This is a genomic window from Shewanella sp. MF08487 (assembly GCF_050848685.1).
GTDB lineage: Bacteria > Pseudomonadota > Gammaproteobacteria > Enterobacterales > Shewanellaceae > Shewanella > Shewanella glacialipiscicola.
Map to the genome: position 1 here is coordinate 57,672 of NZ_JBOZPB010000010.1, position 57,671 is coordinate 115,342.

The window sequence follows — 57,671 nt, forward strand, 5'->3', positions numbered from 1 at the left end:
AGTAACATCAAATAATTACCAAAATGTAAAAAAACATTTAAGACATTATCGGCATACTGAAAAGTCGCTTCGTAGGGCGGAATCGAAATCGCCGCCGTCGAAAAACTCAGTTTAAGGACAATCGCAAATGGCAAAGCAAAAAATAATAACAGCCAAAGATAGGGGATCCCTATGGTCCAAATACGACCTTTTAACCATTTTAATCGAGTCGGTATCTTCATGATCTTAACACCACGCCACTGGTGTCCTCCCAACTGATAAATACTTCGTCATCCCATGTCGCATTATCGGCACGGCGTTCGCGGTTTGTCATACTACACTGTACAATTTGGCCATTTTCCAAACGAATGTAATACACTGATATACCGCCTAAATATGCGATATCGTGTACTATTCCCTTAGCCCAATTGTACTGACCTTCTGGCTGTACACGGTTAATAATGGTCTTTTCAGGGCGTACCGCTAACCAGACATTCTTATCTTCAACGTTAGTCGATACCCCATAGCCAACATAAAAATGCTGTGTTAGCTCATTAGGTTTTATGATCAAATGGTCAGCTTCATCCACTTCAATGGCGCCAGCAAATAAGTTTACGGTACCAATAAACTCGGCAATCATGCGGCTGTTCGGGCTTTCATAAATGTCCATGGGTGAGCCTGTTTGGGCAATCCAACCATCGTTCATGATTGAAATTCGTCCGGCCATTGTCATGGCTTCTTCTTGATCGTGGGTCACCATCACGCAAGTCACGCCCACACGCTCAAGAATTTCAACGACTTCGAGTTGCATTTGGGTACGCAGTTTTTTATCCAATGCGCCCATAGGCTCATCGAGTAATAATAATTTAGGACGTTTTGCCAATGAACGGGCCAGTGCGACACGTTGACGTTGACCACCAGATAACTGGTGCGGCTTACGCTTTCCGTATTGTTCCATGTGCACCAGTTTGAGCATGTCTTGCACACGTTGCTCAATTTCTGCTTTAGGTAACTTGTCTTGTTTTAAACCAAAGGCGATGTTTTGCGCCACTGTCATGTGAGGAAACAGTGCGTAAGATTGAAACATCATATTGATGGGACGTTCGTAAGGAGGTAAATCGGTAATGTCTTCGCCATCGAGGAAAATACGGCCAGATGTGGGCTTTTCAAACCCCGCTAACATACGCAACAGCGTTGATTTCCCCGATCCAGAGCCGCCAAGTAAGGCAAAAATTTCGCCTTTATTAATCGTCAATGACACGTCATCGACAGCCCGTACATCATCAAATAATTTACTGACTCGCTCAATCTTGAGCAGCACTTTATCTTGCGTCTTTATTGTCGGTTTATTGGTGACGCCCGAGGTGATTGTCATAGTACTTCTCCACCCTACAATGAGGCGTTAACGCCCTCAAATTGTGGGGTCAACACAATGAATGAAAATAGAATAAACAAACGCTATTAAATCCTATACGTGGATTAACTCTGCATAGGATTGGACATAGTGAGTTTGCCAAACAAGGGGCAAGCTAAGCTTGCCCCGTATCGACTATTGCCCTGACTTCACTTTGGTCCAAACACGATTTAATATACGTTGGATTTTCAAAGAGCGAATTTCACCAATATAGAGTTTATCGAGTACATCTTGCGGTGGATAAATAGCAGGATCGGTACGAATCGCTTCATCAACCAAAGGTTGTGCAGGATCGTTTGGATTAGCATAAGCAACAAAGTTAGAAATAGGCGCAATCACTTCTGGCCGCAGTAGATAATTAATCAGTGTTTGAGCATTGTCTACGTTAGTCGAATCGGCAGGGATGGCTAACATATCAAACCACAGGTTTGCGCCTTCTTTTGGTATCGAGTAACCAATTTTGTTACCGTTACCCGCTTCTTCAGCGCGCGCTTTAGCTTGAAATACATCACCAGAGAAACCAAAGGCAACACAGATATCGCCATTGGCTAAATCAGAAATATAACGTGAGGAGTGAAAATAAGTCACATAAGGACGAATTTTCTCAAGTAAATCACCGGCCTTTTCATAATCACTAGGGTTAGTACTATTAGGGTCTAAACCTAAATAAATCAGTGCTTGAGGCACCATATCGTCGGCAGAATCCAACATAGCAAAACCACATTTTGAGATTTTTTCAGCATATTTAGGATTAAAGATCAGCTCCATTGAGTTTAATGGTGCATCTTCGCCAACAGCCGCTTTCACTTTATCGATGTTGTAACCAATCCCGTTAGTGCCCCATAAATAAGGTACAGCATACTTGTTAGCAGGATCTGCCTTTTCCAGCAGTTCCATCAATGCAGGATTTAAATTTTTGAAATTAGTTAGCTTAGTGCGGTCTAATTCTTTAAAAGCGCCAGCTTTAATTTGCTTTGCAAGAAAGTGATTAGAAGGCACAACGATATCGTAGCCACTACGGCCCGAGAGCAACTTAGTTTCAAGAACTTCATTACTATCGAACACATCATAAACGACCCGAATACCCGTTTCTTTCTTGAAATTTTCTAAGGTATCTTCAGCGATATAATCTGACCAGTTATACATGCGTACCACTTCTTCGGCTTGAGTCGCTGCGCTTGCCATTACGCTCGCGGTCACCAGAGCTAGAGTGGTCATCTTATTAAATAGTTTCATGCTTTCTCCTTTCTCAGGTAGCAGAATTGCTTAAGCAAATTCTGACATTGTGTCACCGGGATACCCGGATATAGTTGTTATTCTCGACCAATGCTACACCTTAAAACCGCATCGGCAGTCACTACGACATGATAATCATGCTGATTTCGCTCTTGTTACAACTTGTTAAGTATCAGGTTTCGTGCCAAATATTGAAATGTAAGATATTGCATTAATACTCAAAAAAACAGACTAAATATTGCTAGCATCGCCATAGTGCAATATTTTAAAAGCCTCAAGCCGCACTAAACCAATCGTAAAATCCCTTGCGACATAAAGTAATTAACAAGTAAAAATAAACACTTAAACCTATTAATGATTAGGGCAACAAACACGATTAAGGCTATTAGCTTATTCTAACAATCTAAGCACTGGGTTGAAGTAAACGCTTTATGCAAAACCATTATAAAATCATTATATTATTTAACAACAACATCGCACCAACAGAGTGCAACATTACTACAACAGTGCACAGATTCCAGCTTAAGTCCCCGCGTTAACCTGAAACGGTCTTAGGCTAACGCGGGCAAACATTGCAGAGTATTAACGTAACAACATCACACGGTGAGCAGTAGAAATTCACGTTCCCATGAACTGACAACACGACGGAAGTTTTCAAGCTCAGCCTGTTTCACCGCCACAAAACCTGTGGTGAAAGCTTCGCCTAAATACTGTTTACAGGCATCACTTTCTTCCATCGCCGCTAACGCTTCCTCTAAGGTCAGAGGCAGGCAATGGGTATTGTTGCTGCGACTTTCATTGGCTTTACCTTGCACCGGTGTCGACGGTTTAAGTGCCTCAACCATACCTATATAACCACACAATAAGCTGGCAGCAATCGCCAAATAACAGTTAGCATCGGCACCAGGAATACGGTTTTCGATACGGCGATTTTGCGGCGAAGACTCAGGAATACGCAAACCACAGGTACGGTTTTCATCACCCCACTCTAAGTTTACTGGTGCTGAAGTTCCGGGTAGAAACCGGCGGAAAGAGTTCGCATTGGGCGCCATAAGGGGTAATAGCTCAGGAATAAATTTTTGCAGACCGGCTATATAACCTAAGAATAACTGGCTTTTAGTGCCATCTTCATTGGTGAAAATGTTTTTACCTGTCTCTTTATTAATTACGCTCTGGTGAATGTGCATCGCACTACCCGGCTCATCTGTCACTGGTTTTGCCATAAAAGTGGCGCAAACATTGTGCTTTAGTGCCGCTTCACGCAGGGTGCGCTTAAAGATAAACACTTGATCAGCTAAGGATAATGCATTTCCATGGCTGAAGTTTATCTCCATCTGCGCTGGACCATCTTCATGGATTAAGGTATCGATATCCAACCCCTGGAGCTCACACCAATCGTACATATCCTCAAACATGGGATCGTATTCGTTGGCAGCATCGATAGAGAAAGACTGGCGACCTGCTTCTGGTCGACCTGAGCGGCCAATGGGTGGCTTAAGCGGTAAATCGTGGTCGTCGCTACGGCGGGTTAAATAAAATTCCATTTCGGGAGCTATAACCGGTTCCCAGCCCTGTTCATCATAGAGAGACAAGACTTTTTTCAATACGTTACGGGGTGATAACTCAATCGGATTACCCATTCTATCGTAGCAATCGTGGATAACCTGCGCTGTAGCTTCAATGGTCCAAGGCAACATAAAGACAGCGTTTTCATCGGGCACGCACACAAAATCAATATCGGCAGCATCGAGCAGGCTGTAGTAAATATCTTCGTTAACAAAATCGCCAGTTACGGTTTGTAACAGCACACTTTCGGGCAAACGCATGCCTTTTTCATCGAGAAACTTATCGACTGGTGCAATCTTGCCGCGGGCGATGCCAGTCATGTCGCAAATAACACATTCGACTTCTGTGATTTTTCGTTCTTTTAAAAAAGCGATAAGCTTATTCATTATTATTTCACTCGAGTTGTAGCCCTACGTCGGCAGGCATCACCAAACGCACTGAAGATAGAAAGATAAAATGAGTTTTCACTCACCTTCCACTCTGGATGCCATTGCACACCGAGGGCAAATTCTTTAGTACCGATCACGGAGAAAGCCTCCACTAATCCATCGGGAGCATAAGCTTCTGGCCGCAACCCATTACCCAGACGCTCCACGCCTTGAGTATGCAAAGAGTTAACCTCTGCAGAGTTACGGCCCCAGGCCTCATGAATAACCCCCCCAGGCTCAACAGTAATACTGTGAGAAACCCCATACTGCACATCTAAGGATGCGGTGTTATCTTCTCTATGTTCAATAAAGCCATCTACCTCATATAATTTCTGGTGCAAACTGCCACCAAAGGCCACATTCATTTCTTGAAAACCGCGGCAAATACCTAATACGGGTATCCCTGCAGCAATTGCAGCATGGATTAACGGCAACGTTGTCGCATCACGCTTGGGATCATGATGTGTGCCAAGCTCACTCGGCTGACCGGCATAAAGATGGGGTTCAACATTAGAAGGGGAGCCAGTAAACAAAATACCGTCAAGACGTGCCAAAATGGCGTTTATCGGTAAATCACCGCCTAAGGATGGGATCACTAACGGCCAACCCTTCGCGCCATTCACTACGCCTAAAAGATATTTTTCACCAACGATATTAAAGGGATGCAATCCCAGTTGTCGATTACATGCTACAACGCCAATAAGAGGCAAATCAGCTGACATATCTCACCTTTAGAATTCGTTTTACTAGCATAACGAACATCTCGCCTTCAAATGTTCATTTTTTCACACAGTACACCGAAATTTAACACGAGGCAAGAGGTTAAGCAATTGTTAACTTTGACCCTGACCAGCAATAGCTAATAGAGATAAATAACAGTTAGTTAAAATTAAAGCCTCTCAGTAATATGTTATTTTTTGTGAATGCATCAGCTGTTACACGGGTATTATTTCGATTATTATCGAGTCTATTAAGTAATATTAACGTCAAGTTTGAACTAATATTATTTACACAATAAGAGATAAGAATAGGCAATGGAGTAGAATAAGAAGCGCTAGAATGGGGATGATTAAGTGCTGTATTACGCCACCGTTCTTTATTGAACAAGTGGCCTAATAGATTGAATAATAAGCTAAGTGAGTAATTTTACTAAAAGTTTGCTGGCGTAGTTGCACTCACCAAACGGCAAGGTTCATCAAAGGGATTACGGAATCGATGCGGTAATTCACTGTTAAAGTAATAACTATCACCGGCTTCTAAAATATACACTTCATCACCGACTGTGAGTTCGAATTTACCCTCAATCACCATCGCGGCTTCTTCGCCTTCATGCTTTAACATCTCATCACCCGTGTCTGAGCCGGGTGGATAAATCTCATTCATTACCGACATAGCACGGTTTGGATAATCGCGGCCAATCAGTTTAAATTCTAGAGGTCCAGTCCCGATATCGAGTAATTCATCGGACCGATAAACAACCTTACGTTCACTATCCGTTGAGGTTTCAATTGAGAAAAAATCCACTAAAGACATAGGGATACCCGAGAGCACTTTTTTTAAAGAGCTGACTGATGGGCTAACACTGTTTTTCTCGATCATCGAAATGGTGCTGTTAGTTACGCCAGCACGTTTGGCTAGCTCTCGTTGAGATAAGCCTTTCATTTTTCGAATAGTTTTAAGGCTGGCGCCAATATCCAAATTTCACATCCCCCTAAACGCTCGGATAAAACCCGATAGATGACGAATAACATGTTCAGGATAAACCCCATCCAGAACGTATTTTCGCCCTAAAAGTGCGTGTTTTACTGCTTTCATTGTATTCTACATAAAAAGCATGTTAAATAAAACGAACACTTTTTCACATCATGTTAAAAGTGTGATGAGTATACTGAGGCAAGTCCAATTTACAATAAAAACAATTTTTGGAGCCATAATGGCAAGTAAACCGCCCGTGCACAGTGAACAATATCCACAATCATATTATGTTGATACTGCAAAAGAAATTTATGCTCATCCACAACTTGAAGGCAATATCAGTGCCGATGTCTGCATAGTGGGCGGTGGCTTTAGTGGTATCAATACCGCCATAGAACTCGCTCAACGTGGTCTGAGTGTAGTGCTATTAGAAGCCAAGCGCATTGGTTGGGGCGCATCGGGGCGCAATGGTGGCGAACTCATTCGCGGTATCGGCCACGATCCTGCGCAATTTAAAAATGAGATCGGCATTGAAGGCGTACAAGCCATCCAACAGATGGGCTTTGAAGCGGTTGAAATTGTGCGAAATCGCATACAAGAACACCAAATAGACTGCGATCTACATATGGGTTACTGCGACTTGGCAGTAAAGCCTCGCCACATGGATGAACTTGAAGAAGAATTTAGTGCACTTAAAGCCATGGGTTATCAGCAGGAAATCAAACTGCTCACTAAATCGCAATTGGGTGAAGTGATTGGTTCAGATTTTTATCAAGGTGCCTTGGTCGATATGGGCAGCGGCCACCTACACCCACTTAATCTTGCCCTTGGCGAAGCCCGCGTCGCCCGCAATCTCGGCGCGCAATTATTTGAATACAGCAAAGCTAAAAAAATCATTCAAGGTACCAAACCTAAGGTCATTACCGCCAAAGGCGAAGTCACTTGTCAATACTTAGTGCTCGCTGGTAATGCGTATATCGGCCACAAGCTTAACAGTTTTATCGGTGGTAAAGTGTTACCAGCGGGCAGTTATTTATTAGCAACTGAGCCTTTAACGGCAGCTCAATGCGCCAGTATTATCCCGAAGAATATGGCTTTCGCCGATATGCGAATAGCCTTAGATTACTACCATCTATCCGCAGACCGTCGGTTATTATTTGGCGGCCTTTGCACCTATTCGGGTAAAGATCCTAAGGATATTGAAGCGGCGCTTAGGCCGAATCTAGAGAAAGTGTTCCCACAATTAAAAGGGATACGCATCGATTATGAATGGGGAGGCATGATAGGTATCGGCGCAAACCGTATGCCGCAAATTGGTCGCCTGCCCGATGCTAATAATATTTTTTACGCCCAAGCCTATGCAGGACACGGCGTGAACGCCACTCACATGGCGGCAAAACTGCTTGCCGAGGCGATTTGCCAGCAGGCGGGACATTTTGATGTGTTCGCCAAAATCAAACACATGACCTTCCCCGGCGGCCCGACGTTCCGCTCACCTATGCTCGCGGCAGGCATGCTGTATCACAGGTTTAAGGATTTGTTTTAAGCACGAATAAATAATGCCCCGCGGATGACTTATCCGCGGGGCATTATTTGTCATTTAAGTGCGAGTCATTTAAGCGCCAATCATTAACGCATTAATCTTTTAAGCATGCGTGATTTATACAACAAGGTAAAACCTCGCCTAAAATCTAAGTTCTAGCTCGACTCACCTACGCAAATTACTTCGCTCTGCTTAATCTCAGCCGCTTTTTACGCCTTGCCCACAAAATAAAAGGCATAGAGCCAAGATAATGCACCACTAAAGCCACCACAACGCCAAAGCCTATACCACTGGCGGTTAAAGGGATGCCTGGCTTAAAGTTACTGAGGGTTTTTTCAAGATAATCAAAGCGAGCAGGATTAAACATGTAGGCAGTTTTCTCAAATAAATTACCTTTTTTGAAAATTCCCATACCTTGCTCAAGTTGAGTGTAAAGTTCGAGTGTCTGCAACTTTTGCTCAGCATCAGCGCGGACACTGGGCTCCTGATTAACTTGGTGATGGGCAATCATCTCTTGTGCATCCGCATATTGGTATTGTTTCGCGGTTGCTTCATAGCCTTCTACTTGCCATCGGGTCGATTCATAAAGACCTGATAAAAATTGCTGATAATGATCAGCCAATTGCGGTAACTGCAAGGCCATCACTAGAATGAGTCCAAATACCAACTTATCAATTAATCTGCCAATCAAGACTTTCTCCTTGGCACTTTAGCCAAACAATAAAAACACATTGAGTTACGATACATCAGTTACATAACGCTCGAAGTTACACTAACTCAATCAATACCTTGCTTAGTTAACACTCTCTATTGGCAGATCATTACGAGCGCCCCAATCTGCCCATGAACCGTCATAGAGGATAGGATGAGTATGCCCTGCCGCCACCGAGGCTAAAATCAAAATACACGCAGTGATCCCTGAACCACAGCTAAATACCCGTGCAGACTTATCTGCTGCAAGCCCTTGATAGATAGCCTGTAACTCGCTGGTAGATTTAATTTTATTGCCATCGAGCACTTGAGCAAAGGGTAAGTTAACCGAGTGAGGAATATGCCCAGAGCGCACACCGGGGCGAGGTTCACTCACTTGACCTAAAAAGCGCGGCGCGCCACGGGCATCGATAATCGCGGCTTCGGCATCCATCACCCGCTCGGTGTGGTATTGCAGTACATCAGCCAAAGTATCGACATCCGTAGGGCCATAATCAACACCTTCATCTTGGTAACGCGATGAGGTCATTCGGTCTTCTTCAATCCATTGGGGCAAACCACCATCAAGTACATAAACTTGACTAAAACCCATCACTTTAAAAGTCCACCAAGCCCGCGGAGAAGAATAAATACCTTGGTTATCATAGATAACAATAATGCTATCGGCCTCAATCCCAAGTTGTGCGATCCCTTGAGTGAATTGCTCAAGCGTCGGCAAGGCATGAATTTGGCTTGAAGTCTTATCACAAAACACATTTTCTAAGTCGAACCGACGTGAGCGTGCTATACAAATCGGCTCGTCATAAACTAGGGGTTCTTTACCAATAACGGTTTGCATACTGGCATCGAGCAGCACTAGATGGGGATCGGTGAGGTGTGCTTCGAGCCACTGCGTACTAACAAGTGGGTATTCCATAGCAAATCCTTATACTGTTATGTGGATCGAGTGTGAGTCTTTCATGCTAGCCGCAAAGCCCAAATATCGGCTTTAAAAGTTGTCGGCTTTAGCTATTCAACAAAAGCATTAATCGCGTTTGGCGATGCTTAAAGTGCATCGCACCGTTTTATCAAGCTAGCCGCTATTTAATGACTTCTATTTTCACATCTATTAAACCTGAAGAAGTGTTACCTATGCTACTAAATGCCGATTTTGATAGATCAATAATACGGCCACGCACAAAAGGCCCTCTATCGTTAATTTTTACAATGACACTTTTGCCATTATCGACGTTAGTCACCTTAACACTCGAACCAAAGGGTAACTTTTTATGGGCTGCAGTTTTTGATGTATGTTTATAACGTGCGCCGCTCGCCGTTTTTTTATTTTGATGTCTATCGCCATAAAAAGAAGCTTTGCCAGACTCAGTGAATCCCACCCAGTTACCATCTTCACCCGTTTTTAACGAAGAACAACCTGCCAAAAAGCTTAACAGTGCCAGTACAGATAATTTGATAAAAGTAGAACGCATAATTTGGTTTTTAAGTGTGTTCACATGACACCTTCTCTAATAAGTGAATTTATTGCTAGGGAGCAATCTGCTCAGCAAAAATCAAGGGGGGAAATAACGAAGAACCCTTGGATGACAAAAGCTCAGGGCTTGCATCCTAAAAAAACAGTGCAAGACATCATAAAACTCCACGAGGCTACAGCAGTTACACGCTAAAATCACGCATTAGCAGGTGTGTACTGGTCAACCCACCATAAAATACTCAATGCATACTCCTTTATTGACTTGGTAGCTAACGCCGCCTTAAGCGGTGAGTAATAGTTGGCTAAAATGTGAAGCGAAGCGGAACTGAGCCAACTGTTACGAATCCGACTTGAAGGCCTTGTTAGGCATTTTTTTGTACAGTTTAAGGATTGGGTTTTTTGTGGCTTCCCATTCTTCTTTTAATAACACTCTTGCCTCATTCACTACTGAATCAGATAAATCCCTCCAGTTGGAGTATGCATTATCATCTAACCCAATTGATGCAGGATTAAATAGTTTCAATAGATTGGCTAATAGAGTATCTGCTGCTTCATCGTCAGGTTTAAACCTGAGGCTAATTCTGCTATGAATATGTAAGGCATCATATTTAAGGCGATCAAGCTCCGGTTTCATTTGAGATTTCTTATCTTGTTCACTTTCCGAGTTAAATGTTAAATATAAATCTATCCATTGATGTGCCTTAGATATGTACTCAGATATATCAGTTCTTAGCCCATCTATCCACGCTTGTCGAAATTCGGATATTTTAACGCCTCTTGCTACAAATGCAGCAGCTATAACACCGAAGGCAACCCATAGTGTTGCAGTTAACATAAATAACTCCTGTAATGCCTAACGTCTTAGTATTTATGCGCTGTTTGCAGGGCATAAATCGCTTGTTGGACTTGGCCGCTGCCACATCCGTGTAAATGGGTATGAATAATGCTATAGAAATTTGCTTTTTTGCGGTAGCGGTTTTTTATACAGTTTGGTGGGTAATTACTTGATATTGTTTTAGCTTTATCATTCTATTTAGCTCACTTGAGGCAATAGTTTTTTAATTAAACGAACAGCGAGAGGCTAATTAGGATTGTCATTGTTGCACCTGTGACCTTCTAAAACAGGATGTTTTAGAAGGTCACAGGGACGAGTTTACGGCGTGTCACTGGGGAAACAATGGCAATTAATGCGTAATGCACGCAACTCAACGGCCTTGCTTTGGGATAAACCGCCCTAAAAATAAAAACCTCTTTCCATGTAATATGAAAAGAGGTTTTAGTATTGAGCGAAAGCGGCTCCTTCTTCTATATATATACAAAAAATATAGACAAAAAAGAGCAGTTATAAAAACAGTCCGCTTATAGCACGATCCAAGTCGCTTTCAATTCTGTGTATTTGTCGAAGGAATGCAGAGATTTATCTCGGCCATTACCTGACTGTTTATAGCCACCGAATGGCGCTGTCATGTCGCCGCCATCGTAATGGTTGATCCACACCATGCCAGCGCGCAGGGCTTTAGCGGTTTTATGGGCCTTGCTGATGTTTGAGGTCCACACGCCAGCGGCTAAACCGTAGATAGTATCGTTGGCGATTGATATCGCTTCTTCCATACCATTAAATTCAATCACAGATAACACAGGGCCAAAAATCTCTTCACTAGCAATTTTCATCTGATTATTTACATTAGAGAATACCGTTGGCTGCACATACACGCCGCCCGTATCGGCCATGACTTGGCAGCCACCGTGGACTAAGGTTGCGCCTTCATCTTTACCTGCTTTAATGTAACTGAGTACTGTGTCTAACTGTTGTTTATCGACAACGGCGCCGCTCACAGTCGCAGGGTCGAGTGGATGACCCGGATGCCACGAGGCTAGCTCCTCTGCAATAAGCGCGATAAGCTCATCTTTCACCCCTGATTCCACCAGCAAACGCGAACCTGCGGTGCAGACTTCACCTTGGTTAAAGGCAATCGCTTCAGCGGCGGCAACGGCAGCGGCTTTCAGATCTGGCGCGTCATTAAAGACGATATTGGGGCTCTTGCCTCCTGCCTCTAACCACACGCGTTTCATGTTCGACTCGCCAGCGTAAATCATTAATTGCTTGGCGATTTTGGTGGAACCTGTGAACACCAGCGTATCCACGTCCATATGCAGGGCTAAGGCTTTACCTACGGTATGGCCAAATCCTGGCAACACGTTTAATACGCCTTGGGGGATCCCGGCTTCAATGGCGAGTTGTGCCATGCGGATTGCCGTTAAGGGTGACTTTTCAGAGGGTTTTAATACCACACTGTTACCTGTAGCAAGTGCAGGGCCGAGCTTCCAACACGCCATCAGCATAGGGAAGTTCCACGGCACAATTGCAGCGACAACTCCCACAGGTTCACGGGTGATCATGCCTATTTCATTGTGAGCGGTTGGTGCGAGTTCATCGTAAATTTTATCTATCGCTTCGCCTGACCAGCGAATGGCACGGGCAGCGCCCACGACATCCACCGCCTTAGAGAAACGAATCGGTTTACCCATGTCGAGGGTTTCTAACAGGGCGAGTTCATTGGCATTTTCTTCGAGTAATTCGGCGAAACGTATCATCACTTGTTTGCGCTTTACCGGAGACTGCTGCGACCAAACACCAGACTCGAATACGCTGCGGCCATTGGCAACCGCAAGGTTGGCATCGTCAACATCGCAACTCGCCACTTTTACCAACAAGCGGCCATCGATAGGACTAATACAATCAAAGGTGTTACCCGAAACGGCATCTTGATATTCGCCATTGATAAAAGCCTTGCCATTAATAGACAAACTGGCAGCAAGACTTTCCCATTCGCTACGTTTCTTTGGTGTGTTCATGATGACCTCTTAATAGTTCGTATAAGTGTGGTTTAACGTTCATCGACAAAAAATAGCCATCTGTGACAGACGTTTTGCAAATGCTAAACATCATCACAGTCATAATTTCTGGCTTCAGATTACGCTGTTTGAGCAATAAAATTCAATATTTTTTACAAAAATAGCATTTTAGCTACAAATAACTGCACACAACTATTCCATGTTCATTATTTCTGACATAGCATAGCAAATAATAGCCACCCTAAAACAAGACCTAAAAAGTACAGGACAAGGTAAACACTATGGCCGATTTGCCGCTCAATTCTCCAAATGATTTTTCCCGCAAGTCTTCACAACAGGAGCTCTCACTTGAAGCCCTATGGATGCCTTTTACCGCCAACCGCCAATTTAAAGCCAACCCGCGGTTACTTGCCAAGGCTGAAGGCATGTATTACACGGATATTGATGGCAATAAGGTTTTAGATGCCACCGCGGGTTTGTGGTGTTGTAACGCGGGCCATGGTCGCAAAGAAATCAGCGAAGCGGTCAGCAAACAAATTAAACAGATGGACTACGCGCCCTCCTTCCAAATGGGTCATCCTATTGCCTTTGAACTTGCTGAGCGTTTAGTTGAGCTAAGTCCAGAAGGATTAAATAAAGTCTTTTTTACTAACTCAGGTTCTGAGTCCGTCGATACAGCGCTTAAAATGGCACTTTGCTATCACAGAGCGAATGGTCAAGCCTCACGCACTCGCTTTATCGGCCGTGAAATGGGTTACCACGGTGTGGGTTTTGGCGGCATCTCTGTCGGAGGATTAAGTAATAATCGCAAAGCCTTTAGCGGCCAATTGTTGCAAGGCGTTGATCACTTACCCCACACCTTAGATATCCAAAATGCGGCATTTACCCGTGGACTCTCGCACTTTGGCGCAGAAAAAGCCGAAGTATTAGAACAGCTTGTGACCTTACATGGCGCCGAGAATATTGCCGCCGTCATCGTTGAACCAATGTCGGGTTCTGCTGGGGTAATATTGCCGCCACAAGGTTACTTAAAACGCCTGCGTGAAATCACTAAAAAACACGGCATCCTACTGATTTTTGATGAAGTTATTACCGCTTTCGGCCGCGTTGGCGCCGCTTTTGCGAGTCAACGTTGGGGCGTTATCCCAGATATGATCACCACGGCTAAAGCCATCAATAATGGCGCTATCCCTATGGGCGCTGTATTTGTGCAAGATTTTATCCACGACACTTGTATGCAAGGCCCCACTGAACTCATTGAGTTTTTCCACGGCTACACCTATTCCGGTCATCCCGTGGCTGCAGCGGCGGCGCTTGCCACCCTATCGATTTATGAGAATGAGCAATTATTCGAACGTAGTTTTGAGCTTGAGCGCTACTTTGAAGACGCAGTGCACAGCCTCAAAGGCTTGCCGAATGTGATTGATATTCGCAATACAGGCTTAGTCGCTGGGATTCAATTTGCATCTAACGCTCAAGGCGCGGGGAAACGTGGCTACGGCGTGTTTGAGCATTGCTTCCGCCACGGCACTTTGGTGCGAGCCACGGGCGATATTATTGCCATATCGCCGCCACTGATTGTCGATAAACGCGAGATTGACCAAATGGTTAACAGCCTAAGCGACGCGATTAATGCTGTTGGATGATAAAGCCAACCTCTTATTTCACTTTTACATTTAACACTTCGCTATAACGGCGAGTATCAAAGGTTTACTATGCACACGATCACTCATTTTGTTAACGGTCAGCACACGCCTGCCAGCTCAAGAGTCCAAGATATTTTTGACCCCGCCACTGGCGAACATCACGGACAAGTCTCGCTCGCCAGCGAAGCGGAAGTCGGTGAAGCCATCGCAATCGCTAAAACCGCCTTTGAAACATGGTCACAAGTCACACCACTCAACCGTGCTCGAGTGCTATTTAAATTCAAAGCCTTAGTTGAGCAGAACCTAGATGAAATGGCGCAGCTTATCACCCGCGAGCACGGCAAAGTGATAGACGATGCTAAGGGCGAGATCATTCGCGGCCTCGAAGTGGTCGAATTTGCCTGTGGTATTCCGCACTTGCTAAAAGGTGAACACACCCAGCAAGTCGGTGGCGGGGTCGATTCTTGGTCAGTGAATCAAGCTTTAGGTGTTGTCGCAGGCATAGCGCCCTTTAACTTCCCCGTGATGGTTCCCATGTGGATGTTCCCAATCGCGATTGCCTGCGGTAACACCTTTATTATGAAACCCTCGGAAAAAGACCCAAGCTCTGTGATGCGTATTGCTGAGCTGCTTAAAGAAGCGGGTCTTCCCGATGGCGTGTTTAACGTGATTAACGGCGATAAAGAAGCCGTCGATAGCTTACTCACCCATAAAGATGTGCAAGCGGTAAGCTTTGTTGGCTCAACTCCAGTAGCCGAATACATCTACAGCACCGCCTCTAAACATGGCAAACGCGTGCAAGCTTTGGGCGGCGCAAAAAACCATATGCTACTCATGCCAGATGCGGATTTAGATCAAGCCGTGAGCGCCTTAATGGGCGCAGCTTATGGCAGTGCGGGTGAGCGTTGCATGGCGATTTCAGTCGTACTAGCAGTAGGCGATGTGGGCGACGCGTTAGTGGAAAAACTGCTACCGCAAATCCATACCTTAAAAGTCGGTAACGGCCTGACGCCAGAGATGGAAATGGGCCCACTTATCTCAAAACAGCACCTTGCCAAAGTCACCCAATATGTTGAAGCGGGCGTGCAAGAAGGCGCAGCGCTGCTGGTCGATGGCCGTAAACTGAGTGTTGAAGAAAATCCACAGGGCTATTTCCTCGGTGCCTGTTTGTTCGACCACGTCACGCCAGATATGAGCATCTACCGCGAAGAAATCTTTGGCCCAGTGCTCGCCATTATGCGCGTAAAAGATTACCCGACCGCACTTGAGCTGATTAACCAACATGAATTTGGTAATGGCACGGCGATTTTCACCCAAAGTGGTGAAGCGGCAAGGCATTTCTGCCACCACGTACAAGTCGGTATGGTTGGAGTAAACGTACCGATTCCTGTGCCGATGGCATTCCACAGTTTTGGCGGTTGGAAACGTTCACTGTTTGGACCGCTGCATATGCATGGCCCCGATGGCGTGCGTTTTTACACTAAGCGTAAAGCCATTACTGCGCGCTGGCCCGTAGGCAAACAGACTCAAGCCGAGTTTGTTATGCCAACGATGAAATAGCCGAATGTCAGTTTAATAAGGAAATCGCACATGACGGTGAACATTAACGCCATTATTCGCTTTGCTACGGCGCAAACAGCTGTTGAAAGCTACCGGCTACCGGCGGAAAAGTTGTTAGCAGGTAACCCAACCCAAGGGTTAGAGAATCATTATTCTAGCCCTTGCGATCAATTTCACAGTGGAATTTGGCAAAGCGAATCAGGTGCTTGGAAAATAAACTATACTGAATACGAGTACTGCGAAATCCTCGAAGGAATAAGTGTTATTACTGATCTTCAGGGTCAATCACAGACGTTCACTGTGGGTGATAGGTTTATTATACCGGCAGGGTTTCAAGGGACTTGGGAAGTCGTCGAACCGTGTCGTAAGATTTATATTATTTTTGAGCAAAAGTGAGATCCACCAGGCTGTATCAGCCTCAGTAGAACGGCTAAGTTATCTTAGCAATACTCGCCAGTAGTTCACAGTAATGGGTTTTCCTAGGCTGTTGATTGGCAAACTAACGGATGTACTGATGCCATTAAATCACCTTGGCTGCCAGTAACACGTCCGAGTCAATAAAGAAAATGGGAGAAATACCGTGCATAATAATCTGAATAAAAAACGGCTGGTACAGCTTGTTGGACTCGCGCTAACCACCACCCTATTCTCCGGTATTGCGGCCGCTGAAGTGACTGGGGAAATCAGTGTGACTAACGACTATCGTTTTCGTGGAATATCACAGACTGCAGGCGACCCAGCACTGCAAGGGGGTATCGATTGGAGCTTCGACTCGGGTTTCTCTGTCGGCGCTTGGGCAAGTAACGTCGATTTTGATGAACCCGGCTATAATGGCCCTGCAATCGAATATGATTTCTATGTTGCTTATGGCGGCGAGATCAACGAAGAGCTAACCTACGATGTCACTATTAACCGTTATAACTACTCCGGTGAGAGTGACATAGGCTACTTTGAAATCACCGCAGGCATGGATTATAAAGACTTTCGTGTCGCCTATTGGTTCACCGATGACTACAGCGGCACTGATTTAGACTATCACTACACTGAGCTTAACTACTCTTATGGGTTTGTTGAGAACTGGAGCCTCGATTTGCACTACGGCTACAATGCTGGTGACGCGTTAGATGACGGTGAAGGCTTTGATAGTTACTCAGACTATTCTGTTGGTGTATCGACTGAACTAGCAGGCTTTGGACTTTCTTTAGCTTGGTTAGGTACCGATCTCAGCGGCGACCAAAAGGTCTCTGATGGCGCATTCAAAAACTCAGATACCGTACTTGCGAGCGTAAGTTACGCGTTCTAACCATCTTGAGCTTTAAAGCATAATCTTGATAACTCAATAAAAAGCCCTCATCATCGAGGGCTTATTTTTTACAATTCGGTTTACCAGCGACGCATTTTATGCCCTTTTACCGCGTAGAATAGAATGAACAAATAACAGGGTAACAACACCATATAACCGCCTTGCATGCCCATGTCTGTCGCTGAACTCATTAAGCCCCAAGACACAGGACCAAAGGCGCCACCTGCAATCCCCATGATGAGTAGTGCTGAACCGGTACTGGTTAATTTGCCCATGCCTGACAAGGCTAGCGGCCACACAGCAGGCCAGACTATTGCGTTGGCTAAACCAAGAAAAGCTATCATCAACAAGGTATCGGGCAGCGCCACACCGCCAAAAGGCACTAACAAAACATTAGCAATAGCGTAAGAATTATTGTCGCCAAACAAAATACCGCATGTCAGTAACAAACCAAGAATGGCCGAAACCATCAAGGCCTTAGGTTGTGAAATAAAACGCGGAATTAACAGGATACCTAAAGAATAACCCAGCACCATACACACCATAGTATAGGAAGTCATAACACCGTATGACTCTATGCCTAAAGACAAAGCAAATGTACCAATGGTATCGCCAGCAATAACCTCTACAGCAACATAAACAAACAGCGCTAACACGCCAAAGGCTAAGTTAGGGTGAGATAATGCCGCTTTAAGTTGCCCTTTATCCGTATTTCCAGCAGCTTCATCTTCATTCAACAACTCTGGTAATGGCGATTTTTTCACCATCAATGCCAAGATACCGATAAAAATGGCCATACCTAAATACGGTAATACTAAGCCATCAGCCATTTCATCAATTTGAATTTGAGTCAGCTCTGTACCAATACGGTCTTTAAAACTGTCTAGAATCAGTGCCGAGAATACTAAAGGCGCAATCACGCCCGCGCCTTTGTTTAAAATACCCATCACGCTCACACGGGCAGCGGCAGATTCTTCTGGGCCTAAACGCACCACATAAGGGTTAACTGCTGTTTGTAATAGAGTTTGGCCTGTGCCCATCACCAATTGAGCAAATAAAAATAAACCGAAAATTTGCGTTTCTGCCGCAGGGATAAATAACAATCCCGCCAACATCATCACGCCCATTCCCAATGCCATGCCATTTTTATAACCGACCTTGCGAATAAGCCAAGCAGAGGGCAAAGCGGTGAAGGTTACGGCGATATAAAAAGAAAATAAAATCAACGAGGCTTGGAAAGGATTAAGCTGCAATATTTGTTTTAAATACGGCATTAAGGACCCGTTCAACCATGTGGCGAATCCGAGGATGAAAAAGAGCGCCGCTACGATGGCCATGGGAAGAACGCTGCTTTTTTGCTGGCTTTTATCGAGTGTCATTTCCATAAACCTGCTTCTTATTAGTAGTTAATTATTGAGGTGATCACGGGATCAAAATTAATGTCTAAGTTCCCGAACATCCTTACCGCGACTCGTTGACAATGCCGAATGTTATCATTCAAAGGCTTCATTGTTTCACTGATGTTAAAACAAATAACACTAAAAGACAACGCTGTCATTTAATAAATATCTAGTGTAACTCCTATCACAATCACCAATTAGCCGACAGTTAAGGCATCAGTCAGTGCTAACTCAAACCTCGAAAATAATGTAAAAAAAAACCGCAAACACTCAGTGCCTGCGGTTGTTCTCAATCTATTAAGCGAACTGACTAAATCCTGACAAAAATATTGCGGCGATACATCCAATATAAAACCAGCCATTGCACCACGAGCAAGCTGATAACCGCAGCTAACGCTTGAGCGCTTTCAGGTAAGGCCAGCACTAAGCCACCAAACACACTCAGCGCGATATATTTCCAATCCACTAAGCTAGACGCTAAGTAAATAATAATGGCGTTAGTACCAATAACCACAAATAAAAATGCCCATCTTTGCCACTTAAGTACGTCAACTAAGGCATAAAATATAGACAGTAAAATCATGCTCCAGCCTGAAGTCACTAGCACGAATGAACTGGTCCATAGGGTTTTGTTAACCGGAATAACCACATCCAACAGCAAACCTAAAGCTAAACACACACAGCCCGCTGTCGCGAGTAAGCCCACTTTAGCCCATTCACCTTTAGGATGGGATTTAACGATAAAACGACCGACAAATACACCCGCTAATGCATTGACGATGGAGGGAATAGTCGACAGTACACCTTCAGGATCTGGCGTATAGCCTTTGTAGCTTATGCCTAGCAACAACATTGAATCGACATAGGCATTGATGGATTCCTTTGGCAAGAGTATGCCCGCCTGTCCACCAGGAAATGGCAACCAAAGTTGCATTGCGCCATAACCAAGCAAAATACCAAAGGCGACAATAACTTGCGTTCGTAGACTCGTATGCCACACCAGTAATGCGGCAAAGAACCATGCAAAGGCGATTCGACCTAACACACTGGCATAGCGAACTTTTTCAGGATCGACAGGTACGCCTGTTCCCCAACCGTGATTGTATAAAATGCCCAGTAGCAGCAATAAAAAGAGTCGTTTAATCCCATGCCGATACACAGGTAATCGATCCTTCATCGGTAATCTATCTAAACGTTTGGGAGATAAACCTAAGGCCACACCAGAGAGGAAAATAAACAGCGGAAAGATTAAATCGTAAAACCGAAAGCCGTGCCATTGGCTATGGTGCATCTGTTCATCGCCCCATTGCCAACCTGCCCAGCCCGTTAAAATAAGCAAGCCACCAAACAGGGCCTCACCGCCCAAAATCCAAAACATATCGAAGCCGCGCAGTGCATCCAGAGACATCAACCTAGGTTTATTCACCTTTACTGGCACAATTGCGTTTGTCTGTGTGTTCCCCATGCCATCATCCTTTATTATTGTTATTAAAAGCTTTTATAAAAGTTGAGCAAAACTAATACTGTTTAAAATGAGTGCTGTACAATAAAAAACTTAGCCCCTGTCATCAAAATACGACAAGGGCTAGTTGTTAAAAATCACCTAAACTGCAAATGTAAATGCAATTTAAGGATGTGCATAAACAGCTTGTCCCGCAATGTAGTTTGCCTGCACTTTGTTCCGCGCATCGAGCAAGACAAAGTCAGCCCTGTGTCCCACTGCTAAACGGCCAGCCTTATGGTCAATCCCGAGGAACTGCGCAGGATATAACGCCGCCATTCTCAAGGCTTCCGCCAAAGGTAAACCCAACAAGTTCACCGTATTATTGACCGCAGTTGCCATATCGAGCACACAGCCCGCCAGCTCACCTGTCACAGCATTTAATCTGTCGCCGACTCTCAGTACTCGAGTACCAAAGAGCTCAAAGCTAGTCTCATCCTCCATACCCACAGGCGGCATAGCATCGGTGACTAACATCATTTTGCCCCTCGGCTTTGCCCTTAGTGCGACCTTTGCCGCCGCGGGATGCACATGGTGACCATCGACAATCAAACCACACCAAGCGGTTTCACTCTCAATCGCCGCGCCAACCATGCCCGGCTCACGGGAACCCAGAGGAGACATAGCATTATAAAGATGAGTAAAGCCCGTCGCGCCTGCCGCTAATGCTGCAATCACAGTATCGTAGTCGGCATTAGAGTGGCCCAAACACACCTTCACGCCCGAGGCGACAAGCGTGCGGATTACCTCTGGCGACACATTCTCAGGCGCAAGCGTGACCACTTTAATCCCCAAATCTTGACGACAAAATACGGCGAGTTCAGCATCGGTGATTTCGCGAATAAAGCCCTGCGGATGTACACCTTTTTTAGGCACAGATAAATGTGGTCCTTCAAAATGTACCCCTAAAACGCCAGCGCTACCTTTGACTAAAGCCTCGGCCACTGCATCGGCCGCATTTGCCATCACGCTGACATCGTCGGTGATAAGCGTAGGTAAAAAACCTGTCGTACCAAAACGCGCATGGGCACGGCCGATAGTTTCAATGCAATTAACACTCGGATCGGCATTGAATAACGCCCCGCCGCCACCGTTCACTTGTACATCAATAAAACCAGGCACCAGCGTTCCGGCTTGGCGGATTTCCTTCGCACCAACAACCGTATCAAACGCCAGAATGTGCCCGTCTTCAACAGTCACAGGCACATCTTGATGGAAATATTCACCATCAAAAATACGCTCAGCGATCAAGGTGATTTTCATCGCAAACCTCTTTCAATAAATAACGCGGTTAGCTTAAGGCTTAAATTAGGTTAACCGCGTGGGCTTAGCTGCAGATGTTTAATCGTGCAGCCTACCTAGACCTCTTAAACTTTGCCGCTTAAAGCGTTTGGGTTACTTTTTTAAGGCCAGCTGGTTGATCAGGATCGATACCGCGGGCAATCGCAACCGCTGCCACGTCAATATAAAAACGTTGTAACAAGGCTAACGGCGCCACACGAGGGTGAATGTCGGTCGAAGTTTGATTCAGATGCACTAAATCGGCGCCGCGTTGGCTCACGTTTTCAATTTGTTCGATATGGCTAGCGTAGGATTCATCGCCAATGCACACATCAACAATAGTGAGTTTTTTCTCAACTAAGGTCACAGGACCGTGGAGGAACTCGGCGCTGCTGAACGCTTCAGCATGGATTGAACACACTTCTTTTAACTTAAGCGCGATCTCCTTAGATACCGCATAACCTAAACCACGGCCGAGTACGATTAAGTTCTTCACATCGGCAACGGATTCTGGCGTGAGTTGTGGCTCAGCGTCCACCGCCGTTTGCAGCGCTTGGGGTAAAGAAGCGACGGCGCTAGCAAGCGATTCGCTTTGAGTCCAAGCGGCGGCAAGTTGTAAAATCGCTGACAACGTTGCGAGGTAACTCTTAGTCGCAGCAACCGCTTTCTCTTCGCCAGCACGTAAAGGTACAACGACATCGACGATATCTTTAATCGGTGCGGTTTCATCATTCACTAAAGCAACACAGAAAGCGCCAGCATTTTTTGCCATGCGCGCCTGCGCCAAAATGTCAGGGCTACGGCCAGATTGTGAAATCACAATCACTAGCGCTCCTTCGAGTTTCAAGGTCTTACCATACACACTCGCCACTGAAGGGGCGGCGGCAAACGTCGGTACGCCCGCTTCGATTTCAAATAAGTACTTAGCAAAAACACCCGCATGATCCGATGAACCACGACCAACGATCATTACAAAACGGGGATCGAAGGCGCGCAGCTTTTCACCTAACTGCTGCATGATTTCAGCGTTAGCGTCTAACTGACCAGCGATTTTTTGCGGTGCGGTGCGAGCTTCTTGCTCCATAATAGTGTTTGTCATGTCTGTTACCTTTACGTTCAAATACAGGATTTGGCTTCAGTGCCTATTTGCACTGACAACGACTTATTAAATTCTTGCTGGGCGAAATACATAGCACCGAGTTCGGGTGGGGCTAAGGTTTCTGAAATTTGGGCGACTACATCGGCACCGAGCCAGGCTTGTAAAGGCTCAGCAAGGCCACCGATCATCGAAAAACGCACCGGATTTAGGCTAAATAGCTTACGCGCCATGTCGCTAATATAATCTGCGCCTTCTTGCACTATGGCAGTCGCGACTGCGTCACCTTCATTGGCGCAATCGAGTACGCTTCTGGCTAATGCGGCATAACAACTTGATGATTTACCCGCTAGATTTTCGACAATGCCGAGCGCATCGGAAACGTTAAAGTAGCTCAGCAGCATGTCAGTTAATCGCGTCGGCGCGGCAAAACCATCGAGCGCTAACAGCACATGCTCTGCGGCTTTCAAGCCCAGCCAAGCACCGCTGCCCTTATCACCTAATGCAAAACCATAGCCGCCAATACTCAAGCTGGTATCACCAACATGGGCATAACCGCAAGAACCTGTGCCCGTGATGATAACAGCGCCATCGGCACCGCGGTGTGCACCAATACAAGCGGTATGCAGATCTGTGGTGACATACATGGCTGCAAAAGGATGCTGCCAGTTAATCACGTCTTGATATAACCGAGGGACATTTACGCCAGCAAGACCAAGACCCGCCACCAGCAAGTGACTATCGCTCTCGTTCATGCCCGCATCCAGCAACGCCAGGCGAGTCGATGCTTCAATGGATTCAAATGTTTGTGTGAGACCATGCAGTGGATTTGCGCGTCCAGCCACACCTGTCCCTAAAACGGTACCGTCTGCGCAGTAAATAGTGGCTCGGCATTTACTACCACCTCCATCTACACCTATAAACAGTGGTTGATCTTTTGTCTGGACTAACCCCATGACACCCCTCTTCACCTATCAATGCAGCGCTACCGTTGCTTATTATTTGCCGTTAATACAGCGCTTAACTTTAGTTAACTCAATGTTACAGCAATAATGACAGCGTTGTCATTTACTTTTTAAATGATTTACGTTCAAAAGTAAAATTGAGGAAATTAATAAGGTAGAAATAAAAAAAGCTGTATTTTATCTTTAAAATACAGCTTGATATAAACATCACTTTAGTTAACGATTAAACTTCGGCCTTTACGAATCCCATCGGCCGCAATGGCGCGGATCTCAATCGGTGCAGTGACCGCCAATCCCGCTTGATAAGCTTGCCATTGGCCATTGAGGCTTCGGTATTCGAGTTTAAGGCCGGGATAGGCGATATTGGCAAACAGTTTACCGTCACGGATCTCGGCGCCGACCGTCGGTACGCGATAATCAATCCCCGCTTTATCTAGCTTGATAAACTCTTTGTGGCCCAAGGTATTCGCCAGTTGTTGCCACTCCTTTGCCTGTGCATCACGCATGGCTAAGGTAAAAGCCCCCGAGCTTTGGTTATACACTGCGCCTTGATACTGATAAGGCACTTCCCACGCGGCTTGATGCCAAGCACGCTCGGCCAGCATCAACAAACGTGGAAATATCATGTACTCGGCAGTCTCGTCACTGCGAATTGTCTCACTCCAGAGTTGTCCTTGAAGGCCACTAAAGACTTTGCCTTCTTCCCTTGGACCCGCGACTTTTTTACCCGCCTCATCAAGTTTTATTCTGTCATCCGCTTCGAATGGCTGATTTTCAATATTGGTCCATTGCTCGGCGTTAGCGGCCAAGTTATCTGGCATAAAGCTAAAGACTTTATGACTATTGGTTGCGCGGCTCGCCCAGTAATAGCCATGCTCCTTAGGATCGGCCTCATAGGGAAAGTCAAAGTACAGCACCTCAGGATTAGAGAGCACCGTTTCCCAACCAAGATTCGCCTGCTGATTGGCGCGCTCATGACCTTTATGGGCAATCACATCCCAAATATTAGACTGCACCTTAGCGGGCATATTCTCAGGGCGAACATGGCTCATGCCATCGCTCCACCCCGCAGCTTCAATGCCTTTTGCCGCTAACATAGTCGAAATTCGTTCAATAAAATAAGCGCCTAAGTCATCTATCGACTTAACGCCTTTATTGTTATTGGCGACAAATGCTAAACACTGGGGAGATTGTTTCCAAGCTCCCGCCGTTTCATCGGCACCAATGTGGTAACGCGTCAATGGTTGACCCGCGGCTTGGTGTAACTTGGCAATTTCATCAATCACTTTATCGACAAACTGATAAGTCGACTCCATACACACGTTAAGCGTATTGTCGTCGTAATATTGCACTGAAGAATAAACCGTTTTGTCGTTTGCATCGGATAACAAATATTGCTCAGCTGCAGTGGTTTTCCCTTCAGCTTGCAATTGACGAGCGCCCGCATCTAACGCTTTTACCGCTGTGCTAACTTGATTTGCCATTTCCTGCACAGGGACAACCTGCACTTTGCCCGTGTTTTTAAGCTCTACGTCTTCAGCCTGTAATCGACGAAAACGCGCATCCATCGCTTTAATCGCGGCGCGGCTATGACCCGGCATATCCATCGATGGGATCACTTGAATTTGACGCGCCTCAGCATATTTCACTATGTCGATATAGTCTTGTTTAGTGTAGAAACCATTAACGCTCGACTCCGCAAAAGGACCACTGCCCAGTTGCGGTAACAGACAGGTATTTTCAGCAAGATCATGACAACGTTTACTACCGATGTCGGTCAGCTCAGGTAACCCGTCGATTTCTAGTCGCCAACCTTCATCATCAGCCATATGCAAATGCAGCTTATTGAGTTTATAAGCCGCCATTTGGTCGAGTAAATCTAGAATCAGCTGTTTACCATGGAAGTTGCGCGCCACATCTATGTGCATACCACGAAACGGATAACGCGGACTATCTTCAATCGTCATGGCATTAACATTAAGGTTTTGTACGTCCAATAAACTCGCTAATGACGATAACGCATAGGAGTATCCCGCCGCATCGCTTGCTGCAATCACAATACCACTTTGCTGAATGTCCAAGCGATAACTGCCTTCAGCGCCATCTTGGCTTACCAATGTCACCGCTAACCCACGGGTTGATTCAGCCACACCAAGGCGGGCTAAACGCGCCAACGCCGCAACCACTTGAGCAGGTTGCTCGACATTATCCTGTTGATATTCAAGTTTAATACCAGATGCCAGTGACACTGATTTATCGCTTGAATGAAGCTGTACTTTTTGTGGTGTAGGAATAATCGTATTGACTGCTAAGGCAGCATTTTCGCTTACGCTTTGGTTCGTGATAAACAGCTGCGCAGCATCCGCAGGCACTAACTTATCGGTTTCAGTACGACGATACTGCTTCACCATGTCGGTATAGCTTTCGACATAGGGGCGTAATTCTAATTTAGTTTCAGCATCCTGACTCACCTGAGTACTCGCGATTAGCACGGGGGCTAAATGTTCGGCGGCCAAGTAGTAATTGGGCATTGCATCCGTTTCGGCCAATTGCCATAACTCACTGCGGAATCTGAGTGTTTTTTTCACACCTTGATTAAAGCCCGTAAAGGCAGCCGTTGGTGAAATACGATAAAGATCACCCTTTATGTGAGTGATCGTAAATTCATTACCTTCAATTGATTGCACCGGACGCATCTGGCTGAAGTAAATCGCCCAGTCGTGGCTCGCAAGATTGACTCCTGGAACAAAATCGATTTCAGCCACAAAACAGCGGCCATCGGCCAGTGCTTTGTTACATTGCTCATCTGGAATGTTAGTCACAACACGGTAATTGACGGATAAGGTGTCACCCAATTGCTGTAATTGAGTTTGGGTTAATGCCCCTGCAACGGCGCTAGCTTCAGCGGCAGATGACTTTTGTGCTTGATACTCTTGCACTTGATTACGTGGTTGATTTTCTACCTGAACATCTGAGCAGGCTGTCAATCCGAGTGCGACCAGAATGCTAGTCGCAGCAAATCTTTTATTCATGATGATCCTTATCTGGCTCCAGAAATAGCAACAACTTGAAGGAAATAACTAATGCCAGCAGCTTTTCCTTTGGGTGGATAGTCGCTCGAATACGCTAAATGCTCGCTATCGAATAACTGTAAACATACGACATTGGCAAGATGGTTTAACCGACGAAAAAATACTGTTCTAACGCAGGTTTGCTCCCGCGCCGCAGGAGAAATAGTTACTGTAGAAATATGAACGGTATCTTCAGATAAACTAAATTGAATTAAACAAGAAACAACCCAATTTGTTATGAGTTCGACAATGACAGTAAAATAGCTAGACGCAGTCAAAGATGCACTAGTTAACATTGTTGCTGACGTGATTAATAATAGCGAAACACCCGTAATTATTTTCGTAATGATGCTTAGCACAACCTTTAAAAATATCACCATTAATTACAATCTCTTTTTTATTATCTAGTTTGTACCCTAAAATATTATTTATCGATGCCGCTAACATTCTAATGCTGATAACAGCAATGGAATAAAATCACTTAAAAAAATGGCTGGGCACTGTTTTCAGTATCCAGCCAACGCTAGTTTCTGGGGGAGAGACTATCAAAAATATAAAAGACAAACCTATTACCATCAAGCTGTAATAGTTTTATCAAAACATGATAAGGAGACCTCATCCTCGTCACGTAGACCTTACAAACAAGGTTACCATACAAGCCAATGACAACGCTGTCATTGACAAGTTACACAAAAACAAACCTTATTGCTACATATTTTTTACAATTAAATCGATTACTTAATTAGTCAATATTTATCAATGAGATAAATGTAAGGGATATGACTTCTACAGCCAAAAAATAATGACGATGTTTTAAGGTTATCGCCAACACCTTGATTAAAATTAAATCATTGTACTGTATTGAGCGGTTAATGTGGCTCCCAGTAACAGTAACAGCAAAAGAACTAGATTGCATGAGGGGGATTATTTGGCAATAAAGGTATTATGGCTAGCGTGAAAGTGAAGTTTTTTACAGCGCATACTGTTTAAAATCTAATAAAAAAGCCTAGCAGTCTTAGGCTAGGCTTTTTAATCTAATAACTTAAATTAGAAACGTAATGCAACACCAAGCTTATAACGAGCTTCACCGTCGAAGCTCCATACTGGGTAATTATCTTTAAACTCACTGATAACGCCCTCAGCATCCACTGGTGATACACCTTTTTGCACACTGTCCTCTTCAAGTAAGTTAACAACTTCAAACGTAAGCGATAAATAATCCGTCACGCTATAATTAGCACTCAAATCCAAGGTGCCATAGGCTTGATGTTCGCGGTTACCATAGAAACCTGGTAATTCGCGCATCATATATTCTGAACGCCAGTTATAAGCGACACGAGCAGAGAAATCATCCATTTCATAGTAACTAACTAAGTTAACTGTATGCTTAGATGAGTCAGAGAATACACCCACACGGTCAGCATAGTTTTCAGCAGGTGAAGTTGCATCTGCAAATGTGTAGTTAACAGAATAACCTAAACCATTATCGAATGAATCTTGCAATTGCAGTTCGATACCATCAATTGAACCACCGTTAGCATTGTAGTTTTCACTGACAGTCCAACAATCATAGACACCTACGCCACACGAACTGCCGCCAGCAATCACTAGGCTAGGATCTTCAATACCAATTTGTTGATTCAGATTTTCTCTAGTAGAGATAAATGAACTGACATCTTTAATAAAGTAAGTGGCAGCAAACAAACCCTCACCACTAAAATACCATTCTAAGCTCACATCAGCTTGCGAAGCTTTAAACGGTTGTAAATTGACACTACCGGTTACTTTCTTTTCGTTACCAGGAGTACCGTCATTTAAACCAGGTAATTTAGACGTTGCGAATAAATCAGCATAGTTTGGACGTGAAATAACTTGAGATGCCGAGGTTCTTAAAATTAAATCACTGGCAAGATCAAATGCAATATTCACACTAGGCAACACACCGTTATAACTTGCTTTGTCAGTACTTAAACCGTCTGCATAAGTCCCTGTTGGGCTAAATGCATAATAGTCTGACTCAACATCAGTAGAAATATATCTTAAACCGAAGTTACCACGGACTCCCTCACCGGCGAATGTTGCCATGGTATACAGTGCCAAGTTTTTCTCTTGAAGTGTGCCATATCCAGACTTATCGAGAGTGAAGCCATCAATAGCAGCGTAAGCATCATTGATCATGTTATCAAAAATAGGTTTAGGCAACGTAAAACCTGCACCTGATGACATGGTGCCAGAATAATAGGCTGACGCATCCTTAGCCACTATGCCAGATGATTGGGCGGCCTCAGTTGTTTGAGTAACATCATGATCTGCATAGCTAATACCTGATTTAATCGAGGTAATCACCCCAAACTCTACCGGGATAGTAAGATCGAATGTTGCAAATGATTCTTCATCTGTGTTCGGTTGCTTCTTTAGCGCCCAACCTGCAGTTTCTAATTGGCCATTAAAATCACTAGCATCAAATGAGTTGTTGGCAATATTGATATCAATCACGTCACCAGTAGCGTCATAAATACCCGCAAAATCCCCTGGCTTACCAATAGACTGGCCATAATTAGATGTCAGGTCGGTTCCGCCTTCGGCTTTAGTTTTACCGATACGACCTTCTAACTTATAAGCCTCAGCCTGATAGGCAAAGTCCAGATCAATGGTGTCAGAAGACATGCTCGCTTTACGAGCCCATGTTTGAGCCCAAGCAAATCCATCTTTACCAGTATGTTCTACTAACGTACAAACACCTGCCGCATTTTTCTTAAGACAGGTATTTTCACCTTGCTGAGTAGGGAACAAGAAAATAGAGGTGTTAGCATTGTTAGCATCAAGCTGAAGGCTCATGACATTCAGACCAAACTCAAGACTATCAGTCGGTCTATACTGGAATGCCGCATTAATGGCAGTGCGCTCACGGTCTTGCTGGAATGTGGTAGGAACAATCTCTCCCCAACCGAGCAAAGACTCAATACCATTACGTTGGTATTCAGTTTTATCTAACGAACCCGCCACGAGAAAACCAAATTTTTCGTCTTCCGTTTTCCAGCTGTATAAACCTGAAGTTTGTGGGTCAATTTCCTCAGAGACCGTGCCATAGTCGCCTTTAGCGCTTAAGAACATAGAGTTCGCGTCTAAATCTAGCGGTTTACGAGTTTTAACGATAACCGTACCGCCAATACCGCCTTCAGCAATATCAGCTTGAGATGATTTATAAACTTGAATACCACCGACCATTTCTGGTGGTAGCAAGCTGTAGTTAAAGCTACGATCAATGGCTTGTTGATCAAACCATCCCGTAGAAGCCACTGAGTGGCCATTTAGTAACGTACTGGTTAACTGGCTAGAAGCACCACGAATGGATACTTGCTGACCTTGACCAAACTGGCGATTTACTGCGACACCAGGAATACGACCTAGCGACTCACCAACGTCTCCATCAGGAAACTTACCGATATCTTCAGCCGTTACAGCATCAACGACAGCATCAGAAAAGCGCTTGTCATTAACTGATGCTTTCATTGAAGCTCGCATACCACGCACTTCAATTTTCTCTATATTTTCAGGTGCAGCGGTGGTTGCCGCGGCGTCTGCAGCGACAGCGCTGATGGATACTGCACTGCCAAGTAGGATAGCAATGTTTGTAGCTAATACACTTTTCTTAAAGGTTGATGGTCGCATCTTGTTTCCCTTCCATAACTTATTATCGTTTTAGTATTCATAACCATTCCCAAAGGAATGACAACGCTGTCATGTCTAAAGCGAACATTACACAATAATCAACACTCTTGCCACAACAAAATAACAGTCGCAGCAAAAAAATGTCATAAATCTAAAATGAACGCGACCATTTCAATTAAAAAACATTATAAAATATAGAGTTAAACCTAACGGTGTAAACTTACAACTTGTAGTATTATTTTAACATTCACAAAAATCGCCAATTTGTAACAATTCAAGATTGCTAAGCACTCTAAAAGCTCGCACTATAAAGGCATAAATAAGAATACAGATAATAAATGTCAGCTTATCAATGATAGGTAAAGGATTCCCAATCATTAAGCTGCTACCTCTTCCACGACCTTAGACAAAGAGTTTTGCATCAATGAAAGTCACTATCAACGACGTAGCTAAACATGCGGGGGTATCTATCAAAACAGTATCCCGTGTGACCAATAATGAACCGTCAGTCAAACAAGCCACCGTTGATAAAGTGAATGAGGCCATAAAAGCACTCCATTACCAGCCTAATTTGGCAGCAAGAAATCTCGCCGGTAATAAGTCTTATGCAATTGGTTTTATTTATGATAATCCGAATGCCTACTACATTATTGACATGCAAAATGGGATCTTAGAAGCGTGTAAAAACAAAGGCTATGAACTGGTTATCCATCCTTGTAATGCAAAATCAGCGACTATTTGTGATGAGCTTACGGCACTAGTCAAATATTCTAGACTCGCGGGATTAGTACTAACCCCACCTCTTTCAGAAGATCCCAGAGTACTTAAAGCACTGACAGAAATCGATGCTCATTATGTCCGAATTATTGCTGGCGAAAAAAATAATGACCAAAACGGACTGACTATTTTAGTTAATGACAAATTTGGGGCTATTGAAATAACTCAGCATTTGATTGATTTGGGACACAAAAATATTGCATTTTTAAGTGGCGATTTACACCATGAATCAACCAAAGAGCGATTACTCGGTTTCAAACAAGCATTAAAAAATAATGGCCTAAAGCTGGATAAAAACTACATTATTGAGGGAAAGTATTCATTTGAGTCTGGTGTTGATGGTGCAAATCAATTAATTAAACAATTGCATCGCCCAACTGCAATCGTTGCCTGTAATGATGAAATTGCCGCTGGTGCACTTTTTGCGGCTCGTTTAGCAGGTTTAGATATACCGACAGACTTATCAATTGTAGGCTTTGAAGATAGCCCATTCTCACGTCAAACTTGGCCAAAGTTAACCACTGTTCACCAACCGAATGCAGAAATAGCGCAGGTTGCCACTGAATTATTAATCGCAAAACGTCGCGAGCAAAGTACAACTAATTCTAAAACCTTTACGCCAGAACTGATTATTCGAGATTCATCGACAATACCTAAAAAAAATAGAGAGCATTAGCTCTCTATTTTTGTTTGTTCAAATTTATCAGACAACTAATGTAACTTAAGCTTTGGTCGTTGCCACTTTAATAGCTTCTGCGCGATGCGGTAAACGACAGCAGAAAACCAACCGTAAAGACTTGCTAAGTGCCTTTGATATAAAGAGATATACATTAATCTGGCAATATGACCTTCAACAAAAAAATCACCTGAACGCAGATTCCCCATCAAATTACCCACTGCCGAAAAACGACTTAAAGAGACGAGTGAACCATAATCTTTATATACAAAAGCTTTTTCAGGTTTGTCTTGTAAACGATTAACTATATTACCAAATAAAGTATCGGCCATCTGCGCTGCAGCCTGAGCCCTAGGTGGCACAGGTCGACCAGAGTCTTGCATTAATAGTGCGCAATCACCAAGAGCATAAATATCTTGATGCCCTTTAACGCGCATACAAGTATCAACTTCAATTTGATTACGTGAAGTTATAGGAAGTTTAGTAAAGTTCTCAAACGCTTTAGGTCCTTTCACCCCAGCGGCCCACACTTTCAAGCCAGCTCTAATCACATCACCATCTTGCGTAATAAAGCCGTCATGCGTTACTTCTTTAACTTGCACCCCAATATGCAAACGGATCCCTATCTTATCCAAAACAGCCTGAGCCCTAGCACTAACACGTTCAGGTAATTGAGGTAAAATTTTCGATGACGCTTCAATTAGATGCACCTCGAGATGGTGTTTGGCTATATTGAGGTAACCATATTCTTTAACAGACTCAATGACATGATGAAGTTCGGCCGCTAATTCGACACCAGTAGCGCCAGCCCCCACAATACCTATGCTGACTCTTTCCTGTGTTTCATTTAATTGGAGTAAAGCATCAAGTAACTTATGATGAAATAGATTGGCATTTTCAAGATTATCTAAAAATATACAGTGTTCATCAGCACCTAAGGTATTAAAACTATTAGATACACCGCCTAATGCCAACACTAAAATGTCATAATCAATTTGGCGCGGGGCTAAAAGTAATTCACCGTCATCATTATAGACAGTCGCTAACTGAATCGATTTAGTGTCGGGGTCACACTGCTCTATCTCACCGCGAATATAACGATAGCCATTTTTAAGTCCATGATCGCGATAAAGTAAGCCTTCAATTGATTGATCTATTACCCCAACAGCAACCTCATGTAATTTAGGCTTCCATATATGAATGGGACTTTTGTCAATCAAGCACACATCGACGACATCACTGCCACCCCATTTTCGGCCCAACTTAGAAGCAAGTGCTAGGCCAGCGGCCCCTCCACCCACAATCACGATTCTTTTGGTAGACAAAATCACAACCTCGTAGAGCATATTTTAATAGCTAAGTTATATCATGTAACAGATAAGAGATAACTACATTAGTCACGTAAAACAGGGGAGTTTCCATTAAAGATCGTTCAGAAACTTAACCCTTAAACTGGATTCCCCCATCGCGATAAAAGTAAAAAAGGGCCCATAGGCCCTTTAGTATCAAAGCAGATTATACTGCGTCTTCGTTCTCTTCACCGGTTCTTATACGGATAACACGCTCAACATCAGTTACAAAAATTTTACCGTCACCAATTTTCCCGGTACGGGCAGTTTCAACTATCACATCAATTGCTTGCTCAAGTAGATCATCTTGAATCACTAATTCAATTTTCACTTTAGGTAGAAAATCCACCATATATTCAGCGCCGCGATAGAGTTCAGTGTGCCCTTTCTGACGACCAAAGCCTTTAACTTCGAGCACCGTCATGCCAGTTATGCCTATTTCTGCAAGTGATTCGCGCACATCATCTAATTTAAATGGTTTAATAATAGCTTCAACTTTTTTCATCAGAATCTCTCATATCTTGCATTAATATAAATAAACAGAATAACGCTAGCTTACACGGGGTGAGGATAATGTTGAAGCGAATGTGATGCTTAGCGCATAAAACACAGTTTCTACAATATTGCTGTTAGTCCATAACAATCTAAAAAAAGTGCCTTACTTTTAGTATGTGATTTTATACTTACATTCTTGATCTATCATTAACTCGCTCGCAGGATGCCAGCGTATGAATAACAAGGAAGTGTATGAAAACTCACAAGCAAGGTTTTAGCCTCATTGAACTTATCATTACACTATCTGTATCAGCAATTTTACTGGCGATTGGAGTGCCTTCATTAACTGATTTCTATACAAACTATAGAGCTGATAGCAGTATACGTATTATCCAACAAACACTACTTCTAGCACGTAATCAAGCTATTTCTTACAATAAAAAGGTTACTGCTTGTGCTGTTATCAATGAAAAATGCGACTCAAACTGGCAGGTAGGATTAACTGTCTTCATTGATACTAACAATGATAATCAACTCGATAGTAATGATAAAAAACTGTACACAACAAATGCCTTTCACTCAAAAGACATCGTTAAATACAACCGTATAGCGATACGTTTTCAACCAGATGGATTGGTGTCAGGTACAAACGGGACTCTAAAATATTGTCCATTATCCGCAACAAGCCCTTACTCTAGGGCCATTATTATTAATCAAGCTGGACGGATACGTTTTTCTACAGAAAACAACATAAATTGTAACTAGAAACAATGAGCAGCTCATTAGCAAGCTACATATTATATTTAGGTTTTATATTCGGTTCATTTATGCTGAAACAGAGACGATTCTCGCTTATACTTTACAGAATATAAGTAAGGATTAAAAATTATGCGCGATAAAAAAAAAGCCTTTACCTTAGTAGAGTTAATGGTCACGATTGCAATTGCTGCCATATTATTAACTATCGGGGTTCCGTCACTCATATCTATGTATGAAGGCTTTAGAGCAAATAGTAACATTGAAAAAATACATGACATTATGGCTTTTGCTCGAAACCAAGCGATAAACTATGGTGCTACAGTTAATGTCTGTCCATTTGCTAGCGTTTCTTCATGTGGAACAAACTGGAATAATGGCATTAGAGTTTATATTGGCGCTACTAACAATTTACGCTCTATAGATAGCTTTAATACTAATGATAACGTTAAAGGACCTGCAAAAATTGTAGCTAACAATAAAAATGGCGAACATATAACGTTTTCACCCGATGGTTTTTCCTCCGGAGGGGCTTTTATTTACTGCCCAGCAGGAAAAGCATCTGGTTCTCGTAGCATTAACATATCACCATCTGGGCTCATTAAGTTTGGTGCAAAAAATATGGGGTGCACATAAATATTATTTATCTTTTAAATACTATCTCAGTGTTTGCAGATCTAGTTTTCTTGCTGTAGTTGAAACAAATTCCTCATCCATAGTGATACATTCATCAACAGATTTAACAAAATACTTTTTATTCATTCGATCTGTTAATTGTGTTGCTGGTAATGCTGCAATATGTCGACGTACATTTTTATCTTTCCATTTAAAAAATACGATATACTCATTGCCATATGAGGATTTAATATAGCACTTATAATCTTGAGCACTTTCAGCTGCACTACAATTAAACCCGATTAATGCTGCAAAAATACCATATATTAACTTATTCATTTCCAACACTCCTCTAATGGCCCTTTAACTCCATCACTAGTCAATGTAATAGTTGGACAAGCTGTGGCATCTCGAGATGCTTGTATACCTATTGCCGTTGCAGTCACGTTTGTCGTTGTTGTACCTTCTGACGTTACACTGTAATGTCCATGCTCGGTAATAAACGGACTTTTATCTAGCCCTAATTTAGTCATATCGGTTGTATAAGTGCGATTATCTAAATAATACTGCTCTTGCAAATTAGCAACTCGCATCACAGCAGCTACGCCTTCAGAACGTGCACTTTTAATGACATACTGCGTATAAGAAGGATAGGCAATAGAAGCAAGAATACCGACTATAACAACCGTAATCATTACCTCTATCAACGTAAAACCTTTATTTGCTTTCATACTCTCATCTACATTAATTATCATCTATATGGTAATAAATTTTGTTGACCCCCAATCCTGAGCCTACATTTATTGTTCCGCTATATTCACCATCATCTCGCTTCTCACCTTTTCCTACACCAATGATATAAATATATGGATCTTTTCCTGATTCAGGAGTTGGAATGACTATTTGCGGTGTATCCGGAACCCGTTCGCCTAACTCATAATACACACTGGTGAGTGTACGAGTGCCTTTATGCAAATCAAAAACGTAAAGTCGCCCCAAACCAGAAACAGTGCATACTGTGTCTGATACTGACTGAGATGGAGGGACAAATGACGTAAAATAAACCTTCCCGTCAACAATTAAACTGGCCGTTAGACTTTTTTCTCCCGCGGTAGGATAATCATAATACCACCCAAGCTTCTTACCAAACTCTATATTTTCAGCCTCCGTTTTCGGAGGTGCTGAAGTTACATTATATAAATTATTTAACGTAATCGCAGCAGGTGCAGCTGGATTACCGCTACCACCATAACTTTTAGTGATAACATTGCGATCCTGAAGAATATAGTACATATCTTCAGTCGATTTAGATAAAGGGGTGGGCCTATTTCCACTACCTATAGCAATAGCGTCGTAAGGCACATTTTGATAATTCTTCGTCACAGCCTTAGAACCACTAACAGGATCTACGACAGACACCTCTGTTACATTATTAAATGTAGTTTGAGCTACCACTGGTTCGGCAAAAAAACGCCTATCTGCGGTTAAGTCTCCACCTAATGAAGCAAACTTGTAGGCGGTCCAAGTCTTATCATCCTTACTAGGTAAATCCATACGCCAAACATTACCGCCAGTATCTGTCGCATAAATTCGGTCAGTAACACCATCATTATTACTATCCAATACCGCAACCGCATTAGGTATGCTATCAATAATTCCAGGTAATACGGTAGCATCAGTTCCTGACGAAGGGCCAAATGTATGCAATAAAGTCCCTAACTTTGCATCAACAATATAAACATTTCTTCCTGAAGGAGTACCTGACGGGGTTGAGTCGTAGCTAACATCGTATCCACCACCAAAAATAAGTACGGGTGTGCTATGCCCAGGAATTAAGGTAATAATTGGTTCGGCCCAAGTTTGTCCTAATTCAGAAAACCCAGGTGTTTCAGGATTTATAGTCCACATTAAACTGGGAGCATCAGGTGACGTGATATTCAGGGCATAATACGAAGATCCCCCTCGCCTCATACCAGCAAAAACCCAGACATCAATTGGTTTATTGCCATTAGCACCGCTTTTTACGTAAGCGACAGGAGATGCATCCATACCATATACGTAATGACCGCCAGGTAAGTTTTCACGTAATATTGGTACGTTTGGTAGTAGTTCATAGGGCATAAATGCCCATGTTTCATCAACACTCACTCCTGAGTCTTTAAACATATGCAAGAACCCGTGGTTAGTTCCTAAGAGAACTCTAATATCTGGGGCTGCACTTGTTCCAAAATTAATGGCTAGTGGTTTAGAATGTAATGGATCTCCCATAATATCTTTACGTTTATCTGTGGTGCTGTTATCCCCATCCTCATCGTCAACATCCGTTCCCAATATCCATTTAAATGTAGAATCAAGTTCAGTTTCATCAACACTCATATAGTCAGCTAAATCATCATTGCTACCATTGGCGGCATTAGCAATAGTAAGCTCTTCGAGTCCATTACCACTGGCGGTATTACTCAGTACCTTTCTTTTAGTAAGCCCTTCCAGCATTTGTATCACGCCACCGATTTCAACTTGATTACCATCGGTACCGCCACTGCAATTAGTCCAAAACGTACATGCTTCTTTCTTAATATTACCATTGTCACCAATGGCGATACTTCCTTTAGCATCGATCAATGTGCCGCTAGAATTCACTTTTAACTTTTTAAGATTACCAGTCCAGCGAGGACCTTTACCTGGCAAAAACATCGCATAATATGCAGAATCAAAAGTTTGAGTACGATCGAAGTTATTACTCGCGATACTGGGTGAGGTAAAACTTGAATCAATCTCTAAAATTGAGCTCAATGCATCCGATAATGCATTCGTTAACTGTAAGCTATCTTGCGCCGCAAAATATTTCCCCCCACCACGCTTAGCCGTCTCAATCAATAAAGGTGCAGCATCATCGGCACCTGAGCTAAAACCAATTGTAAAAGTTCTCACATTTTGTAGTGGATTATCACCATTATCATCATTTTTATTAACCAAATCATTTTGATACATATAACTAGCTAACGCAGGAAGATAATTACTTTCGTACTGACCACCAGCGTTTTTAGCTGATACAGCAGTATAATTCCCCAGTTTATTAGCCTTAGCAGTAATACTCACTATTGAAGCGTTTGCAGCATTATCATAATTTGGCGCACCATCGGTTATATAAATAACATATGCCATATCAGTACAGATTTTAAGCGGAGACATATAGTCTGAACCAGACTCGATACTTACATCCCAACTAGGACTCTTATTATCCTCATGACCAAATTTTATCGCCCCACCAGATAAGTATCGATATGCCTCAAATAACGTCTCACATAATGGTGTGTTTGTTTCGGGATTTAATAGATTTATTTTTGTTAGTATATTATTTCTCGCAGCAATCCCAGGAGTGGTACCCGGACTCATGTCTCGAATACCCGACACGATTCGTCCACCATCTTTTCCTGAAGAATTATTATTAGTGTTAAATACTGCTAAGCCAAAATCAACTGAGGGTGTAGTTTTAATCACATCAGAAATCGATTTTTTTGCAATATCAATACGTTTCTTTGAAACGATTGGAATAATGCCATCCTTAAGTTTTTTGTACCATAAAAGATAGTTTTCAGAGTAAAGAGTTACCGAGCCTAATTTGCTTATATCCGTTTTTTTAGCACTCTTTATAGCCGCCGCCCAACCATTATTTGATGGGCTAGAGACATGAGTATAAGGAGTACTTGAAGAACCATCCTTTGGAAAACCTGAGTTACCGTAGTCGCTCGAGTTTATTGGGTCTTCTGCAGTTATATCTTCCAAACAATCTATATGTCTTTTCGTAGTTAAACCTTGATTAGTTCTAAGAACACCCCAACTTTTAGAGTAGTGTTCACCTACACGCCCTTTAAAAAAACCAATATCAGCTAAAGGCGTCCAACTCTGGTGACAACCATTATATTTACTATAAAAACGCTGGTTTGAACTTAACAATGACTCAAGGTTAGCACTCGAGCTCGTTGAGAAATAAACAATATTTTTTATGCCAGAGCCAGAATAATCTTTTGATGGATTATAGTCAGAATCATAGTCAACTGGGGGAATGAAATCAGGATCAGGGACATTCTCCTTCGTATCCATACTGCCTGAGTTATCAAATATAATGAGCACTTTGGGGCGTGCCCCCGCATCAGTAGCGGTTTCAAATACATAAAGTTCAGTGTCATCGCCATGGGATTGACTTGATATACCAATCAAAACAAACACACAGATAAATGTTAATAATTTTAACATATTAGCTCCCGGTAAGCACTTCCTGCTCAATACCTGCAACAACTTCTAATTGGCCTAAGTTTTCTCGACCAAATGTCCTAGCACTTTCTACTTCAAGCCGACGACAGCTAATTAAATTGGCACCATTTGCTTTACTACTACGTTGGCAACTAACATCTTTTACTGTCCCATCCCATGGCATTGGCACCAAACGTTGTTTCCCACCAAGCAAACTATCTGGCTGAGAAACTGTCATATTGGCAAATGCTGCACCTTTATATTTATTAATGACGCTATCTAGCGCACCATTTGCTATTGCATTAGCCTCTATTCGTTCAGCACCTGCACCAGCCATTCGCAGCGACTGTGTAGAATTCACAGCTAAAGCTACGCCAATTAAGGTCATAAGAATCAACACTATCAAAGCAAAAAATAGAACGACCCCTTTTTGATATTTCATCGATTTGCTTTTCATACTTACCTCAAACTAACTACGGATTAGTAATGGATTTTCCAATACCACCGTTGTAGACATTACTTTGCGCCGAAAATGGTCATTTGGCGCATTAATAACTTTATCGCCTAGTTGATATACAGCTTTGTTAGTATTATAGGTACTATCAACCTTAATTGTTCGAACCAGTACATAAACTTTAATAGCAACTAACCGTTGAAACCCTTCATTATCCCACATTAATGATGTGACAGCTGATGCAGGTATAAAACTGTCTGGTGTGCCATTCCCATCATTATCAAAACCGTATAAAAAACGAATATTTTCGATTCCTTCAACTAGTTGCTCATCATTATTCATGCCTAAATTAGTCAGTGTTTTCCGATTTAACATAGGGATACTATTAGCTTCATCGATATAATAAACATGATGCTGATACTCCCAGACTCGAGCATTAGGAAGGGTAGTCGAAGGAGCCGCTGAATTAAAGAATATGGCTTGACTCGATGTTGAAGCAACGTAATATCCTGCCGTACTAGCAACCGCTGTCGGCCCAATTAATCGTTTGAGCTGAAGCACATCAGTGTCTGATTTTACACCAGACAAGCATGCTAACGAACTACCACTACCACTCGTGTAACCCCACAACAATCTAAAATGTGCAGGTTGATTATTGGGTAAAGTAGCGTTATTTAATCCAGCTCCAATACAATCTTTCCCAGAAATTGCAGCATCAACAGTTGTATTGCTACCAAGAATAAAATCGGTACCGGTCATATCCCCCATAAAACCGAGCTGAGTCATATCTCGCGCCATAATCGCTAATGCGATTCGACCATTTTCTTGTAACTGATTAAGCTGACTGGTCGTTGTCACATTAGATGAAGACATATTGAACATAGTGAATACGCCAGCAGTTAAAAATAGGCCAATAACCATAGCAACCATGAGCTCAACAAGTGACATACCCACTTGAAAGTATTTTAGTTTAACAACTGACTGTTTCATCTACATAATCACTGTTTGGATTGAATAAACGCGCCGCCGAGTGCTTGCCGTACCACAATCGCCACCCGCATCCGATGTACTGCTAATACCTTTCCACGCTAAAGTCACTGTAACGACATTACCAGCCACAACTACACATCCAGTAGGAGTGTCTAATCCACCAACAGCTTTATCTTCAATTTTCTCAGACTCTCCAAAAATAGCTTGTTCCCACTCGTATTTATCAGCTAATACTAGTTGACTAGGCGTGCATAAATTAGCACCTTGACAATTAGGGCTTGGTGAAGATGTAACACTAGAATACGTATCAGCATACAGACTCATCTGGGTACGATTTAATTTAATTCGGTTTATCATGTCATTTGCATAATAAGATGCCTGAGTTTGCTGAAATGACTCGAAGCTGCCGCGTTTTGCTACAATATGTAGATTAAAAATACCGATTAAGCCAATGACTAAGATCACCAATGCGACAAGTACTTCGATTAATGAGAAGCCTCGTTGAAATATTTTTTGAATGAAGCATTTGTTTTTTTTCATATTTCTAACAAGTGTCCGAGTGTTTACCTTTAAAAATCTTAGTCTTACAATAAGAACTCTTTTGTGGTTGATAATATATGACTAAAATGTAAATGGCCAGTAACGTTAGTATATAAGCACTGGCATCATTATGCTTTGAACAAATTTAAAATAATAAAAAAGAGGCATTCGCCTCTTTTTTATTATTGATTTATCTTATATTTTTAACGCAATTCAGCAGGTAACGCAAACACAGTGTCTTCTTTGCGGCCTTCGACTTCAGTCACTACGCTAGGTGCTAACTTAGCAATCGCTTGGACAACCTGCTGGACCAAAACCTCAGGGGCTGAGGCTCCTGCGGTTACCGCTACACGAGTCACATTCTCAAACCAGCTTGATTCAACATCATCAGCGGTATCCACTAAATAAGATTGTGTTCCTGTCTTTAACGCTAACTCGCGTAAACGATTAGAGTTAGAGCTATTTTTTGAACCAACGACAATCAATAAATCAACATCCGCCGAGAGATTACGCACTGCATCTTGACGATTCTGCGTGGCATAGCAGATATCATCTTTACGCGGGCCTTCGATAGACGGAAAGCGTTTCAGTAACGCAGCAATAATATCGAGGGTGTCATCAACCGACAAGGTCGTTTGTGTGACAAAACACAGATTATTCGGGTCACGAACAACAAGTGTCTCTACGTCTGCTGGAGATTCAATAAGATAAACACCGCCATTGGGGTTATCGTACTGCCCCATAGTCCCTTCGACTTCAGGATGCCCTTCATGGCCAATCAAGATACATTCAATACCCTTACGACTGGCGCGGGTGACTTGAAGATGTACCTTAGTGACTAAAGGACACGTTGCGTCAAACACTCTTAAACCACGGGCTTTAGCTTCTTGTCTCACCGCTTGAGATACACCGTGTGCACTGAAAATAACAATGTTGTTGTCTGGCACCTGATCTAACTCTTCAACAAAAATCGCCCCTCGATCCTTCAGATTTTGTACGACATAGCGGTTATGTACGACTTCATGACGCACATAAATAGGCGATGAAAACAATTCCAACGCCCGCTCAACAATACTGATAGCACGATCGACACCCGCACAAAAACCACGAGGGTTTGCGAGCATAATATTTAAACTTGGGCTAGTAGGATCGAGTTTCATCTTAAAGTACCTTTACAACGTCCAGTTCAAATGTGATTTTATGCCCAGCCAGAGGATGATTCAGATCAACGGTAATAGAATCACCCGCGACATCGCGCACAATACCAGGGATCTCACTGCCACCAGGACCAGCAAAGCTAACAATCACGCCCGCTTCTAAACTCATATCCGCCGGAAAACGGCTTCTGTCTAGATAATGAATAGCATCAGGATTCGATTCACCAAAGGCATCAATGGCTTCAAGCGTAAAACTGTGTTTGTCACCTTCAGCAAGCGTCGCCAATTGCGCTTCAAATGCAGGGCTCAGCGTACCGTCACCCATATTTAATCGCGCAGGTTTACCTGACGCTTTAGTGCTATCGGCGGTTGAACCATCAGAAAGCACAATATTCATATGGCATAATAATGAACGTGTCATAGTCACTTCTTAACCCCTTCTGCGCTATCAGCTTCAGATTTTCCGCTTAAAAATGCATCCCAAATGATCAATACAGCACCAATAAAAATTGCAGCATCAGCGATATTGAATGCGGGGTAATGGCTTTTATTCCAGTAAAAATCGATAAAATCAATTACAAAACCATGCATTAATCTATCAATCAAATTACCTAAGGCGCCGCCAATGACCAAGGTGTAGGCAAGATTAAGTTTCCATAAAGCAGCCGACTGCTTACGCAACCACACTGTCAATAAAGTACTAAATCCCACTGCGACAACCGTAAATAACCAACGCTGCCAACCGCCTGCCTCACTTAAAAAACTAAATGCGGCACCGTAGTTACGCACATAAGTGAAACTAAAAAACGGCAATAATTTAACTGATTCATACAAGTCAAAATTGGCTAAGACCCATTGCTTAGATAGCTGATCGGCTAAAAACACCAATACAGCAACCCAATACCAACGTAAGCCACTGTCCTTCCAAGTTAATGGCATACAGATCCTTTACGCAAACAGGCGAACTTCGCCGTCGCCTTCAATGTTTGTTACGCAGCGAGTACAGAGTGTTGGGTGGGCCTCAATCGTGCCGACCTCTTCTCTGTGGTGCCAACAACGCTCACATTTCTCAGCAGTGCTTGAAGCAACCACTAATTTCAGTGACGCAAGCTCAGTTTCAACCGCTTCTGATGTCGCATCCGCTAAAGGCAAGACTTTGGCTTCAGAGGTCAATAACACAAATCTTAGCTCATCGCCAATATGGGTTAATTGTTCAGTCAAGGTAGCATCAGCAAACAAGGTCACTTCCGCTTCTAATGAACCACCGATACGTTTATCACGGCGAGCTTGTTCAATCACTTTATTGACTTCGTTACGCACAGTTAGCAGTTGCTGCCAATAGTCGTCGCTCAAATCCGTCGCTAAGGTGACTGATTTCAAGCCTTGATACCATTCTTGAGTAAAGACATAAGTATCACGCTCGCCAGGCAATAGTTGCCATACTTCGTCAGCTGTGAAGCTTAGAATTGGCGCAATCCAACGCACCATGGCCTCAGAGATCAAATACAACGCAGATTGACAGCTACGACGCGCATGACCTTCTTGCTTAGCCGTGTATTGGCGATCTTTGATGATATCCAGATAGAAACTGCCTAACTCAACCGAGCAGAACTGCATCAGTTTTTGAGTCACAATATGGAAGTTATATTGCTCATAAGCTTCGATAATCTCCTGCTGCAGTGCTGCAGCGCGGCGCACAACCCAGCGGTCTAACGCCACCATATCTTCAACGGCAACTAAATCCTTAGTAGGATCGAAACCGTTTAAGTTGGCCAATAGGAAGCGAGCAGTATTACGAATACGACGATAAGCATCGGCGCTGCGATTTAAGATTTCGTCAGAAACCGTCATCTCACCGCTGTAATCTGTTGCTGCAACCCATAAACGCAGAATATCGGCGCCTAATTTGTTGGTTACCGTTTGTGGTGCAATAACGTTACCGATAGATTTTGACATCTTGCGGCCTTTACCATCAACGGTAAAACCGTGGGTAAGCACTTGTTTGTAAGGTGCCTTACCATTCATTGCGGTTGAAATCATCAAAGATGACATAAACCAGCCGCGATGTTGATCGCTCCCTTCAAGATATAAGTCAACGCCATGTCCTTTAAATTCAGGACGCGCGGCTACCACTGAAGAGAAAGTCGACCCCGAGTCAAACCATACATCTAAGGTATCAGTTACTTTACGGTATTGATCAGCTTCATCGCCGAGTAACTCGGCTGCATCGAGATCCCACCAAGCTTGAATACCTTGCTGTTCAATGCGATTAGCCACACGTTCCATTAGCGACACGCTATCTGGGTGCAACTCTTCGGTTTCACGATTCACAAACAGCGTGATAGGCACACCCCAAGTACGTTGGCGAGAAATACACCAGTCAGGGCGGTTTTCAACCATTTTTTCGATACGGCTTTGGCCCCAATCAGGGATCCACTGTGTTTGTTCGATTTCCTTCAATGCTTGCGTACGCAGACCATGGTTATCCATAGAGATAAACCATTGCGGCGTTGCACGGAAGATAATTGGGGTTTTATGGCGCCAGCAATGCGGATAGCTATGACGATAAGCCACATGATTCAACAAGGCGCCCTTTTCTCTCAGTAAAGCAACTACGTTATCGTTAGCTTTAAATACATGCTGGCCTGCAAAAAACTCGGTATCAGGCTTGTATACACCGTTGTCGCCAACAGGGTTTGCCACTTCTAAACCGTACTTTTGCCCAACCACAAAGTCATCTTGGCCATGGCCTGGCGCGGTATGAACAATACCAGTACCCGCATCAGTAGTGACGTGGTCGCCTAAAATAGCAGGCACATCAAAATCTAAGAATGGGTGCTTAAAGCGAATCAGATCAAACTCTTCGCCCTTGGCAGAGCCAAGCACTGTATGTTGCTCAATGTTATAACGAGTTAGGCAGGACTCGGCTAACACTTCCGCTAAAATAAGCGCTTGTGTTATGCCGTCTTTTTCAAACTCGACTAAGCTGTAATCCAAATTAGCACTTAAAGACAAGGCGCGGTTTGCAGGTAAAGTCCATGGTGTAGTTGTCCAAATCACCATAGAAACAGGATGTGAGTAATTGCTTACCCCAAACTTAGCCGCTACGGCTTTGCTGTCTACGGCAACAAACGCCACATCAATAGCCGGTGATGTTTTGTCTTCGTATTCTACTTCGGCTTCAGCTAAGGCAGAACCACAATCAGTACACCAATGCACTGGCTTGACGCCTTTATGCAAGTGACCACTTTCAATGACTTTGGATAAAGAACGGACGATATTGGCTTCAGTTGAAAAATCCATCGTTAAATACGGATTTTGCCAATCACCCAATACGCCCAAACGGATAAAATCTTCACGTTGACCGTTAACCTGCTCTGCCGCATATTTACGGCATTCTTCACGGAATTCTGCGGCGGTAATTTTTTGACCCGGCTTGCCGACTTTTTGCTCAACTTTCAGCTCGATAGGTAAACCGTGACAATCCCAACCTGGCACATAAGGCGCGTCAAAACCAGACATAGTTTTTGACTTAACAATAATGTCCTTGAGGATTTTATTCACTGAGTGACCAATATGAATACTGCCATTGGCATACGGTGGACCGTCATGCAAAATGAAGGGAGTACGGCCAATTCGGCTATCACGGATCTGCTGATACAAGCCGTCTTTTGTCCAGCGCTCTAACATCTCTGGCTCGCGATTTGCCAAATTACCACGCATCGGAAACTCTGTTTCCGGCAAATTCAAAGTAAATTTATAGTCGCTCATTGATCCTATACCGTTAATTAAACTGATAAATTTCAGCCTGCATCATTACCAAATAAAGCTCGGGCTTCATTTGCATCATTTAAAATCTGTTGTTTAAGCGCATCCAATGAGTCAAAAGGTTGCTCATCACGAAGTTTAGCTACCAACTCGACTTCAACATGTTTGCCATAAATGTCACCTTCAAAATCAAAAAGATGCACCTCAAGCTGACACACTTGACCGTTGACTGTCGGACGAAACCCTATGTTGGCTACGCCCTCATAAATATCGCTGTTATCCCAATAACATTTGACCGCAAACACACCGCGTACAGGCACAACATTACGCTTTAAGGCGATATTGGCAGTGGGAAAACCTATAGTGCGGCCAATTTTTTGCCCATGTGCCACACGACCACTCAAGGTAAAAGGATGACCGAGTAAGCGTCTAGCCTGCTCAAGATTACCCTTTGCCAATTGTTCACGCACGGCGGTTGAGCTCACTCTTTGCGAACCCACCATAAAACTTTGAGTGCTAACCACAGTAAAGCCAAACTCATACCCTGCTTGCATAAGCATGTCAAAATTACCTTTACGGCCTTGCCCAAAACAAAAGTCATCGCCCACTACGAGGTATTTAACACCAAGCTTACGCACCAACAATTCTTCAATAAAATGCTCTGCTGGTTGACTAGCAAAGGCGCGATTAAAGTTAATACACACTAACCGCTCAACACCCAACTCATTAAGTAGCATGACTTTATCACGCAATAGACTCAGGCGAGCAGGCGCATGATCACCGCTAAATAATTCTTGCGGCTGAGGTTCGAATGTCATTAAGGTCGAAGGTAACCTTAATTGTCTGGCTTTACGCACTAAGTTAGCGATCACTTGCGCATGACCACGGTGAACGCCGTCAAAATTACCTATCGTCAACACGCAACCGTGATGAGATGACAAAATGTTATGTGTACCGCGGATTAATTCCATAACTTTAGATAACTGCTAAGCGCAAATCGGCTGATTATATAACAGCTAGCGATGAGAATCAGCAATCAAACTCCCCGTTTAATAGACCAAGGACGAATTCCGAGCAAAAGCAGCATCAGTAAGTAACTCAAAGCCCCGACTGAAATCAAGCCAATTAAGGCTTTTGCCCGCTCAAACAAATGCCAGTCCAACCAAATTTGTTGCGAAGGCAAAAAGTAGTATAAGACTATCACCATCAAGGCAGTAGAGACCACGGCTTTAGCAAAAAACACCATCGTCGGCTTGGAAACGCGATAAACGCCAGCCAAATGCAATCCACGATAAAGCAGAGTAGCATTGAGCAATGCAGACATTGAGGTCGCAATCGCCAACCCAACATAACCAAAAGGAATAGCAAACAACAGGTTAAAAAACATGTTAGTGACCATAGCAATAATACCGTAACGCACTGGTGTTTTAGTATCTTGGCGGGAGTAATAACCAGGGGCAAGCACCTTAATCAGCATAAAACTGAGTAAACCACTGCCATAAGCCATCAAACTGTAGGAAGCCATTTCTACATCATGCATCGAAAAAGCGCCGCGCATGAATAATACCATCAGCATAGGTTTTGCTAGTACAATTAAGCCCATCATCGCGGGCAAACCTAATAACAGAATGGCTTTAATTCCCCAATCCATCGTCTTACCAAAACCTTCCCCTTCTGCATTAACGTGATTTCGCGACAACGCAGGTAAAATAACAGTACCAATCGCAATACCAAATAAGCCTAGCGGAAACTCTAGTAGTCGATCGGCGTAGTAGAGCCAACTAATCGACCCTGTCATCAAAAAGCTGGCGATGAAGGTATCAAATAATAAATTTATCTGTGAAACAGATACACCAAATAAAGCGGGGATCATCAAGGTTCTTATTTTCACAACTCCGGGGTGATGCCATCCCCAGGACGGTTTTACGAGTGCTTTTTCACGCAACAAAAAAGGAATTTGAAATAAAAACTGAATTAACCCGCCACAAAAAACGCCCCAAGCCAGTGTAATTTCCGGTTGTGTCGACGTTGGCGCATAAACGATAGCCGCAGTAATTATCGCCACATTGAGAAATACGGGGGTAAATGCTGAAACAGCAAAACGTCCACGAGTATTTAAAATGGACCCAGCCAATGCTGTAAAAGTAATAAACCACAAATAAGGAAAAGTAATTTTAAGTACAACGGTAGCAAGCTCAAATTTAGCGCCATCTGGCTCATTGTTAAGCCAAGCAATAAACCAGCCACCACCAAACAAAGCCGATAATACCGGTGAGGCAATAACACCCACAAGAGTCACTATTGTAACAAGTAGGCCTAATGTTCCAGCGACTTTACTGAGTAAATCACGGGTTTCTTCGGCGGTGTGTTTTTCTTGATACTCGGTTAAAACAGGCACAAATGCTTGTGCAAAAGCCCCTTCAGCAAACAAACGGCGTAAAAAGTTAGGAATTTTATTGGCAAAGAAAAACACGTCTGCACTGGTCCCTGCACCCATTAAATTAGCAACAACGACATCTCTTACAAGGCCTAAAACGCGCGATATCAATGTCATAGCGCTAACGATCATACCCGATCTTAATAATTTTCTACTCAAACGTCCCCCAGACCCATATCGAATTGATTAGGTGATACATCTCAAAAAATCGATTCAGGCTCTGTCACACTGCGGTAATAGCTGCTAGAATTGCGCAACATATTACACGAGTTGGGTTGAAGATAGCCAAGGCAGGTTGGATTAATTTATCTTTATGATGAATATTCAATCATAGTCATTGACAAAGTGACTAAATGCAGGCATATTCCTCGGCCTTTAAAAGTATCAAATCCAGTTTTTAGGAGTTGCACCTTGGCTAATAGCAAGTCTGCAAAGAAGCGCGCGCTTCAGTCTGAAAAGCGTCGTCAGCATAACGCCAGCCGTCGCTCAATGTTACGTACATACGTTAAAAAAGTAATCGCTGCAATTAAAGCAGGCGATCACAAAGCAGCAACAGAAGCTTTTGCTGTTGCACAACCAATCGTTGACCGTATGGCGACTAAAGGCCTTATTCATAAGAATAAAGCTGGCCGTCAGAAGGCTCGTTTGAATGCTAAGATCAAAGCAATCGCTGCTTAATCTATTAATAGCAAATGAAAAAAACCGGCAATTGCCGGTTTTTTTATATCTAAAAAATACAATTTAGTGACAATAAATATTATTTAGTAAGTGAATCATCTCCCGCACTTCATCGCTTTTAAGCGAATAAAATACTGTTTGTGCTTCTTTGCGTGTGGTGACCAAATTATCTTTGCGTAACCAAGCAAGATGTTGTGATAGTGCTGATTGACTTAAGCCTAATTTCTTATTCATTTCGCCAACGCACATTTCTCCTTCATTTAATAAATAACAAAGAATAAATAAACGGCGCTCATTTGCCAGAGCCTTTAAAAGTACTACAGCGTGGTCGGCTCGCTCCTGCATTAATTCAATATTCATTACGCACTTTATCTCCTAAAACTAACCCCTGCGCTAATATAGCGTTGCCTTACGGATATAGTCGGGACATAAAGCACACTTTTTGCTAGATTGTTTTTAAAAATGGGACATGCTTAATAAAAACAAAGGAAATCTAATGAAGCCCTATCAAAAAACTCTGCTCTCAAGTCTTATTATCGCCAGTGTAAGTGCCTGTCAAACCCAAGTAAAAATAATAGCTCCCACGACTGAAGTGATTAAATTACAGCAAGCGGCACTATCTTCCCAATTAGGCTACGATTTAGTCGAATCTCTTACCGTTGAGGTTGGCCCAAGACTCGCTGGAAGCCCAAAAGATATTATCGCGGTAAATTGGGCAATGAATAAGCTAACAAGTCTTGGATTTGATCGTGTTTATAAAGAACCGGTACAAGTTCCTATTTGGGAACGAGGCGAAGCCAACGCCAGAATCCTTTCTCCAGTAGAGCAGCCTCTTGTCATCACAGCGCTAGGGGGAAGTATTGCAACACCGAGCAGTGGAATACAGGCTCAAATAGCGCGTTTTGATAGTTTAGAGGCACTGCAGCAAGCTAAGCCTGAAGCGGTCGAAGGTAAGATTGCCTTTATTGATCAAAAAACAGAACGTCATATAACCGGTGAAGGGTATGGTAACAGTGTCGGCGGACGCTCAAAAGGAGCTGTCGTGGCAGCACAAAAAGGGGCTGTTGCTATCGTAATTCGCTCCATAGGCACAGACCATGACCGCATGGCTCATACTGGCATTATGCGCTATCAAGATGGCGTTCCGCAGATCCCTGCTGCTGCCATGTCAAATCCTGATGCCGATTTAGTCGATGCACTGCTCAAACGTGATCCCAATGCAATACTTGAATTATATATGTCACCAAAAGACTTAGGCTTTAATACTTCTTATAATGTGATTGCAGAGGTCACGGGCAGCAGTAAACCCAATGAAATCGTCCTTATTGGCGCTCACTTAGATTCGTGGGATGAAGGTACGGGTGCTATTGATGATGGCGCGGGAGTGGCAATTGTAACTGCGGCAGCTAAGCATATTCAAGATTTACCCATAAAACCCGCACGCACTGTGAGAGTCGTGTTATATGCTGCTGAAGAGATTGGGCTTATGGGCGGTAAAGCCTATGCTGAAGCACATAAAACCGAACTGCCATTACACTATATTGCCGCAGAATCTGATTTTGGGGCAGGCCGAATCTATCAAATCGATACCAAGGTTAACGAGAGCGCATTTACAGCGGTACAAAAGGCACTGAGCCCAATGTCATTCAATGGTGTTGTATTGGGCAATAACCAAGCTTCTGGTGGGCCTGATGTGTCTATGCTGCCCGCTTTAGGTGTACCAGTTGCCTCATTGAGACAAGATGGCCACGATTACTTCGATTACCATCACACGCCAAATGATACTTTAGATAAAATAGATCCCGCCGCGTTAGCTCAAAACGTTGCAGCCTATGCACAATTTGCTTTTATCATGGCAAACTCAACCATAGTACTAACACCTTTTACCCGTTCATCTAAAGAGTAGCGCTATATGAGTAGAGGACAGGATTAGCGGTTCTCTACTCATAAAAGTCATCTTGATATTCTGCTATTGTTCATCGCGTAAAAATGTAGGTGTCGCTGGAGAACTTTGCTCTTCACTATAATAATAACCTGCAACATCAAATGCTTTTAGTCCGGCTAAACTATTAACTTGGTTCTGAATAAGATATCTTGCCATCATGCCACGAGCACGTTTAGCAAAAAAACTGATGACTTTATATTGGCCCTTTTTACAATCTTTAAAGGCAGGCGTAATTAATTGTCCTTGAAGTTTTTTAACTTTTATCGCCTTGAAATATTCATTAGAAGCAAGGTTAATAATAATGTCGTTCTCGTGTTCTACGAGTGCTTTATTCACAGCTTCAGTTAATGTGTTCCCCCAAAACTCATATAGGTTTTTACCTTTAGGATTTGCTAACGATGTGCCCATTTCTAAGCGGTAAGGTAAAATTAAATCTAGTGGTCTTAATAAGCCATAAAGACCCGATAAAATACGTAACTGAAACTGAGTTTGAGTTATCTCAGTTTCAGATAAAGTATCTGCATCAAACCCCGTGTACACATCCCCTCTAAAAGCAAAAATAGCTTGCTTAGCATTATCTAAATTCAGGTTTGGCTGCCATTGCCCAAAACGCGCCGCGTTTAAACCCGCAATTTTGTCGCTTACTTTCATTAAAGAGGCTATATCTGCAGGCGTCAATTGTTGGCAGACTTGGATCAACTCCTGACTAGACGTTAAAAAGTCAGATTGTGAGTGCTCTTTGGTTAAAGCTGGCTGTTCAAAATCTAGGGTTTTCGCAGGTGAAACTAATATCAACATTAAAAAACTCCTAACATAAAACAATAATAAGTCACTATGATACTGAACGAAAATAAAAAAACCACGCTTAAACAGCGTGGTTTTTTCGATTATAGCTATCCGTTTTATATCTCGTTAATAATTAAATCAAACAATGCTTAAGACTTTTTAGCAGGTGCCATAGTGGTATCTTGCCAAATATCATCGTCAAGCTGATCTAATAACTCTGGAAATTTACTACGGTCAAACTCGGGTGTTTTACCGGCTTTAATTTGGTCGCGATAATCATTAATTACACGAATCGCCAAGCCCGATAATAGCAATAGGGCCACAATGTTAACGATAGCCATTAACCCCATTGAAACGTCAGCAAGATCCCACACCAAGCTTATCTTAGCCACCGCGCCAAACATGACCATACCGAGAACACACAAGCGGAACAAAGGTAACGCTTTAGTGCTATTTCCGGTTAAAAACATCACATTTGTCTCAGCGTACGAGTAATTGGCAATGATAGATGTAAAACAGAATAAGAAGATCGCGACCGCAATAAATGCCCCACCCCAATCACCAACATGGGATGACATCGCATTAATAGTGAGACGAATACCATCATCACTTGAGCCAATATCGCCAGAAAGTAGAATGATCGCAGCCGTTGCCGTACAAATAACGATAGTATCAACAAAGACGCCCATCATTTGTACAAAGCCTTGCGATGCAGGATGATTCGGATTAGGTGATGCACTTGCTGCAACATTAGCCGCGCTACCCATACCAGCCTCATTCGAGAACAAACCACGAGCGATACCAGCTTGCATCGCCTGTGCCACAGTATAAGCCACACCACCTGCAGCGGCTTCTTGCCAACCAAAAGCGCTCTTAACTATTAAACTAATAATTGCAGGCAATTGTTCAATATTGAAAATAACAATAATAAATGCAACAAAAATATAGGCTAGTGCCATAATTGGCACAATAAACTCAGACACTCTGGCAACTTTACGCAAACCACCAATAATTACAAAACCACTGGCGATAACTAATCCAATACCGACATAAGTGGGATCTAGACCAAATACACGCTCCATAGCACCGGTAATGGTATTGGCTTGTACCGCGTTAAAGACTAAACCAAATGCAATAATCAGGAAGAAAGCAAACAATACGCCCATCCAGCGTTGCCCTAATCCTTTCTCCATGTAGTAAGAAGGACCACCGCGAAACTGGCCATCGTTATCTCTGACTTTATAAACTTGCGCTAAGGTTGATTCAACCATAGCGGTCGCCATACCCAAAACAGCAATTACCCACATCCAAAATACTGCGCCAGGGCCTGCAGCACCAATAGCAACAGCGACACCTGCCATATTACCTGCTCCGACACGAGCGGCCATACTGGTACAGAAGACTTGAAATGAAGACAGACCGCTATCGCAACCTTGGCGGCTGATGGTCATGACTTTGATGGAGTGTTTAAAGTAGGTCAATTGGATAAAGCCAAGCCTTACCGTAAAGTAGAGACCCGCTCCTACTAACCCGTAGACTAATAACTTGCCCCAAAGTAGCGCATTCAAAAAATTAACTATGGTTTCTAACATATTATTTTACTTATTCCCGTAGCAAATGCCCCCTAATCATAATTAAAGGCACAACATCAATGGTGAATGAATCTTTCCAAGATTAAAGGTAAGAATTTCGGCAGATTTAATTGTTTAAATTATCCTTCCGTGACTTTACAACATCACAGCTACCGAATTCAACGCAGCAAAATAGCACAATATTCGAAATCACCCATGTGATCAAGCTCACACTTGTAGTTTCAAACAACCTGGATATTACTGAGTAGAGCTCAAGATAAGCTACTGTTAAATCAACACTAACAAAACCATCTAGATACATCATTTATTTTAACAGTAAAAACAACTTTCAAAACTTGGATGCTGGGCACATTTTTGTAATAAAATTACAAATATAGTAATCCCATAGAAACTTCAATTATCTCTTGTTTGTTTTAGTGAGGCTTAATATGACACAAGTACACGAAATCAATGCTCTGAAAAAATACGTTAGAGCGACTAACTTTCTTGCGACCTCGCAAATTTATCTCAAACAAAACGTCCTGCATAAGCGTCCACTTGCCCATACCGATATCAAGCCGCGTTTATTGGGGCATTGGGGAACTTGCCCTGGGATTAACTTTGTTTACGCTAACATTAATAGACTGATCGTAAAGCATAATCGCTCATTTATTTATTTAGTTGGTCCTGGTCATGGTTTTCCTGCAGTACAGGCAAACTTATTCATGGAAGGCTCATTAAGCCACTTCTATCCAGAAACGATCCCTTATAATGAAACCGGCATCGAAGATATTTGCAAGAAGTTCTCCGCCGCTTATGGCTATCCTTCACATGCAAACCCTGAAGCGCCAGGACAAATCCTCGAAGGGGGTGAACTCGGTTATTCACTCTCTGTTGGTTGGGGTGCTGTATTAGATAATCCAGATTTGATCGCAACAGTTCTAATTGGTGACGGAGAGGCTGAAACTGGCCCATTAGCCGCATCTTGGTATGCAAACCGCTTAGTTTCTCCTGCGACAAGTGGTGCCGTTTTACCGATTGTACATATTAATGGTTATAAAATTTCTGGACCAACGCGCATGGGTCGTATGAGCCATGAAGAATTGGATATGGAGTTCCGTGGTCTTGGCTACTTTCCCATCATAGTGGATAACGAATTAGCTGAAGATATTTATGTGCAAATGACTAATGCCATGGATACCGCTTATACCATGATCAATGATATCCAACGCCGCGCACGCAGCGGTGAAGATGTTGTTAAGCCTAAATGGCCCGTCATTTTAATGCGCACGGCCAAAGGTTGGACGGGCGTAAGTGAATATAGCGGTAAAAAGCTAGAAGGTAACTGCGAATCACACCAAGTGATCGTTAATAAATGTGCCACCGATAAAGGTCATTTAGAGGCGTTAGATAATTGGTTGGCTAGTTACAACTTCCAAGAACTTTATCAAATGAATGAAAAAGGCGAATTGATTTTTGATGCCGATATTTGTTCACTCATTCCACCAAAACAGCTTGCCTGTGGTCGTCAACATTTGACCTATGGTGGTGAAGTCGTTAGAGCCTTAAACAACCCAGATCTCGAAAAACTCTGTTATGGCCCCGAAGTACCACGTGGTCATCGTGGATACTCAATGTTGAAAATGGGCGAATGGATGCGTGACGCATTTAAATTAAACCGTGATCAACGTAACTTACGTATTTTCAGCCCTGACGAAACCTATTCAAATCAACTTCAAGCTGTATTTGAAGAAACCGATCGTGCATGGCAATGGCCGATTGAGAGCTGGGATGAAGATATGTCTCGCGAAGGACGAGTCATTGAACTGCTTTCTGAAAACTTACTTTTTGGTATGCTTCACGGCTACACAGTGACAGGTCGTCACGGTATGCTGCCAACTTACGAAGCCTTCTCGCAAGTGATTTCATCGATGGCTGATCAATACTGTAAATACGTTTATGCAAGCCAAGGCGTACATTTCCGTAAACCATTGCCTGCATGCAACGTCGTATTGTCTTCGCTCCTAGAACGTCAAGATCACAATGGTTATTCACATCAAAACCCATCGTTCTTAGGCGCTATGCTAGAGAAGCATCCTAAAATCATTTCAGCTTACTTGCCTGCTGATGCCAACAGTACACTGGTTTATACTGAACGTGCTTATGCTGATCGCGACAAACTCAACATTTTAGTTGCAGGTAAAAAAGAACTACCACAATGGTTGAGCTTAGAAGAAGCCCGTAAACAAGCAAAAGATGGTGTGATGGTGTGGGATTTTGCATCAGATGAAAATCCAGACATTGTACTAGCAGGCTGTGGTGATTATGTCACTCAAGAATGTATGGCAGCTTTAGTTGCCATTAGAGAATTACTACCTAGGGTAAGAATTCGCTTCGTAAGCGTCACCGAATTAAGCAGTGATGGCTTAGGTAGCCGCAAATTTAAAGAAAAACCTTGGTTAATGGACGAAATATTTACTCAAGATAAAGGCGTGGTATTTAACTATCATGGCTACCCAAATACTATCAAAAAATTAGTTTTTGATTACAAAGGTAGCCGCCGCTTCAGAATCAAAGGTTATGAAGAAGAAGGCTCAACAACTACACCATTTGATATGGGTGTACGTAATGGCACTTCACGCTATCACTTAGTTATTGATATGGCCTACAAGTTGTTCCAACAGGGCGTTATTGATGAAACGGTGCACGTCTCTATCACCACAAATATGTTGCAAAAACTAGTTGACCATCGCAACTATATTAAAGCAAATGGGGTCGACCCAATAGAGATTGAAAACTGGATATGGACACGCTAAAACACGTGTTAATGTGACAATTAAGCATATTTAAAGGCATTCATAAGAGTGCCTTTTTTACATTTAAAGATGACTTACCGAATGATTCCCCTTAAAAAGGAAAATCTTAATGCTGGAAAAATTTAACAAACCAAGTGATAATCAAATAGCTGGCTACAATCTCTAAAGGATCCCCACACTAAGTGCTAGCGATGTTTTGCACAATAATACAAAACATATTGGTGGAGAATCATAATCAATGGACTTAAATAAAATGATGAAGAACACATTAAAGATAGTTTTACTTACATCAATGCTTCCATTTGCAGCCAGTGCATCTCAGGAGCTAACCCCTTGGTATGTCGGCGCAGGTTTAGGCGTTAATAACTACGAACACGTAGCGACCCAAAATGGCTCAGATGATCCATTCGCATGGGATATCTTTGCTGGTTACATGTTTAATGATTACTTCGGTGCCGAAATCGGTTTCCGTGATTTAGGCAATGCAGATTGGACCGCTGCTGGTATCAGCAATGATGCAGACGTTAAAGGTACAACTCTGGGTTTAGTCGGCTTATGGCCTCTAGCTAACCGTTGGAGCTTATCAGCTGAAGCCGGTGCTATGTACTACACGCTTGAGAATAGCCAGCGCTTTGGTAGCACTTCAAGCACATACAGCACAGATGACTTTGCACCATACTTCGGCGCAGGCGTTGGCTATAACTTCACTGACAACTTGAAGTTACAAGCTAAATACCGTCGTTATGAAAACTTAAATGACGATTACAATATTGTTGAAGCTGATAGTAACTACTGGGGTCTAGAACTGAGCTACCGTTTTGGTAACACAGTTGCAGCAGCACCAGTTGCTGCAGCAGTCGTTGCAGCAGCACCAGTTGATTCTGACAACGATGGCGTTTACGACGACAAAGATCAGTGTCCAGCAACACCAGCAACTCACAAAGTTGACTCTGTTGGCTGTACTATCTATGAAAACGTGAAAAGTAAAGAAGATGTTGGTTCAATCCAGTTTGCTAACGATTCAGCTGTAGTTAAAAATGTTTACTACAAAGATATCGAAAGACTAGCAAATTACATGAACAAGAACCCAGAGTTCACAGTTGAAATTGCTGGTCATGCCTCAAACGTAGGTAAGCCAGACTACAACATGGAACTGTCTCATAAGCGTGCTAACGCCGTTGCTGACATTCTTGTTAATAAATATGGCATCAGC

Annotated in this window: 48 protein-coding genes (2 of these 48 cut by a window edge); 12 read left to right on the forward strand and 36 right to left on the reverse strand. The window is 43.0% G+C overall.

Annotated features, from left to right (window positions below; genetic code table 11):
• The 6 genes from ACRN9H_RS09180 to ACRN9H_RS09205 form a co-directional block, all read right to left on the reverse strand.
• A protein-coding gene (locus tag ACRN9H_RS09180; RefSeq protein WP_220772948.1) for an ABC transporter permease subunit crosses the window boundary here: on the reverse strand, positions 1–221 show its 5' portion. 685 nt of this gene lie to the left of the window's left edge; 221 of the gene's 906 nt are visible here — the first part of the coding sequence; its start codon is at positions 219–221; its stop codon lies off the left edge, out of view.
• A complete protein-coding gene (gene potA / locus ACRN9H_RS09185) occupies positions 218–1,354 on the reverse strand; it encodes a polyamine ABC transporter ATP-binding protein (RefSeq protein ID WP_432313402.1) in 1,137 nt (378 codons plus the stop codon). The genes ACRN9H_RS09180 and potA overlap by 4 nt, the downstream gene beginning before the upstream one ends.
• 174 nt (positions 1,355–1,528) lie before the next feature.
• On the reverse strand, positions 1,529–2,629 hold the full coding sequence (locus tag ACRN9H_RS09190) for a polyamine ABC transporter substrate-binding protein (protein WP_432313403.1): 1,101 nt from the start codon (positions 2,627–2,629) through the stop codon (positions 1,529–1,531).
• Positions 2,630–3,225: 596 nt separating this feature from the next.
• Positions 3,226–4,581: a glutamine synthetase family protein gene (locus ACRN9H_RS09195; protein ID WP_432313404.1), complete on the reverse strand. Its 1,356-nt coding sequence runs from the start codon at positions 4,579–4,581 to the stop codon at positions 3,226–3,228.
• Positions 4,582–4,583: 2 nt separating this feature from the next.
• Positions 4,584–5,345 carry a gamma-glutamyl-gamma-aminobutyrate hydrolase family protein gene (locus ACRN9H_RS09200; protein ID WP_432313405.1) on the reverse strand — a complete coding sequence of 254 codons (762 nt, stop codon included), beginning with the start codon at positions 5,343–5,345 and terminating at the stop codon, positions 4,584–4,586.
• A gap of 427 nt (positions 5,346–5,772) precedes the next feature.
• Positions 5,773–6,321 carry a cupin domain-containing protein gene (locus ACRN9H_RS09205; RefSeq protein ID WP_432313406.1) on the reverse strand — a complete coding sequence of 183 codons (549 nt, stop codon included), beginning with the start codon at positions 6,319–6,321 and terminating at the stop codon, positions 5,773–5,775.
• 235 nt (positions 6,322–6,556) lie between these two features.
• Between ACRN9H_RS09205 and ACRN9H_RS09210 the strand changes: the two genes are divergently transcribed.
• On the forward strand, positions 6,557–7,864 hold the full coding sequence (locus ACRN9H_RS09210; protein ID WP_432313407.1) for an NAD(P)/FAD-dependent oxidoreductase: 1,308 nt from the start codon (positions 6,557–6,559) through the stop codon (positions 7,862–7,864).
• Positions 7,865–8,039: 175 nt separating this feature from the next.
• Here the strand turns inward: ACRN9H_RS09210 and ACRN9H_RS09215 are convergent, their stop codons facing one another.
• The 5 genes from ACRN9H_RS09215 to ACRN9H_RS09235 all read right to left on the reverse strand — a co-directional run bounded on the left by ACRN9H_RS09215 (position 8,040) and on the right by ACRN9H_RS09235 (position 12,899).
• Positions 8,040–8,552 carry a DUF2937 family protein gene (locus ACRN9H_RS09215; RefSeq protein ID WP_263190389.1) on the reverse strand — a complete coding sequence of 171 codons (513 nt, stop codon included), beginning with the start codon at positions 8,550–8,552 and terminating at the stop codon, positions 8,040–8,042.
• A 102-nt stretch (positions 8,553–8,654) separates the two neighbouring features.
• Entirely contained in the window at positions 8,655–9,488 is an 834-nt protein-coding gene (locus ACRN9H_RS09220; protein ID WP_432313408.1) for a sulfurtransferase, read from the reverse strand.
• Positions 9,489–9,651: 163 nt separating this feature from the next.
• The gene (locus ACRN9H_RS09225) at positions 9,652–10,065 is read right to left on the reverse strand and encodes a septal ring lytic transglycosylase RlpA family protein (RefSeq protein WP_432313409.1); all 414 of its coding nucleotides are present in this window, start codon (positions 10,063–10,065) and stop codon (positions 9,652–9,654) included.
• 315 nt (positions 10,066–10,380) lie between these two features.
• Positions 10,381–10,878 (reverse strand): hypothetical protein, encoded by a 498-nt coding sequence (locus tag ACRN9H_RS09230; protein WP_432313410.1) that lies wholly within the window; start codon positions 10,876–10,878, stop codon positions 10,381–10,383.
• Positions 10,879–11,402: 524 nt separating this feature from the next.
• On the reverse strand, positions 11,403–12,899 hold the full coding sequence (locus ACRN9H_RS09235; RefSeq protein ID WP_432313411.1) for an aldehyde dehydrogenase: 1,497 nt from the start codon (positions 12,897–12,899) through the stop codon (positions 11,403–11,405).
• 281 nt (positions 12,900–13,180) lie between these two features.
• On the opposite strand from ACRN9H_RS09235, the gene ACRN9H_RS09240 reads away from it, so the two are divergent.
• The 4 genes from ACRN9H_RS09240 (at position 13,181) to ACRN9H_RS09255 (ending at position 17,408) form a co-directional block, all read left to right on the forward strand.
• Positions 13,181–14,545 (forward strand): aspartate aminotransferase family protein, encoded by a 1,365-nt coding sequence (locus tag ACRN9H_RS09240; protein ID WP_432313412.1) that lies wholly within the window; start codon positions 13,181–13,183, stop codon positions 14,543–14,545.
• A 69-nt stretch (positions 14,546–14,614) separates the two neighbouring features.
• Entirely contained in the window at positions 14,615–16,105 is a 1,491-nt protein-coding gene (locus ACRN9H_RS09245) for a CoA-acylating methylmalonate-semialdehyde dehydrogenase (RefSeq protein WP_432313413.1), read from the forward strand.
• A 30-nt stretch (positions 16,106–16,135) separates the two neighbouring features.
• The gene (locus ACRN9H_RS09250; protein WP_432313414.1) at positions 16,136–16,501 is read left to right on the forward strand and encodes a cupin domain-containing protein; all 366 of its coding nucleotides are present in this window, start codon (positions 16,136–16,138) and stop codon (positions 16,499–16,501) included.
• 184 nt (positions 16,502–16,685) lie between these two features.
• Positions 16,686–17,408, forward strand: coding sequence for a TorF family putative porin (locus ACRN9H_RS09255; protein WP_432313415.1), 723 nt, complete (start codon positions 16,686–16,688; stop codon positions 17,406–17,408).
• An 80-nt stretch (positions 17,409–17,488) separates the two neighbouring features.
• On the opposite strand, the gene nagP is transcribed toward ACRN9H_RS09255, so the two are convergent.
• The 8 genes from nagP to ACRN9H_RS09295 form a co-directional block, all read right to left on the reverse strand.
• Entirely contained in the window at positions 17,489–18,787 is a 1,299-nt protein-coding gene (nagP, locus tag ACRN9H_RS09260; RefSeq protein ID WP_432313456.1) for an N-acetylglucosamine MFS transporter NagP, read from the reverse strand.
• A 331-nt stretch (positions 18,788–19,118) separates the two neighbouring features.
• On the reverse strand, positions 19,119–20,273 hold the full coding sequence (gene nagX, locus ACRN9H_RS09265) for a transmembrane glucosamine N-acetyltransferase NagX (RefSeq protein ID WP_432313416.1): 1,155 nt from the start codon (positions 20,271–20,273) through the stop codon (positions 19,119–19,121).
• Between the two features lie 162 nt (positions 20,274–20,435).
• A complete protein-coding gene (nagA, locus tag ACRN9H_RS09270) occupies positions 20,436–21,572 on the reverse strand; it encodes an N-acetylglucosamine-6-phosphate deacetylase (RefSeq protein ID WP_432313417.1) in 1,137 nt (378 codons plus the stop codon).
• A 118-nt stretch (positions 21,573–21,690) separates the two neighbouring features.
• Positions 21,691–22,689, reverse strand: a complete 999-nt coding sequence (gene nagB-II, locus ACRN9H_RS09275; protein WP_432313418.1) for a glucosamine-6-phosphate deaminase NagB-II — start codon at positions 22,687–22,689, stop codon at positions 21,691–21,693.
• A 17-nt stretch (positions 22,690–22,706) separates the two neighbouring features.
• Complete coding sequence (gene nagK, locus ACRN9H_RS09280; RefSeq protein WP_432313419.1) at positions 22,707–23,642, reverse strand: N-acetylglucosamine kinase; 936 nt, start codon at positions 23,640–23,642, stop codon at positions 22,707–22,709.
• A gap of 221 nt (positions 23,643–23,863) precedes the next feature.
• Positions 23,864–26,683, reverse strand: coding sequence for a family 20 glycosylhydrolase (locus ACRN9H_RS09285; RefSeq protein WP_432313420.1), 2,820 nt, complete (start codon positions 26,681–26,683; stop codon positions 23,864–23,866).
• Between the two features lie 8 nt (positions 26,684–26,691).
• The gene (locus ACRN9H_RS09290) at positions 26,692–27,018 is read right to left on the reverse strand and encodes a hypothetical protein (protein WP_432313421.1); all 327 of its coding nucleotides are present in this window, start codon (positions 27,016–27,018) and stop codon (positions 26,692–26,694) included.
• Positions 27,019–27,769: 751 nt separating this feature from the next.
• Positions 27,770–30,394, reverse strand: a complete 2,625-nt coding sequence (locus ACRN9H_RS09295; protein ID WP_432313422.1) for a TonB-dependent receptor — start codon at positions 30,392–30,394, stop codon at positions 27,770–27,772.
• Positions 30,395–30,818: 424 nt separating this feature from the next.
• Between ACRN9H_RS09295 and ACRN9H_RS09300 the strand changes: the two genes are divergently transcribed.
• Positions 30,819–31,847 (forward strand): LacI family DNA-binding transcriptional regulator, encoded by a 1,029-nt coding sequence (locus tag ACRN9H_RS09300; RefSeq protein ID WP_432313423.1) that lies wholly within the window; start codon positions 30,819–30,821, stop codon positions 31,845–31,847.
• A gap of 35 nt (positions 31,848–31,882) precedes the next feature.
• On the opposite strand, the gene ACRN9H_RS09305 is transcribed toward ACRN9H_RS09300, so the two are convergent.
• Positions 31,883–33,172 carry an NAD(P)/FAD-dependent oxidoreductase gene (locus ACRN9H_RS09305; protein ID WP_432313424.1) on the reverse strand — a complete coding sequence of 430 codons (1,290 nt, stop codon included), beginning with the start codon at positions 33,170–33,172 and terminating at the stop codon, positions 31,883–31,885.
• Between the two features lie 190 nt (positions 33,173–33,362).
• Complete coding sequence (glnB, locus tag ACRN9H_RS09310; protein WP_220775173.1) at positions 33,363–33,701, reverse strand: nitrogen regulatory protein P-II; 339 nt, start codon at positions 33,699–33,701, stop codon at positions 33,363–33,365.
• A gap of 242 nt (positions 33,702–33,943) precedes the next feature.
• Here glnB and ACRN9H_RS09315 point away from each other — a divergent pair, with 242 nt between their 5' ends.
• Complete coding sequence (locus ACRN9H_RS09315) at positions 33,944–34,456, forward strand: GspH/FimT family pseudopilin (protein WP_432313425.1); 513 nt, start codon at positions 33,944–33,946, stop codon at positions 34,454–34,456.
• 123 nt (positions 34,457–34,579) lie between these two features.
• Positions 34,580–35,083, forward strand: coding sequence for a GspH/FimT family pseudopilin (locus ACRN9H_RS09320; protein WP_432313426.1), 504 nt, complete (start codon positions 34,580–34,582; stop codon positions 35,081–35,083).
• Between the two features lie 21 nt (positions 35,084–35,104).
• Here ACRN9H_RS09320 and ACRN9H_RS09325 read toward each other — a convergent pair whose 3' ends face one another.
• From ACRN9H_RS09325 to murJ, 12 genes are all read right to left on the reverse strand, one after another.
• Positions 35,105–35,401: a TapY2 family type IVa secretion system protein gene (locus tag ACRN9H_RS09325; RefSeq protein ID WP_432313427.1), complete on the reverse strand. Its 297-nt coding sequence runs from the start codon at positions 35,399–35,401 to the stop codon at positions 35,105–35,107.
• Positions 35,398–35,793 carry a type IV pilin protein gene (locus ACRN9H_RS09330; protein WP_432313428.1) on the reverse strand — a complete coding sequence of 132 codons (396 nt, stop codon included), beginning with the start codon at positions 35,791–35,793 and terminating at the stop codon, positions 35,398–35,400. Before ACRN9H_RS09330 ends, ACRN9H_RS09325 begins: the two co-directional genes overlap by 4 nt.
• Before the next feature lie 13 nt (positions 35,794–35,806).
• Positions 35,807–39,319: a pilus assembly protein gene (locus ACRN9H_RS09335; protein ID WP_432313429.1), complete on the reverse strand. Its 3,513-nt coding sequence runs from the start codon at positions 39,317–39,319 to the stop codon at positions 35,807–35,809.
• A 1-nt stretch (position 39,320) separates the two neighbouring features.
• Positions 39,321–39,758, reverse strand: a complete 438-nt coding sequence (locus ACRN9H_RS09340) for a pilus assembly PilX family protein (protein ID WP_432313457.1) — start codon at positions 39,756–39,758, stop codon at positions 39,321–39,323.
• Between the two features lie 27 nt (positions 39,759–39,785).
• Positions 39,786–40,760: a PilW family protein gene (locus ACRN9H_RS09345; RefSeq protein ID WP_432313430.1), complete on the reverse strand. Its 975-nt coding sequence runs from the start codon at positions 40,758–40,760 to the stop codon at positions 39,786–39,788.
• A complete protein-coding gene (gene pilV, locus ACRN9H_RS09350; RefSeq protein ID WP_432313431.1) occupies positions 40,761–41,300 on the reverse strand; it encodes a type IV pilus modification protein PilV in 540 nt (179 codons plus the stop codon). It lies immediately after the preceding gene.
• A 203-nt stretch (positions 41,301–41,503) separates the two neighbouring features.
• On the reverse strand, positions 41,504–42,460 hold the full coding sequence (gene ispH / locus ACRN9H_RS09355) for a 4-hydroxy-3-methylbut-2-enyl diphosphate reductase (protein WP_432313432.1): 957 nt from the start codon (positions 42,458–42,460) through the stop codon (positions 41,504–41,506).
• A gap of 1 nt (position 42,461) precedes the next feature.
• Positions 42,462–42,884 carry an FKBP-type peptidyl-prolyl cis-trans isomerase gene (gene fkpB / locus ACRN9H_RS09360; protein ID WP_432313433.1) on the reverse strand — a complete coding sequence of 141 codons (423 nt, stop codon included), beginning with the start codon at positions 42,882–42,884 and terminating at the stop codon, positions 42,462–42,464.
• Positions 42,881–43,396 carry a signal peptidase II gene (lspA, locus tag ACRN9H_RS09365; RefSeq protein WP_432313434.1) on the reverse strand — a complete coding sequence of 172 codons (516 nt, stop codon included), beginning with the start codon at positions 43,394–43,396 and terminating at the stop codon, positions 42,881–42,883. The genes fkpB and lspA overlap by 4 nt, the downstream gene beginning before the upstream one ends.
• 9 nt (positions 43,397–43,405) lie before the next feature.
• The gene (ileS, locus tag ACRN9H_RS09370; RefSeq protein WP_432313435.1) at positions 43,406–46,228 is read right to left on the reverse strand and encodes an isoleucine--tRNA ligase; all 2,823 of its coding nucleotides are present in this window, start codon (positions 46,226–46,228) and stop codon (positions 43,406–43,408) included.
• 32 nt (positions 46,229–46,260) lie between these two features.
• Positions 46,261–47,196 carry a bifunctional riboflavin kinase/FAD synthetase gene (gene ribF, locus ACRN9H_RS09375; protein ID WP_432313436.1) on the reverse strand — a complete coding sequence of 312 codons (936 nt, stop codon included), beginning with the start codon at positions 47,194–47,196 and terminating at the stop codon, positions 46,261–46,263.
• 65 nt (positions 47,197–47,261) lie between these two features.
• A complete protein-coding gene (gene murJ, locus ACRN9H_RS09380) occupies positions 47,262–48,821 on the reverse strand; it encodes a murein biosynthesis integral membrane protein MurJ (protein ID WP_432313437.1) in 1,560 nt (519 codons plus the stop codon).
• Positions 48,822–49,073: 252 nt separating this feature from the next.
• Between murJ and rpsT the strand changes: the two genes are divergently transcribed.
• The gene (rpsT, locus tag ACRN9H_RS09385) at positions 49,074–49,340 is read left to right on the forward strand and encodes a 30S ribosomal protein S20 (protein WP_076497041.1); all 267 of its coding nucleotides are present in this window, start codon (positions 49,074–49,076) and stop codon (positions 49,338–49,340) included.
• 63 nt (positions 49,341–49,403) lie between these two features.
• Here rpsT and ACRN9H_RS09390 read toward each other — a convergent pair whose 3' ends face one another.
• Positions 49,404–49,700: an ArsR/SmtB family transcription factor gene (locus tag ACRN9H_RS09390; RefSeq protein ID WP_006084975.1), complete on the reverse strand. Its 297-nt coding sequence runs from the start codon at positions 49,698–49,700 to the stop codon at positions 49,404–49,406.
• A 136-nt stretch (positions 49,701–49,836) separates the two neighbouring features.
• On the opposite strand from ACRN9H_RS09390, the gene ACRN9H_RS09395 reads away from it, so the two are divergent.
• Positions 49,837–51,246 carry a M28 family metallopeptidase gene (locus tag ACRN9H_RS09395; RefSeq protein WP_432313438.1) on the forward strand — a complete coding sequence of 470 codons (1,410 nt, stop codon included), beginning with the start codon at positions 49,837–49,839 and terminating at the stop codon, positions 51,244–51,246.
• A gap of 63 nt (positions 51,247–51,309) precedes the next feature.
• Here the strand turns inward: ACRN9H_RS09395 and yaaA are convergent, their stop codons facing one another.
• Positions 51,310–52,083, reverse strand: coding sequence for a peroxide stress protein YaaA (gene yaaA / locus ACRN9H_RS09400; protein WP_432313439.1), 774 nt, complete (start codon positions 52,081–52,083; stop codon positions 51,310–51,312).
• Positions 52,084–52,220: 137 nt separating this feature from the next.
• Positions 52,221–53,663: an alanine/glycine:cation symporter family protein gene (locus ACRN9H_RS09405; RefSeq protein ID WP_432313440.1), complete on the reverse strand. Its 1,443-nt coding sequence runs from the start codon at positions 53,661–53,663 to the stop codon at positions 52,221–52,223.
• Positions 53,664–54,091: 428 nt separating this feature from the next.
• Between ACRN9H_RS09405 and ACRN9H_RS09410 the strand changes: the two genes are divergently transcribed.
• A complete protein-coding gene (locus ACRN9H_RS09410; protein ID WP_432313441.1) occupies positions 54,092–56,458 on the forward strand; it encodes a phosphoketolase family protein in 2,367 nt (788 codons plus the stop codon).
• A gap of 238 nt (positions 56,459–56,696) precedes the next feature.
• Positions 56,697–57,671 carry the 5' portion of an OmpA family protein gene (locus ACRN9H_RS09415; protein ID WP_432313442.1) on the forward strand. It continues 135 nt past the right edge of the window, so the window shows 975 of its 1,110 coding nt (coding positions 1–975); its start codon is at positions 56,697–56,699; its stop codon lies off the right edge, out of view.

What these genes read in the sequence shown, in the direction of transcription:
- ACRN9H_RS09295 (WP_432313422.1), bottom strand. Translation starts at nt 30,394, where the DNA reads ATGCGACCATCAACCTTTAAGAAAAGTGTATTAGCTACAAACATTGCT.
- ACRN9H_RS09325 (WP_432313427.1), bottom strand. Translation starts at nt 35,401, where the DNA reads ATGAATAAGTTAATATATGGTATTTTTGCAGCATTAATCGGGTTTAAT.
- ACRN9H_RS09220 (WP_432313408.1), bottom strand. Translation starts at nt 9,488, where the DNA reads ATGGAATACCCACTTGTTAGTACGCAGTGGCTCGAAGCACACCTCACC.
- ACRN9H_RS09240 (WP_432313412.1), top strand. Translation starts at nt 13,181, where the DNA reads ATGGCCGATTTGCCGCTCAATTCTCCAAATGATTTTTCCCGCAAGTCT.
- ACRN9H_RS09405 (WP_432313440.1), bottom strand. Translation starts at nt 53,663, where the DNA reads ATGTTAGAAACCATAGTTAATTTTTTGAATGCGCTACTTTGGGGCAAG.
- ACRN9H_RS09230 (WP_432313410.1), bottom strand. Translation starts at nt 10,878, where the DNA reads ATGTTAACTGCAACACTATGGGTTGCCTTCGGTGTTATAGCTGCTGCA.
- ACRN9H_RS09320 (WP_432313426.1), top strand. Translation starts at nt 34,580, where the DNA reads ATGCGCGATAAAAAAAAAGCCTTTACCTTAGTAGAGTTAATGGTCACG.
- ACRN9H_RS09335 (WP_432313429.1), bottom strand. Translation starts at nt 39,319, where the DNA reads ATGTTAAAATTATTAACATTTATCTGTGTGTTTGTTTTGATTGGTATA.
- ACRN9H_RS09315 (WP_432313425.1), top strand. Translation starts at nt 33,944, where the DNA reads ATGAAAACTCACAAGCAAGGTTTTAGCCTCATTGAACTTATCATTACA.
- nagX (WP_432313416.1), bottom strand. Translation starts at nt 20,273, where the DNA reads ATGGGGAACACACAGACAAACGCAATTGTGCCAGTAAAGGTGAATAAA.
- ACRN9H_RS09200 (WP_432313405.1), bottom strand. Translation starts at nt 5,345, where the DNA reads ATGTCAGCTGATTTGCCTCTTATTGGCGTTGTAGCATGTAATCGACAA.
- yaaA (WP_432313439.1), bottom strand. Translation starts at nt 52,083, where the DNA reads ATGTTGATATTAGTTTCACCTGCGAAAACCCTAGATTTTGAACAGCCA.
- nagB-II (WP_432313418.1), bottom strand. Translation starts at nt 22,689, where the DNA reads ATGACAAACACTATTATGGAGCAAGAAGCTCGCACCGCACCGCAAAAA.
- nagA (WP_432313417.1), bottom strand. Translation starts at nt 21,572, where the DNA reads ATGAAAATCACCTTGATCGCTGAGCGTATTTTTGATGGTGAATATTTC.
- ispH (WP_432313432.1), bottom strand. Translation starts at nt 42,460, where the DNA reads ATGAAACTCGATCCTACTAGCCCAAGTTTAAATATTATGCTCGCAAAC.
- ACRN9H_RS09330 (WP_432313428.1), bottom strand. Translation starts at nt 35,793, where the DNA reads ATGAAAGCAAATAAAGGTTTTACGTTGATAGAGGTAATGATTACGGTT.
- ACRN9H_RS09300 (WP_432313423.1), top strand. Translation starts at nt 30,819, where the DNA reads ATGAAAGTCACTATCAACGACGTAGCTAAACATGCGGGGGTATCTATC.
- ACRN9H_RS09235 (WP_432313411.1), bottom strand. Translation starts at nt 12,899, where the DNA reads ATGAACACACCAAAGAAACGTAGCGAATGGGAAAGTCTTGCTGCCAGT.
- ACRN9H_RS09395 (WP_432313438.1), top strand. Translation starts at nt 49,837, where the DNA reads ATGAAGCCCTATCAAAAAACTCTGCTCTCAAGTCTTATTATCGCCAGT.
- ACRN9H_RS09250 (WP_432313414.1), top strand. Translation starts at nt 16,136, where the DNA reads ATGACGGTGAACATTAACGCCATTATTCGCTTTGCTACGGCGCAAACA.
- ACRN9H_RS09190 (WP_432313403.1), bottom strand. Translation starts at nt 2,629, where the DNA reads ATGAAACTATTTAATAAGATGACCACTCTAGCTCTGGTGACCGCGAGC.
- potA (WP_432313402.1), bottom strand. Translation starts at nt 1,354, where the DNA reads ATGACAATCACCTCGGGCGTCACCAATAAACCGACAATAAAGACGCAA.
- nagP (WP_432313456.1), bottom strand. Translation starts at nt 18,787, where the DNA reads ATGACACTCGATAAAAGCCAGCAAAAAAGCAGCGTTCTTCCCATGGCC.
- nagK (WP_432313419.1), bottom strand. Translation starts at nt 23,642, where the DNA reads ATGGGGTTAGTCCAGACAAAAGATCAACCACTGTTTATAGGTGTAGAT.
- ACRN9H_RS09245 (WP_432313413.1), top strand. Translation starts at nt 14,615, where the DNA reads ATGCACACGATCACTCATTTTGTTAACGGTCAGCACACGCCTGCCAGC.
- ACRN9H_RS09285 (WP_432313420.1), bottom strand. Translation starts at nt 26,683, where the DNA reads ATGAATAAAAGATTTGCTGCGACTAGCATTCTGGTCGCACTCGGATTG.
- ACRN9H_RS09290 (WP_432313421.1), bottom strand. Translation starts at nt 27,018, where the DNA reads ATGTTAACTAGTGCATCTTTGACTGCGTCTAGCTATTTTACTGTCATT.
- pilV (WP_432313431.1), bottom strand. Translation starts at nt 41,300, where the DNA reads ATGAAAAAAAACAAATGCTTCATTCAAAAAATATTTCAACGAGGCTTC.
- ACRN9H_RS09210 (WP_432313407.1), top strand. Translation starts at nt 6,557, where the DNA reads ATGGCAAGTAAACCGCCCGTGCACAGTGAACAATATCCACAATCATAT.
- ACRN9H_RS09195 (WP_432313404.1), bottom strand. Translation starts at nt 4,581, where the DNA reads ATGAATAAGCTTATCGCTTTTTTAAAAGAACGAAAAATCACAGAAGTC.
- ileS (WP_432313435.1), bottom strand. Translation starts at nt 46,228, where the DNA reads ATGAGCGACTATAAATTTACTTTGAATTTGCCGGAAACAGAGTTTCCG.
- ribF (WP_432313436.1), bottom strand. Translation starts at nt 47,196, where the DNA reads ATGGAATTAATCCGCGGTACACATAACATTTTGTCATCTCATCACGGT.
- glnB (WP_220775173.1), bottom strand. Translation starts at nt 33,701, where the DNA reads ATGAAAAAAGTTGAAGCTATTATTAAACCATTTAAATTAGATGATGTG.
- ACRN9H_RS09390 (WP_006084975.1), bottom strand. Translation starts at nt 49,700, where the DNA reads ATGAATATTGAATTAATGCAGGAGCGAGCCGACCACGCTGTAGTACTT.
- lspA (WP_432313434.1), bottom strand. Translation starts at nt 43,396, where the DNA reads ATGCCATTAACTTGGAAGGACAGTGGCTTACGTTGGTATTGGGTTGCT.
- ACRN9H_RS09345 (WP_432313430.1), bottom strand. Translation starts at nt 40,760, where the DNA reads ATGAAACAGTCAGTTGTTAAACTAAAATACTTTCAAGTGGGTATGTCA.
- ACRN9H_RS09340 (WP_432313457.1), bottom strand. Translation starts at nt 39,758, where the DNA reads ATGAAATATCAAAAAGGGGTCGTTCTATTTTTTGCTTTGATAGTGTTG.
- ACRN9H_RS09410 (WP_432313441.1), top strand. Translation starts at nt 54,092, where the DNA reads ATGACACAAGTACACGAAATCAATGCTCTGAAAAAATACGTTAGAGCG.